Below are 55,558 nucleotides of genomic sequence, written 5' to 3'. Positions count from 1 at the left end.
GTCGCGCAGGCGCTTGACCACGTAGTGGCCGCGCTCGCCTTGCGCGGCCCATTGGTCCAGCGGCGTGTAGCTGACGCTGGCCGCAGCCTCCAGCACATAGGGGCGGCCCTGGCGCGTGACGATCATGCCCATGTGGCTATATGGAGAATGCGTGGCCTGCTGGATGGCCAGGCTTTGCGCAGAGCGGGATTGCTGGAATACCAGGTCGCCCGTCTGGATATCGGCGGTTGCGGCTGCAGCCAGGGAAAGCGCGGACAGTGCGGCCGCCGTGACGGCGCGTGCCCATGGCGCCTGGCTCATGGGCGAGCCCGGCTGGCGGCCGGCGTCTCCTTCTTTGCGCGGGGTTTGGCCGCGGGTTTCGGGTCTTGGACGGGAGCGTCGAACTCCTGTTTATTGCGTTCGCCCCGCGGGGTATTTTCCGGATGCGGCTTGGGAAAAGCCCAGGGCTTGGTTTTCTGATCCATTGCATGTACTCCTTGCACAGGCGGAACAGTAGCATTAGCCGTGGCGCTGGGTAAGTGAGGGTTGACGTCAATATTCATCACATCGTGATTTTCAGGTGAAAAAAAGATGGATTCGACCCGCTCCAGCCCTTTATGTTCCGCCCTGAAGGATCAGGACCTCTCAACACCGATAGGACGCTCCTGCCGGTATGGATGCAGACGCTAGCCGGCTTCCGGTCGGTCTTCCAGCCAGATGCGGTCGAACTGTTCACGCGCTTGGCGCGCCCAGTCGTCGATGGCGCTGCGCACGTCGTCCGCGGTGGGCTTGCGGTCCGAGGGCAGATTGCTGCCCGTGACAGTGCCCAGCGAGGTGATGAGCAACTCGTTGGTGTTGGCGTCGCGCAGGGCGGCTTCGAGCAACAGGCGCGCGGACTGGTCGCGGTAGCCGGCCGCCTTGACGGTCTGGCCGATCACGAAGCCGATGGGGATGTATTCCATCATCCTGGGGTCGCGATCGTTGCGGAACGTGCCGGTGATGGCGGCGCTCAGGCGCAGCGCGTGCGGCGCGGGCCGGGTCAGCAGTTGGTAGCCGGCTTGCTCGAACTCGCGCCGGATCGCCTCGTTCAGGTAGGCCAGCGCGCGTTCGCGCATGGCGCTGTCGCCCTTCATGTTCAACTCGTCCGGCCGGTCGCCCTGGATGTACTGCACCGGTTCCAGGATGAGCTTCTTCTCGTACTGGCTGCCGATGGGCGGACCGGGACGCACCCAGACCATACCGGCGCTCCAGTCGGGATCCTGTTTGAGCCGGCTTTGGTTTTCGCCCAGGGAAGTGGAGTAGTTCTGCGGCTTGGGCAGGTTGGTGCAGCCGGCAAGGCCGATCACCGCACAGCAGGCGGCCAGAGCGAGGCGGATCTTCATGTTCTTCTCTTCCTGAAAGTGACGCCCGGCGCGGCGGACGGAAGCGCCGCACGCGCGCCGGGCCGGCCCAATTATTGCTCCATTCCGCACCGGATCTTCTGCTTTTGGGGAGAGTGAAATTCCAATTCCGCTGGAAAGCAGAATTCCATTGCGGGAAAACCGAAATCTTGTTTTGGGCAAACCGACGCGCCATTGCGGGTAAGCCGTAATAGCCGCCGCAAGATGCCGCCGCGGGACTACGATGGACGAGTGAACATAGGGAGACAACTATGGACACCGCCAAGGAATGGTATGCCGCCGTCAAGGATTGGCAGCGGGCCCGCGACGCGCTCACCGCCGCGATCGCCGCGATCAAGTGGCCGAATCCCACGCAGGATTGCCTGGACACCTACGACCGCGCCTACACCAACGAAACCGGGGCCCGGGACCGCATGAACCAGGCATACGAACGCGTGCGACGATAGCCGCGCGCGCATCTGCTCCGAGGCCACGGCGGGCATTGCTACACTGCCGCGCATGACGGACCAACAACGGAAATTCGTGATCAGGCCAGCCCGGCCTGAGGATGCGGCCTTGCTCGAAGACCTGTTGATGCGCACCTACGAAGGCACGTGGATGCCCGAGATGACGGCGGAAAGGGACCGGCAGTTCCGCGCCAGCGGCAAGACGGCCGAGTACGTGCGCACGCGGGGAAACCTCTTCATGGTGTGCGAAATAGACGGCGCGCCGGCGGGCATGGCGGATTGGGAGAACGACTTCATCTGGGCCTTGCACGTGCATCCGGCAAGGCAAGGCCAGGGCGTCGGCGGCGCCTTGCTGGCGTGGATGGAAGCCGCCATCCGCGACGCGGGATTCGAGCGTGCGCGGCTGGAGACGGACTCCTTCAACAAGCGCAGCCGCCAGTTCTACGGCAAGCACGGGTACGCCGAAATCGATACCTATCCCGATGAAGAATGGGATAGCGGCTTCACCACCATCCTGCTGCAAAAGCGCTTGGCGGCGTGAGGCTTCTGGCCCCATGAAAAGAACCTGGGCTGGTCCTGGAAATGGAGCCACGATGGCGGTATGTTGTGGTTTTACCCGCTACCGCCGAATCCGCCATGTACCTGCCGTCCGCCTTTCGCGAAGACTCGCTCGAAGTCCAGCATGATTTCATCCGTGCCCATCCCCTCGCCGTGCTCACGACCAGCGGCGAGGGCGGGCTGATGGCAAACCATATCCCCTGTCTGCTGTATCCCGAGGGGCCGCATGGCGTGCTGCGCCTGCATGTGGCCCGCGCCAATCCGCAGCTTGCCGACCTGGCGTCGGGGGGGGAATGCCTGGCCGTCTTCCATGGACCGCAGGCCTACGTCACGCCGTCCTGGTATCCAACCAAGACCGAGACGCACAAGGTCGTGCCCACGTGGAATTTCGTCGCCGTGCACGTCTGGGGCACGCCCGTGATCCAGGACGATCCGGCCTGGCTGCGCGCTCAGCTGGATGCGTTGACCGACAGCCAGGAAAAGGCGCGCGCGCAGCCTTGGCGCGTGGCCGACGCGCCGGAGGATTTCATCGCGGCCCAGATGCGCGCCATCGTGGGTGTGGAAATTCCGATTGCGCGCATCGAAGGTAAATGGAAAGTCAGCCAGAACCGCACGGTTGCCGACCGGCGCGGCGTGGCCGAAGGCCTGGCGGGCGAAAACGGCGATGCCGTCATGGCCGGGCTGGTTGCCCGCCGCGGCGGGCTGGAGTAATCCGCCCCAGGGAAAAACTGGCGATGGCGGCGGCCTGCAGGCTGGCTGCCAGCGCCAGGAACCAGAGCAGCGGCTGTCCGGCCTGTTCCGACCATGCCCGCAGCATGCCGAACAGCGCGGGCGCGAAGGCGTAGGCGCCTTGCGACATGGCGACGATTAGCGGCACCACGCGCTGCGTGTCCTCGCGCGCAAACTCGGTTTGCGCGATCAGCGGCGGCAGCGAGGTCGCGTTCCCTATGCCCGAGCCGAACAGCAGCACGCCCAGCCAGATGGCCCAGGCGTGGTCAGCGGCCAGCATCAGGACCAGCGAACCGGCGATCTGGATGGCGTAAGCCACGCAGGCCACTTTGCGCCGGTCTGTGCCGGCAGGCATCAACCACCCCACCAGCGTGCGCCCGGCGATGGCCGCGGCCGTCGCCAATCCCATGGCCAGGCCGGCGGTCTGCGCGCCCAGCAGCGGCGCCAACAGCGACAGCAGATGCGCGATCAGGCCGATCTGGGCGAACAGGCCCAACGCCATGCCGGCGGCCAGGGTGAGAAAGGCCCGGTTGCGCCACAAGTCCGTCACCGGCGCAGGGGACGCGGCGTTGACGGCCGCCGCTGGCGCCTCGGTTGGGGCTGTGGCGCCATCCGGAGCCTGGCCGAGCTGCTGCGGCGTGATGGCAAAAACCTTGCGCGCGAGCACGGCGATCACCGCCACCATCGCCACGCCTACCCACAAGGCGGCCTGGGCAAATCCTGCCTGGCTGATCAGATAGACCCACAGGGGGGAAAAGACGATGCCGCCGACGCTGGCGCCGTTGTAGGCCATGCCCAGCGCGGCGGGGCGGCGGCGTACGAACCAGGGCGAGATCAGCGCGTTGACGGCTGCGGCTCCCAGTGTCACCCAACCCATGCCCGAGAGCAGCGCGGACGCGTACAACTGCCAGGGTTGGGCGGCCGTGGCCCAGCCGCTCACGCCCAGCGCGAGCAGCACCGCGCCGCCCAGCGTCACTGCGGGCACGCCGCAGCGCCGGTACAGGCGCGGCAGGTTGGCGACCACCAAAGTGCCGCAAAGAAAGTGCAGCGTGACGGCGCCGGACACCAGGGCCACGCCCCAGCCGGTGCGCTGCGCCACCGCGTGCAGGAACACGGGCGGACCATAGAAGCCGACGCCCCAGCCGAAGACCGCCAGCGCGAAGGTGGCGTAAAGAACGGTCCAGCCAAAGAACTTCCGGTGTGCGCGCATTGGGGGGGCGGCTGTCTTGTTGAGTTGAGTCGCAGTATGCTTGAGTTTGCACACAACACTTTGGTCTGAGTCGAATCATGGAATCCGAATTCGCCGACGTCAGTCTTTCCGCCGTGGCGGGCGCCATCGCCGATCCGGCGCGGGCGCGCATGCTGTGCGTGCTGCTGGATGGCCGCGCCCGCACGGCGACCGAACTGGCCGCCGCCGCCGACATCGGCGCCTCCACGGCCAGCAGCCATTTCCAGCGCCTGCGGGAGCAGGGCCTGGTGGAAATGGCCGTGCAGGGCAAGCATCGCTACTACCGCCTGGCGAACAGCGAGGTCGGACATGCGCTGGAGGCCCTGCTGGTGGTGGCCGGCGCCGAACGGGTGCCGTTCAAGCCGAATACGCCTTCCGCGCTGCGCGAGGCGCGCACCTGCTACGACCATATGGCAGGTACGCTGGCCGTGCGCATCCACGACGCCATGCTGTCGCGCCAGTGGTTGGCGGCGGACGGGCGCGACTACGTGCTGACGCCGTTGGGCGAGGTCGCGCTGGCGCAGATAGGCGTGGACGTGGCGCAGGCGCGCCAACGCCGGCGCCGCTTCGCCTGCTCCTGCCTGGACTGGAGCGAGCGCCGCTCGCACCTGGGCGGCGCCTTGGGCGCGGCCCTGCTGGATGCGCTGACGCGCCGCGGCTGGATCAGCAAGGACCTGGATTCGCGCGCCTTGAGCGTCACGAAAAAGGGCGAAAAGCAGTTTCCCGCTTTCTTCGGCCAAGCCGATGACCAGCCCGCCGCGGGCGCCGCGCAGCGAGACCGGCATGCCGCCGCATAGCGGCGTGGCGACCGCCTTGGACGTGCAACAAGGTGTGCATATGCAACAGATCTAGGGAAATCCCCGTGAGCCGATGCGGGGAGGGCATGCAACAGCGCCCCGCATCGCGCCGCAAGCCGCGTCAGGCCTCGCCATGCGGCGCCAGCGGCTTCCGCGCGCAGCCTCGCGGCAAAACGGGGACGCAATTCTCGCGATGCAACAGTGTTTCTATTTTCTGCTCGCGTTACAAAACATATCCGAACTGTCATGGACAGCCGGAGTATGCTGGGTCGCACAAAGAGGGCATCCGAAGTGCATCAGAACAATTTGATCTACAAGGGATACCGGCTGACGGCCAAAGTGTCCCGGGGCGCAGACGTCGAGGTTCAGACGCAATCCAGCGGCCCCGTATTTATTGCGTCGGTGATGGTGGTCCAGGCAGGCGCCGTGCTCGAAGGAGGCGACGAATATCCGGTCCCGCGTTTTGCGGAGGGCGGTTTTGTCTACAGTCCGCGCGAAGCGGTGCATGCAGCCATCCTGCATGGCCGCGAAATCGTCGATGGCCTGACCAATATGCCGGCCTGACGTTGTTCTAGCCGGAAAAAACTTCCCGCCAATCGCGCGTCTTGGCCAATGTCTGCACGGTTGCGGACTGTTCCAGGATGGTCACGGCCTTCTTGAATTCCTCGGCCGAGGCGCCGTCCTCCAGGATGACCATGCGCGAGTTGCGCGCGTCCGCCATCTTCACGTCCGACATCTTGCCGTGGGTCTGGTAGACCTGCGTCCAATCCATTTTCTTGCCGGCCTTCAGGGCGATCGGCTCGATGTACGTCAGCGCAGTGCTGCTGGCGGCGCGCACGGCGAAGGCGAAGTCCGCCGTGTGGCCGCTGCTGCCCTTGGCGCGCGCGCCCTTGACCATGCGGTTCGCGCCCACGCCTGCCGCCAGCGCCCGCCCGACCTGCGCGCGGAACCGCAGCTGGCTGAACTTGGGCATCCACTTGGCGCATTGGAACGACAGCGCCATCGCCAGTTTGACCGCGTCCCACAGGGCTTCCTGCAGTTGCTCATTGGGGCCCGACGCGACGATGGCGCCGTCGCGGTCGAAATGCGCCAGGCTGACGCCCGGGGTTTCGTTCAGGATGTCGATGCGCTTTGCCGCCAGGTCGATGCCGTAGCTGGACGCGTGCATCGAGGTCTCACAGGCGTCGGTCAGGTAGAACGTGGACTCGTCGGGATGCGCGATGAAGAAGGCCGCGTGCTGTCCGTCCAGGCCCAGCGTCATGGGCGATATGGCGCGGATGGCGTGTTCGCCCGCCGGCAGGACGGTCCAGCCGGAGGCTTCCAGGAAAGTGCTCATAGGATCAGTTCGATTTGGCGGCCTTTGAGGGGATGCGCGAATCCGCCGGTCAGCGTCAGATTCGCCCGCGGCAGGAAGTACTGCATCAGCGCGCCGATATTCTGCAGGGCGGGCACGATGGGCTCGGCATAGCCTTCGCCTTCGTCCACCCAGATGTGTTCATGGCTGCGGTCCGCAAGCGGCTTGCGGTACTGCGGCCGGCCTTCACCCACCAGGCTGGTGTGGAAGGAATCGTCGGTGTCCACGCCGAATACGCGGTGCGGGCCTACGAAGAGGCTGGCGCAGAATGCTTCGGCCAGGAAGATGGTGGCCTGGCCGTGCACCGCGGTACGGGCACCGCGGTAGATCGCGCGGAAGATCACGTCTTCGCGCACGTCGCCCTTGACCCGGCAGGCACAGGCGAATTCCAACCATTGGAGATTGCTGGCGGCGGGCTTCGGCGCCCAGGCGATCGGTTTTACGGTTTCCTTGGGTTCGGCAAGAATCTCTTGCACCTCATCAACGGTGATTAACGGTTCGAACTTGTTGGCCATGGAACTGATCTAGGGTCTTGGAAATGCGCGCGCCGCAAGCGCGCCTGGCATGCGCCGCGCGGCGGCTGGCGCACACGCAACACTGCGAGGGGGCGTAATCTTACAAGATGAAGACCGCGTCGCCCTTTTTGCTGTATGGATGTACAGCCCAAGGGGCGGCGCGGCGATGGGCGGTCACGCGTCTACAGCGAGGTGGCGCCGAACGTGTCGCACTGCTTGATGCTGCCGCTCTCCAGCCCGCGCTTGAACCAGCGCACGCGCTGGGCCGACGATCCGTGGGTGAAGGAATCGGGCACCACATAGCCTTGGCTCTGCTTCTGCAGGCGGTCATCGCCGATCGCGGTGGCGGCGGTCAGGGCCTCTTCGACGTCGCCGCTTTCCAGGATGTTGCGCGCCGCGTTGGCGCGCTGCGCCCACAGGCCCGCGAAGCAGTCGGCCTGCAGCTCCATGCGCACCGACAGCGCGTTGGCCTGGGACGGGTTGCGGCGGCGCAGATTGTCCACCTGGTCCGAGATGCCTAGCAGGTGCTGCACGTGATGCCCGACTTCATGGGCGATCACATAGGCCTGGGCGAAATCACCGGGGGCCTTGAAGCGGCTCTGCAGTTCGTCGAAGAAGGCCAGGTCGATGTAGACCTTGCTGTCGCCCGGACAGTAGAACGGGCCCATGGCCGACTGTCCGGTACCGCAGGCCGTGGGAGTGGCGCCGCGGAACAGCACCAGCTTGGGCGCCACGTACTGGCGGTTCAGGTCCTTCTGGAAGATGGCGCTCCAGGTGTCTTCGGTTTCCCCCAGGACCTTCGAGACGAAGATGGCCTGCGGATCGTTGGCCGGCGGACGCGTGGCCGGCCCCTGCTGTTGCTGCGCGGGCGGGCCTTCGGCCATCTGCAGCACCACGCTGGGATCCACACCGAAATACATGGCAACCAGGGCAAGCACGATCGTGCCTATGCCAATGGTGCCGCGGCCGCCGATACGTGGGCCGCTTGCGCGGCGGTCTTCCACATTGTCGCTTTCGCGCGAGTCATCAAGGCGCATACTGTTTCTCCGGGCGGGTCGGCGTTCCCGCCATTTTGCATCGCCGCTCTTTACTGAGCGGCCTTCAAGAGTGTTAGGATAAACCCATGGCCCTGTATTTCTCCATTCATCCCGCGAATCCGCAACCACGCCTGCTGAAGCAGGCGGCCCAATGGCTGGCCGATGGCGGGCTGGTCGCGGTGCCTACCGATTCGAGCTATGCCGTGGTCGCGCGGCTGGACGACAAGAACGCCGCCGACGGACTGCGCCGCCTGCGGGGCCTGGACGAACGTCATCATCTCACGCTGCTGTGCCGAGACCTGGCCGAGATCGGCCACTTCGCGCGGGTCGACAACCGCCAGTACCGCCTGCTGAAGGCCGCGACGCCCGGGCCCTGGACCTTCATCCTCGAAGCCACCAAGGAAGTGCCGCGCCGCGTCTCGCATCCGTCGCGCAAGACCATCGGCATCCGCGTGCCGGACCATCCCGTCATGCTCGGCCTGCTGGAGCAGGTGGGGGCGCCTTTGCTGTCCACCACGCTCATCCCCAAGGACGAGGCCGAAGCGTTGAATGACGCGGAAGAAATCCGCGAACGCTACGACCACGACCTGGCGGCCATCATCGACGCGGGCGCCTGCCCGCAATCGCCGACCACCGTGATCGACCTCACCAGCGAAGAGCCGGTGGTGGTGCGCGTGGGACGCGGCGACCCGGCCACGCTGGGTCTTGCCTGATCACGCCTGCCGCGTCGTCTTGCGAGCCGGCGCGCGCCGGCTCGCGGCTCATCTACAATCCGGTTCGCCATGAATGACATCATCCAAACCATTGCGGTCTACGCGATACCGGTCATCTTCGCCATTACCCTGCACGAAGCCGCGCATGGCTTTGTCGCGCGCATGTTCGGGGATCCCACGGCCTATGAGGCCGGGCGCATCAGCCTGAATCCCGCGCGGCACATCGATCCGGTCGGCACGTTGCTGGTGCCGGTGGCCATCCTGCTGGCGTCCAAGCTGCTGGGCAGTCCGGGCATGCTGTTCGGCTGGGCCAAGCCCGTGCCGGTGGACTTCGGCCGCTTGCGCCGGCCCAAGCAAGACATGCTGTGGGTGGCCCTGGCGGGCCCGGCTGCCAACCTGCTGATGGCGGTGCTGTGGGCGTTTTCGCTGCGCATCTTCCTGGAGTCCGGCCTGCAGGAATCGTTCTGGTTCGAAATGGCCGTGGCCGGCGTGAACGTCAACCTCGTGTTGATGGCCCTGAATCTGCTGCCCATCCTGCCGCTGGACGGGGGACGCATCCTCTTCAGCCTGCTGCCCAACCGCCTGGCCTGGCAGTACTCGAAAATCGAGCCATACGGCCTGGTGATCGTCGTCATCCTGCTGGTGACGGATGTGCTCTGGCTTTTGATGCGCCCCGTGCTCGCCCTGGGGACGACCATCGTCCAGTGGTTTCTGTAGGATTTCAGCCAATATCCGTTAAACTCAACGGTTTCATTGATTCTGGCCCCGGGGCATCCCGCTGCGGGGTTTTGGAGCCCTACATTTATGGCATCCCCTGCAACCGCCGCAGGCGTTAATTTCCAAGGCAGCATGGTGGCCCTGGTCACCCCCATGCAGCCCGATGGCAGCCTGGACTACGCTGCCTACCGGTCGCTGATCGACTGGCATATCCAGGAAGGAACCGACGCGCTGGTGGTGGTTGGCACCACCGGGGAGTCGCCCACGGTCTCCATGGAAGAACATGCGGAGCTGATCCGCGTTGCAGTCGAACACGCTGCGGGCCGCATTCCGGTCATCGCCGGCGTGGGCGCCAACTCCACCGACGAAGCCATCCACCTGACGCGCCACGCCAAGGCGGTGGGCGCGCAGGCCGGCCTGTCGGTCGTACCCTATTACAACAAGCCCTCGCAAGAGGGCCTGTACCGCCACTTCCGCACCATCGCGGAAGCCGTCGATCTGCCCAACATCCTGTACAACGTGCCGGGCCGTACCGTTGCCGACATGAGCAACGAAACGATCCTGCGCCTGGCGCAGGTGCCGGGCATCATCGGCATCAAGGACGCCACGGGCGACATCGCGCGTGGCGGCCTGCTGCTGCGCGAAGCGCCGGCCAGTTTCCAGGTTTTCAGCGGCGATGACCCCACCGCCGCCGCCCTGATCCTGCTGGGCGCGCGTGGCAACATTTCCGTAACGGCCAACGTGGCGCCTAAGCTCATGCGTGAGCTCTGTGCCGCCGCCCTGGCTGGCAATGTGCCTAAGGTGCGTGAACTTAATGCGTACCTGGCGCGTCTGAACAAGGCTTTGTTCGTTGAAGCCAACCCCATCCCTGTCAAGTGGGCGTTGGCCGAAATGGGCCGCAGCGCACTCGGCTACCGGCTGCCGCTGGTTGAACTGGGAGCGCAGCACCACGCCACCGTGCGTACCGCGCTCCAGGAAACGGGCCTGCTCTAAATATCGTGAGGATACGTATGAACAAGCGTCATGCCGGTTTGTCGGCATTGATGTCTCTGGTGTTGTTGGCCGGTTGCAGCGAGGTCAATCAATTCCTGGGCAATGAAGAGTCCGTCAATTACAAGAGCGCAGTCACCCAGCGTGGAGAGCCCCTCAGCATCCCGCCTGATCTGACCCAAGCCAACAGCGATCCGCGTTACCGCGCGCCGGCTTCAGGCTCGACCACCTATTCGCAGTTCCAGCAGCAGGGCCAGGCGCAAGCCAGCCAGCCCAAGACCAGCAATGTGCTGCCCGGCCGCCAAGACATGCGTGTCGAGCGCGACGGCGACCTGCGCTGGCTGGTGGTGGATCGTCCGCCGGAAGACATATTCCCGCGTTTGATCGACTTCTGGACCGAAAGCGGTTTTACCGTTGCCAGCAACAACCCGAGCGCCGGCCTGATCGAAACCGATTGGGCGGAAAACCGCGCCAAGATTCCGGAAAGCTGGCTGCGCCAGGCGCTGGGCATGGTCCTGGAATCGGCCTGGGATAGCGGCGAGCGCGAGAAATTCCGCACCCGCGTCGAACGCGTGAACGGCCATACCGAGGTCTACGTCAGCCACCGCCAGATGCTGGAAAAGCGCGTGGGCGCCGACGGCAACCAGGTGCAATGGCAGAACGGCAAGGAAGATCCGGGCCTGAACGCCGCCATGCTGGCGCGCATGATGGTCTACCTGGGTTCCGACGTCGACAACGCCCGCAAGCTGGTGCAGCAGGCCGAGGCCGCGCCGCAGAAGCCCGCGGTGCAGCAGGACGTCCGCGCTCAAGGCGCCTCGCTCGTCGTCAGCGAATCGTTCGACCGCGCATGGCGCCGTGTCGGCGTGGCGCTGGATGGCGGCGGCTTCGCCGTGGACGATCGCGACCGCTCCGCCGGCGACTACTTCGTCCGCTATGTCGACACCGACACGGGCGAGAAGATCGAGCAGCCGGGCTTCTTCAGCCGCATGTTCTCGGGCGACAAGAAGGCCGAGGCGCCGCAGTACCGCATCCACCTGGCCGCCAGCGGCGACCAGACCATGGTGACGGTGCTGGACGCCAATGGCGCGCGCGACAACAGTGCCACCGCCCAGCGTCTGCTGAGCGTGCTGAAGGACAAGATGTAAGACTGGCTCGGCCCTGCGCCTTAGGCGCAAGGCTCGCACAAAAGAGGCCCCTGACGGGGCCTCTTTTTTTGCCTGCCAGCGGTGGGTGCGAAGCGTCCTGCCGTTAGCTGGCCTTGGTCGCTGGCAGCGCGGCCTCCGCGCGGCTCAGACCCTCGACGCAAAAAAGCCCTGGCTTGCAACAGCCAGGGCTTTTTCTTGCATCCTCAGAGCGGGGGTTCGTCTCTGCTTTTTATTAGGACGCGGGCGTGGTCGAGCCGCCCGGGGTGGTCGAACCGCCACCCGGCGTGGTGTTGGGCGTGGGCGCCGGAGCCGGCGAGGTGGCCGGGGGCGTCGTGGTGGGGGCAGGCGTGCTTGCGCCCGGGGCGGGGTTGGTCGCGGGCGCCGGGGCATCTTCCTTCTTGTTGCAGGCGCTCAGCGCGACGGCCAGCACCGAAGCAATAATCAAGGTTTTGCTCATCATTTTTAGACTCCTGTAGATGACGACTCTTGAAACCCCATTAGGGGAAACCAGAGGTCAGGCTACAGGAACACGCGAGCCCAACGCGTATGAAAGTTAAAAAGGTCGCATCCTAACGGCAACAAACCTTTCAGCTTCGTGTTATCTCTTTCTTGATGTGTCCCGCGTATCAGACCTGATTGCCTTCTGTACAGGACTGATACGCGACGGTGTCCGGATGCTACGTCGGTTGGTAGTGGATCCAGCCCGAATCCAGCCAGTCCGCCAGGCAGGAGCGCGCTTCGTCGCTCAGACGGGCGCAGGACGGGTCCGCACAATCGAGGCTGCGCGCGTCGGCCAGCGTGCGCAAGGCGGCGTCGGCGGGCGTCATGGCGGTCTCGCCATTGATGAAGAGCTGCTTGCCGCGATACAGCATGCGGCTGCGGCGGTCCAGCATCAGCTTGCCCGTGGCGGGCCAATCCTCTTCCAGGTCCACGTCCATGCCCTCGGGCGCGTCGAACACGCTAAGGTTGCTGGGCTCGGTCAGCCAGCAGCCCAGGAAGCGCGAGGCGAGCGCATCGTCGAAGCGCAGCTTTTCCACGGTTTCCAGCGTTGCGGCCACCAGCGCGTCCGGCAAGGCGGCGGGCGTGTCGACGGCGGGTTGGCCGGGGTCGCGATAGACGGCGGACAGCTTGGGACCGGGCAGGGCGGGTTCGCCATAGGGGCCGCCCAGGAGGCCGACGCGCGCCATGACCTGGTCCGCGGCCGCTTCGAGCAGCCCTCGCGCCAGCGTGGCCTGCGTGGGCGCGCGAAAGCCGATGGAGATGGTCATGCAACCGTCGCCCACGGCGACGCCGTCATGTGCGGCCTGGGGCGGCAGGTAGAGCATGTCGCCAGGGGCCAGCACGGCCGTTTCCTCGGGCTCGAAGCGGCTCAGGATCTTCAGCGGCAGGCCGGGCTCCAGCGACAGGTCTTTCTGGCGGCCATAGCGCCATTCGCGCTCGCCCGCCGCCTGCAGCAGGAACACGTCGTAGCTGTCGAAGTGCGGACCCACGCCGCCGCCATGGCTGGCGATGCTGATCATCACGTCGTCCAGGCGCGCGTCGGGAATGAAGCGGAACAGCTGCATCAGTTCGGACGCGGCATCGCTGTGCAGGTCCACGCTTTGTACAAGCAGGGTCCAGTCGCCTTCATTGTCCTTGGGCAGGCGCGCAAAGGGGCCGTTTTCCATCTGCCATTCGCCGTTCTCGCGCCAGATCAGGCGCGACTCCACGTCGTCGCGGCGCGCCAGCTTCTTGATGGCGGCGATCGTGACGGGCGGCTTGAATCCGGGGATGGCCTGGCGGATCAGCAAGGGTTTGCGCTGCCAATGGCGGCGCATGAAGTCGTTGGGGCTCTGGTTGCCCAGCAGGGCCAAGGGATGGTCGAGGTTCATTGCAGGTGCTTCTTCAGGCGGTAGAGGGCGTCCAGCGCTTCGCGCGGGGTCAGACTGTCGGGGTCGATGGCGGCGAGTTCCTCGCGCAGGGCGTCGAGGGCATCGAGGTCGTCGGAACGGTCGGCTTCGGCATAGGCCTGGGCGTCGGCATCAGCCGCGGCGGCGAACAGGCCCAACTGCGGCGTGGGTGCGCCCTGGGCTTCCAGGCGTTCCAGCTCGCGCGTAGCCTGGCGGATCACGGCGGCGGGCACGCCCGCGCGCTGCGCCACCTGGATTCCGTAACTGCGGCTGGCGGGGCCTTCGCGCACTTCGTGCAGGAATACGATGCCGCCGGCCGATTCGGCTGCGGCCAGGTGCACGTTGGCCGAGGCCGGCTGTTCCGCGGGCAGGCGGGTCAGTTCGAAATAGTGGGTGGCGAACAGCGTCAGCGCGCGGTTGTGGGCCAGCAGGCGGCAGGCGATGGCCCAGGCCAGCGCCAGGCCGTCATAGGTGGACGTGCCGCGGCCGATTTCGTCCATCAGCACCAGGCTGTTGGGCGTGCTGGCCGACAGGATGGCGGCCGCTTCGGTCATTTCCATCATGAAGGTCGAACGGCCGCCGGCCAGGTCGTCGGCGGCGCCGATGCGGGTAAAGATGCGATCGATCTTGCCGATGCGGGCGCGCGACGCGGGCACGAAGCTGCCGATGCGCGCCAGCAGCACGATCAGCGCCACCTGCCGCATGTAGGTCGATTTACCGCCCATGTTCGGGCCGGTGATCAACAGCATGCGGCGCGCCGGCTCCAGCCGGCAGCCATTGGGCGTGAAGCGTTCGATGGCATGTTCCACCACCGGGTGGCGGCCGGCCTCGATGTCGACGTCGGCCTGCTCGGACAGCTCGGGCGCGATCCAGTCGTGGCGGCGCGCGTGTTCGGCCAGGGCGGCCAGCGCGTCCAGTTCGGCCAGCGCGGCGGCGCAATCCGACAGCGGCCGCACGTGTTCGGCCAGCACGTCGAGCAATTGCTCGAACAGCCATTTCTCGCGGGCCAGCGCGCGGTCCTGGGCGGACAGCACCTTGTCTTCCCAGGTCTTGAGTTCAGGCGTGATGTAGCGTTCGGCGTTCTTCAGCGTCTGGCGGCGGCGGTAGTCTTCCGGCACCTTGGCGGTCTGGCCCTTGGTGACTTCGATGTAGAAGCCATGCACGCGGTTGAACTCAACCCGCAGGTTGCTGATGCCGGTGCGCTCGCGCTCGCGGGCTTCCAGTTGCACCAGGAAATCGCCGCCATCGGCCGCCAGGCCGCGCAGCTCGTCGAGTTCCGCGTCGAAGCCCGCCGCCAGCACGCCGCCGTCGCGGATGGCGACAGCGGGTTCGGCGGCGATGGCGCGCACCAGCAGGGCGGCCAGGGCCGGATCCACCGACAGGTGCGAGATCAGTTCGCCCAGCCGCGGCGAGTTCGCCATTGGCTCCACCAGGTCGCGCAGCGCCGGCAGGGCTTGCAGCGCGTCGCGCAGACTGGCCAGTTCGCGCGGGCGCACCGAACGCAGCGCCAGCCGGGCGGCGATGCGCTCGATGTCCGGGAAGGCGTTGAGCGCGCCGCGCAGGGACTCCAGCAGGCCGGCCGCGCCAAAGCCGGCCGCGCCAAAGGTCTGCTCCACGTCCATGCGGCCCGCCAGCAGCGCCGAGATGGCCTGCTGGCGCGCCAGGGCCTGCTCGTTCTCGCGCAGCGGATGGTGCAGCCAGCGGCGCAGCAGCCGGCTGCCCATGGGCGTGCGGCAGCCGTCCAGCAGCGAGAACAGCGTCGGCGAATCTTCGCCGGACAGCGTCTGCGTCAGTTCCAGGTTGCGGCGCGTGACCGGGTCCAGCAGCACGTATTGGCCGGGGCGTTCCGCCGACAGGCTCTGCACGTGGGCCAGGGCCTGCGACTGGGTACGGGCCGCGTAGCGCAGCAGGGCGCCCGCCGCGCAGATGCCTGCCGGCATGTCCTCGATGTCGAAACCCGCCAGGGTATCGGTCTTGAAATGCGCCAGCAGGTGGGCGCGCGCGCTGTCGCCTTCGAAGTGCCAGTCGGGCACGCGGGCGCGGGCGCCTTCGAAGGGGAAGTCGAATTCAGCGCTCTCGGCGCAGACGATCTCGGCCGGCGCGATGCGGTGCAGTTCGGATTCCAGTTGCGCCGGCGCGCATTCGGTCACGCGGAATTCGCCGCTGGCCAGGTTCAGCCAGGCCAGCCCAGCGCGCGGCGCGCGCGCCGTTCCGCCGACGAACACGGCGGCCAGCGCACGGTCCGCCTTGGCCGGCAGCAGCGCGTCGTCCGTCAGCGTGCCGGGCGTGACGATGCGCACGATGCGGCGCTCGACCGGCCCCTTGGAGGTCGCCGGATCGCCGATCTGCTCGCAGATGGCGATGGACTCGCCCATGGCGACCAGCCGCGCCAGGTACTGTTCCATGGCATGCACCGGCAGCCCGGCCATCGGGATCGGCGTGCCATTGGATGAACCGCGCTTGGTCAGCGTCAGGTTGAGCAGGCGCGCGCCGCGCTCCGCGTCTTCGTAGAACATTTCATAGAAGTCGCCCATGCGGTAGAACAGCAGCAGGGGGCCGGCCTCCGCCTTCAGGCGGAGGTACTGCTGCATCATGGGGGTGTGGCCCGGGTGGGCGTCGGCGGCGGTGTTTTGCGTTGCGGAATTCATGCCCGTGATTGTATCGGGCGGGCGCTGGATGAGGGTTGGGCGCGGTCAAATTGTCCATGCTGCCGGGCATCGGGCGATCTGGCGCCCTAATGAGCCGGCCTGCTGCGGCATGTCCGTCAAGCAACTGCGCCGGACTTGACGAATCGGGGACTGGGCCGCATCACCACGTATATTTGACGCCGATCCTGGCGGCATACTGGCGGTAGTCCTGAGCCCCCCAGGAGCCCGCTATGTTGGTCCACCCTGTCCATCCCTTGGTGAAGTCTGCATGGACCCCGAGCTTCAATTCATAGCGATCACGGGGATACAGGCTGCCCACGGGCAATTGATTGAATGACACTGAGCTGTCCGTGTCCGTATGCCACCAGTTCACGGTGACGAAAGGCTGGACCTTCCGGCCATTCTTCATTTCGTAGGTGCGGTGGGCGCGCACCCCCAAACGGCCGATCGTGCCGTGGGAATCGGCTCTGCCTACGCTGGTGCCGTTGGATTCGGCGACGCTGTCCTGGTCGTAACTCACATAGATCAACTGCGCTTGCGGTTCCAGAACCCAATCGTTACGCAGTTTGAAGGCATAACCGACTTCGCCGGATACCGCCCAGCCACGGGCGTCGTACTTCACGTCCGGCAAGTCCTCTCCTTCGACCTTGTTCTTGAACCAACCGTACTGGAACCAGGTGTCTACATAGGTTCCCAATTTGGTCTCGTTGTTTTCAAACCAGGTCCCGTAAAGTCCGACGCTGTAGCCTTCGACGCTGCCGCGGGCCTTGTACGGGTTGCCGTCAGCCCGCGCGGTGCTGCGGCTGTTGCCGAAACCGGCCATCGCGCCGAGGTGAAGGCGGTCTGTTTCCGAACCGAGCTTCCATTGAGCGAGATCGCCGCCGCCTTGCAGGAGAAACATGTCGCTGCTGACATCGAATTCGCCGTTCTTGCTATGCGTGCGGTCCCACTTTCCCGTCATGCGCAGCCACAGCGCGCGCCGTTTGTCGTCTTCGTCTTCGAACTGCTGGGTCTCAATGTATTGCGGTTCGCCCAGCCGGTCGTGCATGCTGTGTACAAACATCTGCCCGGCCAGCCGTTGGTTGGCGAGATAAGCCGCCACTTCCGGTCGATACAAGGGCTTTGGGGGCTGAGGCGGTTCGGGGGGAGGCGCCGGCGGAACAGGGCCGGGAGGGCCTGGGTCGGGAGGAACCGGATCAGGAGGAATCGGGGGCGGAGGTTCGGGATCCTTTTCCGAGCGCAAGTACCAGTTGTTGGCCTCTCCCGCGGTCGCACCGCCTCGAAACAGCCGGTACTCATATGGGCCGGCAACGGCCCGGCCGGCAAGCGTGAATGCGGAAGTCGCCGTAGTTCCGCCGCTCACCGCGTCGACCACCTTGATGCCACTGGATTGGGTGAGGGCGCCTGGGCCGCCGGTATTGCTGATACGCAGGGCGCTTTGTCCGGTTGCCGTGCCTGAAATAACGAGCAGATCGGATGGCGCGCCATCGCCAGCAAGAAAGGTGTTCAGCGCGACGGCGCTGCCAGTGCCGCCGACGTAGTTCGATACCGTCAGCGTCTTGTAGACGCCGCCGATCGGAGGCGAGTAGACGATCTGGCTGGCGGTGTTGGTCAAATTGGTAATGTTGGAGTTGCCGGTCATCGTCCAGAGCGTGTTCGACTGAAGCGCTACGTTCGATACGCTATCCGGCGCAGTGGTGGCCGCGCCCGTAAGGGTTGAGCCCAGGACCGTGATATTTGCCTGGCCCGGGGACGCGGCGGGCGCTGCAAGCGGCTGCGCGGCAACCGCATTGCCTAGCAGCGTGTCCGGATCGGGTATGCCGCCCAATGGGGCATCGGGACCTGCCATCAAGGGAAAGTCTTCGATCGTGGCGACACGCAGCCAGTTGCCATTTCCGGACACCACCGTATCGACGAGCGAGATGTTGCCCATTCCCGCCACGCCTATCGCCGGGGCGCCGGTGCTGGCGACGCTGGATCTGGTCAATTCGATTTCGGCCGCCGGTCCGGGATCGCCCAATGCGAACAAACCCATGCCGGCGGCGCCGCTCACGCGGATCACGGCGCCATCGCCGACGATTCGGCCGCCGTTTTGCGCAACGGCGCCATGGGCCAGGGCGCCGGTTACCGTCACGGGGGTTTGAGCAAGCGAGATGAGGCTGCCGGTGTCGCGGGCCAGGGCGCCATGCGCGGAAGCTCCTTGCGTGGCAACGCTGCTGGCGCTGGACGTGATGACCCCGCCGCTGATCGCGCGCAGACCCACGGCGTCGGCGCCTTCCGTGGCGACCGACGTGTTGAGCAGCGCGATCGTGGCCGGCGCTTCCAGGAAACTGCGCTGCGCCATTGCGCCATAGGCGTGCCCGCCCGTGGTCCGGATAGTGGAGCCTTGCGCGGAAATCGCGGCGGGAAATTGGGCTCCTGCCTGTTCGACGACAGCATAGGCGCCGAGGGCCAGCGTGCCGGAAGTCACGACCGACACGTTGTCCAGGGCAACCGAGCCGCCGTCGTCGGCGACAACCCCCATGGCCTCGTCGCCTGCGGTTTGAACCGTGCTTCCTTGCACCCCGAGTTGTGCGCCCGGGTTGCGCGCCGCCAGCGCATGCGGGCGCCTGTCGCCAGCGGAAACGGTCCCTTGCGTGGCGATGGATGCGTTCGTCACGGTGATGGAACTGCCCAGGTCGGCCAGTACCGCCATCGCATTGCCGTCGCCCGTGGTGAGGATCGCGAGGTTATTTGCGACTACCGTCGAATTCGCGGCGAAGATGCCATTGGCATTTATCCCGCGGCTGGTCACCGACCCCTGCGACAGATTTACCGTGGCGCCGGCGCTTGCGCGCAGGCCGTGCGCCGTTGCGTTCGATGCGGATATGGTCGTGTTCGTCGCTTTCAGCGTGGAGCCAGTCCCGTCGATCTGCGCACCGATCGACGCACCGGTACCCGCCGCGATGCTGGCGGAATCCATCGTCACCGAGCCGCCCGCTGAAATGTTCAGGGCAATCGACCGTGAGCCATTCACCTGGACCGAACCGCCGTTGATGACTGCTGTGGAGCCGGCGTCCTGCACCGACAAGCCATGTCCGAACTGCCCAGTCGTCGTGATGGCGTTGTTTCCTTGCATGCCTACGCTGCTGCCTGACATCACGAGGACGCCGGCAGCCGGATTGATCGTGGTGCCGGAGCCGCGTGTGCTGATCGACACGTCGGTCAGAGACACTGCCGCGCCATTTTCGACGCGTACGCCCGCGGCACTGGTGCCGCTGGCGGTGCCCACGCCCGGGTCGCCGGTGACGATGGAAATGCCGGCCGCGTTGATACGGCTCGGCACGACAGTCCCGCCGCTAGTTGCGGTTCCGCTTGCCCACAACCCATGGCTGCCGATGGCCGAGCCGCCGGAGGTAATGGTCCCTGTGGTGAGTATCGAGGTGCCCGGTCCTATCGTTGCGCTCGCGCCGCCGTCGACGCGGACCCCGAACGAGCCCCGTCCCGCCGTGCTGATGGTCCCGCCCGTAAAGGCAATCGAGCTTCCCAGGCCAGTGGCATTGAGCGCATGGTTGCCCGCGCCGCCGGCGCCCTGCGTCGCAACGTTGGACGCGATCATCTGCACGGTACCGCCGCCTGTGGCAAGCACGGCGATGTTGTCATTGACGGTCGTCGTCAACCCCAGCGTGATGCGGGAACCTGTGGCTGTCGCGATACTGCCGGCCCCGGATGCGACCAGGCCCAGCTGTCCCGTCGCTGCCTGCACCGTGGTGATTGTGCTGCTGTCGAAAACAACGCGGCCACCATTTCCGGCTATCGCGCCGATGTAGCTGCGAGGCAAGGTCGAGCCTGTTCCGCCCAGATTCAGGAACACGCCGCTGGCCGTGATTGCGCCGCCGGGGTTCTCTGCATCCAGCCCCGGTTGGCTCGCGTTAAGTACGTTGACGGTACTGCCTGGCGTCACCGTGCATGCGCTTCCAGAGCGGGTGACGGGACCTGCCGGACAGGTTGTTTGGGCCACAGCATCGGCGCCCAGCGATAACGATCCCAGCAATAGATACCGCGCGGTCTGCAATACAGCCGCAGGGCGCGGCGCCGCATCGCTATTGCGTCCTTCCATTCGCCTGTTACGCATTGGAGCCTCCATTGGGGCACTCGCGAAACAACTGGGTAGGAACTAGGCAATCGAGAGCGGGAGCTTCGAGTACGAATGACCCGCGTAATGCTTGCGTTTCAACGTAGCATGTCCATTTCCGCATGGTGTGCAACAAATTGAAACTATGTTGCATATCTTTCACAATGCTTGCGGATAAGCGCTGCTAGGCGTTCCGCAAGCGCCGACCTGTTCTTGGGGAATCGGAATTCGGACTGGGCGTTGTTTGTCCATGATGTTGCCCAACTTCTTGATGACTACGCGCTTCATATCCGCGCTGGCCGCCACCTTGGCAGTCGCTTGCGCCCGTCAGTCCGGGGACGGCACAATCGCAGCGCGCGGCCCTGTTTCCGCCGCCGGAGTCTCTTTCAAATGCAGGTTCTATCCGTCCCGGCCACGCTCGATGCCAGCGCGCGCGTCACCATCGCCAGCGGCCCGCACCAGGCCGAATTCGCGCCAGGCGGCGGCGGTCGCCTGACCCGGTTGGCCACCGGCGCGCACGACTGGATCGTGCCGCTGACCGACACGCAGTGGCCCGCCGGCCGCTGGCCGCGGGCGGGCTCATACCCGCTGGCGCCGTACTCCAATCGCATCCGCGACGGCGTGTTCACCTTCAATGGCGCCAGGCACGCGTTGCAGTCCGTGCCCGGCCGGCCCCATGCGATCCATGGCGCGGGCCTGTATCAGGCGTGGCGCGTGCGCAGCCAGAGCGCGGACAGCGTCGACCTGGTGCTGGAGCAGCCCGCCGGCGTGCTGGGCTGGCCCTGGCCTTTCGAGTGCGTGCAGCGCTATCAGCTGGACGCGCGCGGCCTGAGCGTGACGCTTGCCATCGTCAATTTGGGCGACACGCCCATGCCCTGCGGCCTGGGGCTGCATCCGTATTTCACGGCCGAGCGCGTCACACTGCATGCGCGCCGCGAGTGGGCGGCGGACGCGGAGGGACTGCCCACCGGCAGCAAGGCCGTTCATGTGCGCGAACTGCGGCGCTCGGCCAGCGGCTGCGATACCTATCTGTCGCAGTGGGAAGGGCGGGCCACCCTGCATTGGCCCGATGGGCACCAGCTCTCGCTGCATGCCGATCCGGCCTTTGCGCACCTGGTGGTGTACACGGCGGCCAGCTCCGAGTTCCTGTGCGTGGAGCCAGTCACCAATGTGGCGGACGCGTTCAACCTGGCGGCGGGCGGCGAGGCGCGCACCGGCATGCGGGCGCTCGAACCTGGCGCGCGCTTCAGCGCGACCGCTTTGCTGGGCCTGGAGCCGCCGCGGCCGGTGCGTTCCTGAGGCCTGCAAGCGGCGCTTGGAAAGCGCCGCCGCCTGCGGCGATAATCCGGGCAAACCAAGTCCAGGAGTCCTCTAATGAAAAAGCTCAGCACCGAACAATTGCAGGCCGCGGCCGAGACCCTGCGCCGCGTGCAGGCAAGGCTGGCCCGCGCCGGCAACCTGCCGCTCGAGCCCACCCTTTACGCCTGCGCGCAAGGATTCCGCCGCAACGTGCCCGATTACCTGTGGTCCTGGCTGTCGGGCTTGCTGGCGCCGCACAAGAGCCTGGGCGCGTGGATGGATGCGCATCAGCCGGGATGGCGCACTGGCAAGACGCCCGCCGCCGTGGTTTACGCACGCAGTGAAAACGGCTGGTTGGAGTGGCTGATCGCCGAGTTGGAAGCCGAGATCAACGATCCTCACGCCCGCGCCAGGCGGGAAGGGCGCGCCTGACAGCATGCGCGCGAGGCGCCTGTGATCCGGACCGCAGGCCGGTCCGCTGCCTCAGGCCCGCTCGGGACGCGAGCGGCGCAGCAGCAGGAACAGCAGTTCCAGCACGGCGGCCGCCAGCAGGGCGGCCAGCACCGAGCCCAGCACCAGCGCATCCCACAGGCGCGGGGGGCCGACGCGGAACTGGATGGTGTCGAAGACCAGCCCCGCCGTGATGCCGGCGACGATGACGGCCTTCCAGCCTTGCAGGGGCGCCAGCCTCAGCATCAGCAGGGTAAAGGCCACCATACCCCAGAGCAGGGGTTCAAGCGTCTGATTGAGAATGTGGTCGAGCAGAAGAGACTCCCGATGGCGTTGCGCTCGCGGTTGCGCGCAGTCGAGTTTGTACTGCTTTCTGCTTGCAATTGCGAGATGCCCCGCCGCGGCGGGCGGCGAGGCATGGCGCGGGCTTCCTAGAAACCTTCCAGCACGATCTTCCCCTGCGCCTTGCCGCTTTCGATGAAGGCGTGGGCGCGGCGCAGGTTTTCGGCGTTGATCTTGCCGTAGTGCGTCCCCAGCGTGGTGCGCAATGTGCCATCGTCGATCAGGCGCGCGGCCTGATTCAGCAGTTCGTGCTGCGCGATCATGTCGGGCGTGCCGTGCAGCGGACGCGCGAACATGAACTCCCAATGCAACGACGCCGACTTGGACTTGAGCAGGCGCACGTCGATGGCGGCGGGATCGTCGATCAAGGCGATCTTGCCTTGCGGCGCGATTGCTTCGGCCATCTGCGCGAAGTGCTGGTCGGTCTGGGTCAGGCCGGCGATGTGGCTGACGTGCTGGAAGCCGAGGCGCTTGAGTTCGGCGGCCAGCGGCTGGCTATGGTCGATGACGTGATGTGCGCCCAGCTCGCGCACCCAGGCCTGCGTTTGCGGACGCGAGGCGGTGCCGATCACCGTCAGGCCGGTCAGCTGGCGCGCCAGCTGCACCAGGATGGAGCCCACGCCGCCTGCGGCCCCGATGACCAGCAGACTGCCCTGGCTGGGCGCGCCGTTGTCCAGCACGCGCAGCCGGTCGAACAGCAGTTCCCAGGCGGTGATGGTGGTGAGCGGCAGCGCCGCGGCCTGGGCATAGTCCAGGCTGGCGGGCATGCGGCCGACGATGCGCTCGTCAACCGCATGCAGTTCGCTGTTGGCCCCGGGGCGGTTCAACGCGCCCGCATACCAGACGCGGTCGCCAGGCTTGAACAGGCTGGTCTTGGCGCCCACCGCGCGCACGATGCCGGCGGCGTCCCAGCCCATGACCTCGGGCTGGCCGTCCTTGGGCTTGCGGTTGGCGCGGATCTTCACGTCCACCGGGTTGACCGAAATGGCGCGGACCTCGACCAGCAGGTCGCGTTCGCCGGGCACGGGATCGGCGAGGGTGATGTCCTGAAGCGCCTCGGGGTGGTCGGCGGGCAGGTTCTTGAAGTAGGCGATGGCTTTCATGGGTTCAGGCCGTGATCAGATGATGGAGCGCACCACGCCGCCGTCCACGCGCAGCGCGGCGCCATTGGTGGCCGCGGCTTGCGTCGAGCAGGTGTAGACGACCATGTTGGCCACTTCTTCTACCGTGGCCAGGCGCCGCAGCAGCGACGTGGGCCGGTGCTGGGCGATGAAGTCGCGTTCCATCTGGTCTTGCGTCACGCCTTGCTCCTTGGCCATTTCGGCGAAGAAGTCCGACACGCCTTCCGAACGAGTGGGGCCAGGCAGCACGGCGTTGACGGTGACGCCGGTGCCGGCGGTCAGTTCGGCCAACCCGCGCGACACGCCCAGCAAGGCGGTCTTGCTGACGCCGTAGTGGATCATTTCCGCGGGGATCTGCACGCCGGATTCGCTGGAGATGAACACCATGCGGCCCCAGCCGGCGGCCAGCATGCGCGGCAGGTAATAGCGAGACAGGCGCACGCCGCTCATGACGTTGGTGTCCAGCATGTATTGCCAGTCGTCGTCCGTGATTTCGGTAAAGGATTTGGGCGCGAAGTAGCCGGCGTTGTTGACCAGGATGTCCACGTCGGGATGGGCGGCCGAGATCGAGGCGGCGCCGTCGGCGGTGGCGAGGTCGGCCTGCACAGTGCTCAGGCGGGCGGCGGGAAACTGCTTGGCGAGCGAGGCGGCGGCCTGCGCCAGCTTGTCGGCGCTGCGGCCGTGCAGCACGACTTCGGCGCCGGCCTCGGCCAGGCCCGCGGCAATGGCCAGGCCGATGCCGCCGGACGATCCGGTGACCAGGGCCTTCTTGCCGTTCAGTTCGATTTTCATGGGGTGACTCCTTGCTTGTCGGGGAATGGAGCCATGATTACCCAGTCCAGAGCGGGGAAAAAGCGGCTAGCATCGCACTCAGTTTCAATAAGTTTTTGAAAATGAGGCCTGGGATGGTGCGGTTCGAGGATCTGAGGATATTCATGGCGGCGGCGGACCAGGGCAGCTTTTCCGCCGCCGCGCGTGAATTGGACCTGACGCCGGCGGTCGCCAGCGCGGCGCTCAAGCGCCTGGAGCTGGCTCTGGAGACGCGCCTGTTCGTGCGTTCGACGCGCAGCCTCAGGCTGACCAGCGACGGTGAACGCTATCTGGAGCATGCCCGCTCGGCGCTGTCGGCGCTGGAAGCGGGCCGGAACGCCGTGGCGCGCAACAAGACGGAGATCTCTGGCACTTTGTCCTTGTCGATTCCGTCCGACTTGGGGCGCCATGTGTTGCTGCCCTGGCTGGACGAGTTCCAGGAACGGCATCTGCGCGTCAACTTCCAGGTGCGCATCAGCGACCGCCTGGCCGACCTGTACCGGCAGCCGGTCGATCTGGCGGTGCGCTATGGCACGCCGAACGACTCCGGGCTGGTGGCGCTGCCGCTGTCCGAGCACAACCGCCGCGTGGTCTGCGCCTCGCCCGCCTATCTTGCGCGGCATGGCGTGCCGCAAGTGCCAGATGATCTGCGCCGCCACAACTGCCTGTCCTTCGTGCTGGGCGAAACCCTGCACGACCGCTGGGCCTTCAGGCATGAGGGCGCCGCGCTTACCGTCCCGGTCAAGGGCGACCGCGTGGGCGATGACGGCGAACTGGTGCGCCGCTGGGCACTGGCCGGCCATGGCCTGGCCTACAAATCGCGTTATGACGTGCTGGCCGACTTGCGGGCGGGCAGGCTCATCGAGGTCCTGGCCGACTACACCAGCGAGCCCTCGCCGCTGTATCTGCTGTGCGTGCACCGCATGCTGCTGTCGCCGGCGGTCAAGCGCCTGCGCGAGTTCTTGCACGAGCGCTTCAAGGCGTTCGAGGCCGGCTAGCCGGGCCTCAGAGCAGGCCCCACGGGCCCCTCGATGCGCGGTGGCCGGCCCGCTGCTTCGCCGCGCTTGCCTTCGCGCACGTGTTCGATTTTCTCGCGCACGAATTATCCGGCCTGCGTGGAAGCGGATTCTCCTTGGTGTTTGTCGCGCGCCGCTCGTTCTAGGGCTTTTCGTTCAGGCATGACGACACCTCCTGGCTTGCATTGCGGGAACGCGTTGCGCCGCGCCGAGGCCGGTGCGACGGAACTCGTAACACCACTCTTGCGCCGTGGGCGTATGCTGTGTATTCGAATGGATTGCCGGTCGTAAGCGCCGGAACACCGCCGCCAGGCCGACGATGCACGACTCACCCCCTAAGCGGAGACGAGCTATGTCGAATCATGTCTACAAGCAGATCGAACTGGTGGGCTCTTCCACCAAGTCGACCGACGATGCCATCGCCCAGGCCATCGCGCGCGCGTCCGAGACGCTGCGCAATCTGGATTGGTTCGAAGTCACCGAAGTGCGTGGCCACATCAAGGACGGCAAGGTGGCCCACTGGCAGGTCGGCTTGAAGATAGGCATGCGGCTGGAAGGGAACGAGTGAGTCCGCCTGCTGCTTCTTTCTTGAGCACTGCTTCCAAGTGATTGTCGGATAAAGGTTTTTTCAGCTTGTTATCCGACTGTGCAGAGGCTTGTCCACATTCGGTGGGGACAAGCCTGTCTCGCTTTCGTCTCTCGCCGTCCTCTATCGTCGCAGCATCGCCGGGCCGGGGGACTTGAGCGTTTCTTGAGCGGCCCCTGCAAGTGCTTGGCCTGTAAGACATTTTGCAGGCTGCCCTCATACTGTCCTCAGGCTTATCCACATTTGCCGGGGACAACCGGGACACGTCGATACGGCGTTTGAGCGATTCTTGACCACCCCTTGCAGGCGCTTGATATGCAAGGGGATTTCCGACCTGCCCTCATACTGTCCTCATGCTTTTCCACAGAACGCGGGGACAAATGCACATAGGCTCGTGGCCGCGGCGCAAGTCCGCCGGTTCATCCCGATTTCGGTGGATAAGTGGGCCAAAAATCATCCAAAAGGATGATTGCTCATTTTTTGACCGGCGCTTGCAAGTACCCGGCAGGACAGGGAATTTTCAATATGCCCCAAGGCTGTCCTCAACCTTCTCCACAGTTGTCGGGGATAAGTGTGAGCCCCCACGCCGCGCAGTAGCGCACACCGGGAGGCCCGGCTATCGCCGGGATTGCTCGGGCTTCTTCAAAGCGCGCGATTCCAGTAGACGCCGCGTGTCCTCCAACTCTTTCTGCAACAGCTCGGCATCCGGTAGCACCGTCCGATAATTGGCGGCCATCACCTTGGTCGGCAAGCCATCGAGCGCATACCGCGCCAGAGCATGGCCCTTGTCGGCACACAGGATGAGGCCCACCGGCGGGTTCTCATCCGGGTACGCCCAATGCTCTTTGGCATAGTTGCAATACATGTGCATCTGACCCGCGTCGGCATGGGTCAGGCTGCCCAGCTTCAGGTCGATGATGACCAGGCAACGCAGCTTGCGATGGAAGAACAACAGATCCACCCGGTACCAGGTCTGGTCGATGCGTAACGGGCGCTGCCGCCCGACGAAGGTGAAGCCTTCGCCCAGCTCCAACAGGAAGTCTTCCAGGCGCTGGATCAAGGCCGCTTCCAGGTCGGATTCCGAATACTCGTCCTTGAGGTCGAGGAATTCCAGCACATACGGGTCTTTGATCGCGTCGTTGGGCGTGACTGCATCCTCGGGCTTGGCGACAGAACCCTTGAGCAGCATCGCCGCTTTGTCTTTGGACAGGGCAGTGCGTTCGTAGAACTGGCTTCCGATCAGCCGATCGAGCTGACGCACGCTCCAGCCCCCGCGCAGCGCCTCGGCCTCGTAGAACCGGCGGGCATGGTCATCCTTGACCGCAAGCAGCCGAACATAGGCCGACCAGGGCAGGGTGAAGACCTGGGCCAGTTCGGACAGGCTCAATTTCCCAGACACTGTCTGGGATTTCTCTGCGGGAGGCTCGTTTCCCAATTTCCCAGTCAGTGTCTGGGAAATCTCGGGCTGGGGGCAGGCGAGGAAGAAACGCCGCATGCTTTCCAGGTTGTTGGCGCGCAGCATCCAGTAACTCCACAATTGGTCGGCACACCCGAGTTGGCAATGTCGGTCGTCGTTCGGTGACGGATGCCTTGCGTACCAACATGCGGCACGCCAGCGGCCTTGAGTACGCGCGTCCAGCAGCCGATAGGCTTCCTCGCTCATGGGTTTGGAAATGCCGCCAGGTTTTACTGTCAGGCCACACCACGCGGCGCTTTTCCAGATCAATCCAAGCCCATTCCTGCGAAGTGATTGATAAACCTGCTGTATCTAGCCTTGGCGTAATCCGGCGAATTGCGGTACTGGAGTCATCGTTGAACCAAAAAAAAGCCCCCCGACGTATCGGGGGGCTGGATCGCCCGGAGGTAGACGGGCGATCTCTGCCGGCCGGGAAGAACCCGCGCCGGCAGCGGCGGCGATCAGGCGTTGAACTTCTTGATCCAGTCCACGTAGCGGTCCACCCAGCCTTGCAGGAATTTGCGGGTGCCTTCGTTGGTGATGTTGTACTGGTCGTCGACCAGGCCTTCCGTGTATTGCAGGAAGACTTCCGGCGTGGTCAGGGTATTGGCGCCCTCGGCGGCCAGGATGTTGCGCAGGTGCTGCTGCATCAGCGCGGTGCCGGCAGCGCTGGGCGAAGTGCCGACGACGCCGACGGCCTTGCCGGTCCAGGAGTTCTGGCCCCAGGGACGCGAACCCCAGTCGATGGCGTTCTTGATGGCGGCCGGCACGGAGCGGTTGTGCTCGGGCGAAACGAACAGGATGCCCTGGGCGTCGGCGATCTGCTGCTTGAGCTTGGCGGCGGGGGCGGGCAGGTTGTTCTCGTTGTCCTGGTTATAGAGCGGCACGTCGCCCAGGCTCACGTATTCGAACTTGAAGTCCGCGGGCACCAGCTTTTCCAGCGCGCGGGCCAGCCGCAGGTTGAACGAGGCAGCGCGCAGGCTTCCGACGAAAACGGCAATCTTGTAGGTGCTCATGGGGCGCAGGCTCCAAGGGTTGGACGGGAATGTCAGTGTAGACCTGTACGCAGGCCCGCTCAATCATGATCGCGGATATGTTTATTCAGGATCATGACGCCCTGATGTCCGCAGGGCCCCGGCCGCGAGGAGCACCAACGTGGTGCGGAATGCGCGCGTTTCACCATTGTGGCGTGCCACGCGGTGCGTGATCGCGCGGGCCACGAGCAGACCTCGCGCAATGGCGCCGCTAGAGCGAGGGCAGGCAATCCTGGCATGCCGCTTGCTAGGGTTAGTACTGCATGAATACTGCATAACACGCTGCGCGCCGTCCCAGGAGTTCCGCCATGTCCAGTTCCGCTGTTTCCGCCCCGGTCACCATGTTGGTCACCCGGCACATCACCCCCGAACGCTATGGCGATTTCCTGTCGTGGATGCGCCAGGGAGAAATCCTTGCTGCAGGCTTCCCGGGCTTTCTCGGCTCGGGCGTGCTGCAGCCGCCGGAGGGCGGAGACCAATACCAGATCGTGCTGCGCTTTGCCGACGCGGCCAGCCTCGGCCGCTGGGAGAACTCCCTGCCGCGCCGCATGTGGCTGGAGCGCGGCGCGGCGCTGGTACGCGCCAGTCACGAGCGCCGCGTCAGCGGCACGGACGACTGGTTTGCGCCCAGGACCAGCGCGCCGCCGCGCTGGAAACAGGCCGTCGGCATCTGGCTGGCCTACTTCCCGCTGCTGCTGGCGTTTTCCATCCTGGCTAGCGAACCGTTGAGCCTGCTGCCGGTGTTCTGGCGCGTGCTGATCACCAGCGCGGCCCTGACGCCCGTCATGGTGTACCTCTGCATGCCCCTGGTGTTTCGCGCGCTGCACCGTTGGCTGCGCGCGGGCTGAGGCGCGGTCCGCGCCGACGGTCCGCGAACCGCCCGCGTCGGCGGGCTTCAGGCCGCGCGCGCGCCGCGGGCGCCATACAAGCGGTGCAGCGTGATCTCGCGCACCGCGGCCTGGCTACCCTGGATATGCGCATGCAGCAGCGCTACCGCGTGCGGCGAGTCGCCGGCCAGCGTGGCTTCGATTATGGCGGCGTGCTCTTCGTAGGCCTTGCCGATGCGCTCGGGCAGGGTGAAGTCCAGCCGGCGCACGATGCGGATGCGTTCGGTGGCGGCGCGATGCACGCGAGCTATCTCCGGATTGCCCGCCGCGGCGACCAGGTCGAGATGGAAGCGCTCATCCAGATCCGCCAGCCGCTCGCAGTCGCTGGAGCGTTCGCTTTCCTCCACCAGCCAGATGTCGGCCAACGGGCGCAGCGCGCGCTGCCGCCCGGCGGCGCTGGCGGACGTGCACAGCGCCTGCACGGCGGCCGCTTCCAGCACGCTGCGCAGTTCGTAGAAATGGTCCAGCGTGTTGAAGTCCAGCGGCTTGACCAGCCAGCCGTTGCGCTGCCGCACTTCCAGATAGCCTTCCCGTTCCAGGCGGAACAGGGCCTCCCGCACGGGCGTGCGGCTGACCTGCAGGCGGTCTGCGATTTCGGTTTCGGTAAAGCGGTCGCCCGGCGCCAGCCGGAAGTCCAGGATGTCGCGCTTCAGCGTGCCGTATGCGGTATCGGCCAGCGTGCGCGGTATGTCGATGATGGCGAAGGCGGTTCCCATGTCCAGGCCTCGGATCGGTGGTTCAAAGAGCGCGGGGGGCGTTGAAGGCGGCGGGTGCGTGGCGGCAGATCATGCGGGACTCCTGGTGTGCTGGGAAATGTGGCGTTGGTGGACAAGCTGGCATACCAGCCATCAAGCAAGAGCCGTGCCAACTGTTGGCCTGGCGGCCCGCTCCTGGGGGCGGACCAGGCGGGCCTCATACTGGTGCCGCGCCTGGGCCGCTTTGGTGCAAGGCGCACCATGGCAGCGGACCCGACGCGGTCCGCGCCGCGCCCGCGGTTATGGCGGTAGCATGTGGACGGACCGGAGCTTGCCGCTTCGGGGTCTGAACCCTTGCGCGATGCCTTGCCGCGTCGTACCGAAATGAATACGCGTTTTGTCGAAGCCTTTCTGTGGTCGGCGCGCCTGGGCAGTTTCCGGGCGGCGAGCGACCGCCTGCACATCACCCAGGCCGCCGTGGCCAACCGCATCGCCTCGCTGGAAGAGGACATAGGCGCGCGCCTGTTCGAGCGCGACGCCAAGGAACTCAGGCTGACCGCGACCGGCACGCGGCTGCTGGACTACGGCGAGCGGCTGCTGGAGATCCGCCAGCAGATCCTGTCGTTGGGCAAGGGCGGCGACGAGGTCTTCGGCCTGGTGCGCATCGGCGCCATCGAGACCGTGGTGCATACCTGGCTGATCGGCTTCCTGACCAACCTGCGCTCCACCTATCCGGGCATCGAAGTGCAACTCACGTCCGAGACCACGCGGGCCTTGCATCGCGGCCTGCGCGAAGGGGCGCTGGACATTGCGCTGCAGACCGACCTGCTGAACGACAGCGGCATCATCAGCACCGCCTGCCTGCCCATGGAGATGGGCTGGGTCGGGCCGGCTGGCGACGAGGAAGCGCTGAGCGCGCAGCAGCTGCTGAGCGAACCGGTGCTGACCATGAGCCCGGGATCGCAGCCGCACGAAGCGCTCAAGGCCCTGTACCGCGAAGTCGGCATGCCGCAGGGCAAGGTGCACTGCGTCAGTTCGATCTCGGCGCTGGCGCGGCTGGTGCGCAGCGGCTTCGGCCGCGCGCTGGTGCCGCTGCCGCCCATCTACGAGTACGTGGCGCGCGGCGAAGTGCAGATCATCCGCTGCGACATCCCGGTGCCGCCCCAGCTGCTGGTGGTGAGCTATCTGGAAAGCGCGGGGTCGGATGCGATCCGGCTGGTGGCCGAACTCGCCAGCCGCGCTTCGGACCAGTTCACGTCCTCGGTCACAGCGCCGCCATTGGGTTCCGCGCAATAGTGTTATCCCTAGGGCATCTTTCAGTAATTCTGTTGCCGCGCAGAAGAATTACTCGTTTGTCCGCGTCCAGCCAGCCGGCTGAAGATGGAGCCTTCCGCAATCGAAGGAATTTCCTGTCTTCCGCCCATGAGCACGCACACCGAATCCTCTCTCCCGCCTCACGGCCTGCTGTTCGTCGCCACTGACGCCGACCCCGCCCACGAGGCCGATTTCAACCGCTGGTACGACCGCGAGCACGTGGAAGAGCGCGTGCGCATTCCCGGCTTCCTGTCGGGCGCGCGCTACCTGTCGCGGCAGGGCGGCCGCAAGTACCTGGGCTTGTACCGCACCGAATCGCTGGCCGCCTTCACCACGTCCGACTACCGCGCGGCGTTCGAGCGCCAGACCGCGTGGTCGGTGACCAATCTGGACCGGATGCGCGATCCCATGCGCCGCGTGTGCGCCGTGCGAGCCGTGACCGGCTTCGGCTCCGGCAGCGAACTCGTGGTCCTGCCGCTGGCGGCGACCGGAGATGGGGAGGCGCTGGTCGCCCGGGCCGCTGAGCTGGGCGCCAAGCTGGCAGAGGCCGACGGTTTCGTGCAGTCCTATCTGCTGGTCCCGGATGCGGCGCTCAGCACGCCCCTGCCGCGCGAGTCCACCGAGAACCGCGTGCTGGCGCCCCTGTTCGTGGTGGAGGCGAGCACGGCTGCCGCCGCGCGCGCCCTGCGCGACCACGCTTGCAGCGCTTTCGATGCCGATCCGTCCGGCGCCTGGCTGCTGCAACTGGGCTGGAAACTGGCGGCTGCCGACCTGCGCTAAGCCCGTTGCGGCCTGGCGCCAAACATCATATTCAAGGGGAATTCCATGGCTGAAGAAACGCTGTACGACGCCGCGGCGGTCAAGAGCGCGGCAGCGCCCAACAAGATGCGCAGGCTGGCTCTGGCCAGTTCGGTCGGCACCACGCTGGAGTGGTACGACTTCACCATCTACAACCTGATGGCGGCGCTGGTATTCAACGCCATCTTCTTTCCGTCCTTCGATCCGCTGACGGGCACCATCCTGGCGTTTTCGACCTATGCCGTGGGCTACGTGTCGCGGCCGCTGGGCGGCTTTGTTTTCGGACACCTGGGCGACCGGCTGGGGCGCAAGTTCGTCCTGGTCGCGACCCTGGTCATCATGGGCATTTCCACCGGCCTGATGGGGCTTCTGCCGACCTACGCGTCCTGGGGCGTGTGGGCGCCGGTGGCGCTGGTGGCCTTGCGCTTCGTGCAGGGCGTGGCCCTGGGCGGCGAATGGGCCGGCGCGGTGCTGCTGTCGATGGAACATGGCAAGCCCAGCCAGCGCGGACGCAACGCCTCGTTCACGCAGATCGGACCGTCCTGCGGCACGCTGATAGGCACGGGCTTCATTGCGGCGGTCTCGGCCTTCCTCAGCCCCGAGGACTTCCAGGCCTGGGGCTGGCGCGTGCCGTTCGTCTCCAGCGTGGCGCTGGTGCTGTTCGGCCTGTGGCTGCGCCGCGGCGTTGAAGAGACGCCTGTGTTCCTGGAAATGGAGCAAAAGCGCGAAACCGCCGCCACCCCCATCAAGGAAGTGCTGGGGCAGCACTGGCGCCAACTGCTGGTCGCCGGCGGCTCGCGCATCGGCTCCGACGTGCTCTATGCGCTGGTGGTGGTGTTCACGCTGACCTACGTGACGACGGTGCTGCACCTGTCGCGGCCCTTGGCCCTGACCGCCACCATGCTGGGCGCTGCGTTGAATGCGATAGCGGTGCCGCTGTGCGGGCACCTGTCCGACAAGATCGGCCGGCGTCCGGTGTATCTCGCGGGCGCGGTGCTGGGCATGATCTGGGCCTTCGTCTTCTTCGTGCTGATGGATACCGCGCATCCCATCGCCATCTGCGCGGCGGTCGTGGTGGGCCTGCTGATCCACGCGCTGATGTACGGCCCGCAGGCCGCGTTCATCACCGAGCAGTTCCCGGGCCGCGTGCGCTACGCCGGTTCGTCCCTGGCCTACACCCTGGCCGGCATCGTGGGCGGCGGGTTCGCGCCGCTGATCATCGCCAGCCTGTTCAAGTCCTGGAGCTCGACCTTTGCGATCTCGCTGTACGTGGCGGCGGCATTGGTGGTGACGGCGGTGGCGGTGCTGGCCGCAAGGGAAACGGCCAAGTCTCCCTTGCAGCGCTGAGGCGCAATGAAGGCCTGTCGCCGTCCGGACCTGCGCCCGGGCGGCGACAGACCATTCAGGCAATGTTGCGATGGGCCAGCGGCTCGCCGGCGAGCCAGCGATTGAGGTTGTCGACGAACAGGGCGCGCACGCGCGCGGCGTTGCCGTCCGAGAACCCGGCGCTGTGCGGCGTGACGATGACGTTGGACAGGTCCCACAGCGCGGAATCCGGCGGCAGCGGTTCATGCTGGAACACGTCCAGGAAGGCGCCGCCCAGGCGGTGGGCGCTTAGCGCCGCGATCAACTCGGGCTCGTCGATCACGTGGCCGCGGGCTACGTTGACCACCATGGCGTGGGCGGGCAGCGCGGCGAGCGCGTCGCGGTCGATCAGGTTGCGCGTGACGGGCGTAAGCGGGCAGGCCAGCACCAGCCAATCGGCAGCGGGCAGCAGGGACGGCAGTTGGTCGTAGCTCACCGTATGGCGGGCCTGCGGCACGGACGCGCCGCTATGGCGCGCCACCGATATCTCCAGCCCGAGCGCGCCCAGCAGCGCGCCGATGCGCTGGCCTATGCCGCCCCAGCCCACCACCACGGCATGCTGGCCAGCCAGATCCCGGGGCGTGCGCGCATCCAGCAGCGGACGCCAGGCGCGGTCGCGCTGGTCCGAGGCCAGCGTCGGCAGGCGGCGCGCCAGCGCCAGCAGGCCCGCGATGGCGCTCTGGGCAACCACCGGATCGCTGGCGCCTTGCGAGGTCGTGACCGCCACGCCGCGCCCGAGCAGGCTCTGGTAGATCTCGCGGTCGGCGCCGGCCGAATGCACGTGTACCCAGCGTAGCGCCGGCGCGTGCCGCATGGCCTCGTAATACAGCGCGGTGGATGGCTGGATTTCGAACTTGGTCGAATGGCCCGTGATGTCGCGCGAGACGAAGGCGGCCTCGGCCGTCATGGCCTGGCCCGCCACGGGGTGGACCAGCGCATAGCGGCCAGCGGCCGGCGTACGGTCCAGCGCCAGGCGCAATGGCGGGACTTCGGCCGGCGAGCACAGGATGCGGATGTCGGAACCTTGCGTCATGGCGGCGGGTTCAATGCGCTTCGGGAGCGAACTTGCGCACCAGCACCGCCCACTTGTCGTGTTCGCGCTTGATGAAGGCGCCAAATTGCGCGGGCGTGCCGCCGACCGGCTCGGCGCCTTCGCGCAGCATCTGTTCGTTGAGCGCCGGCAGGGCGGCGTTGACCTCGCGGTTGACGACCTCCACTACCTGCTGCGGCGTGCCTTTGGGCGCGAAGAAACCGAACCAGGAGCCCGCGTCAAAGCCCGGGTAGCCGGATTCCGCGATGGTGGGCAGTTCGGGCAGGGTGGCGGAGCGCTGCGCGGTGCTGACCGCCAGCGCGCGCAGCTTGCCGGAACGGATATGCCCGATCACGGACGGAATGGTGGCGAACATGAAGTCGATGCGCCCGGCCAGCAGGTCGTTGACCGCGTCCGCGCCCTTGTACGGCACGTGCGTGGCGTTGACGCCCAATTCGTCCATCAGCATGTAGCTCGACAGATGCGAGGACGTGCCCACGCCCGTGGAGCTGTAGTTGAGCTGGCGCGCGCTCTTGACGTACTTCAGGAAGCCCTGGATGTCCTTGGCGGGGGAAGAAGGCGGCACCACCAGCACATTGGGCACGGTGGCGATCTGCACCATGGGGATCAGGTCGGTCAGCGGGCTGTAGGGCAGCTTGTTCAGCGAGGGATTGACGGCGATCGGGCCCACGGAATTGACGATCAGCGTATGGCCGTCCGCCGGGGCGCGCACGACGAATTCCGTGCCGATGTTGCCGCCCGCGCCCGGCTTGTTCTCGACCACGAAGGGCTGGCCCAGCTTCTGCGTCAGGGTATTGGTGACGCTGCGCGTGAGGGTGTCGGTGGTGCCGCCGGGCGAAAACGCCACGATGACCTTCACCGGCCGGTCGGGATAGTCCGCGGCCGCGGCCGGCGCCAGCGTACAGGCGCCAGCCAGCGCTGCGGAAGCGAGCAGGGCTCGTGCAGTGTTCATGATGTCTCCTCGCGTGGACGTAGTGGTGTTTTCGATGGCGCCGTGCCGCCACGCCGGCCGGCGCCTGCAAACTCGAAAAAACTCAGTCGCGGTAGCTGGGGTCCAGCCGGTCCAGCTTGCGCAGCAAGGCGGGCCACTCCATCACCCCGTAAGGGCGCCGCGTGCCGGGCTGATAGTTGTTCCAGGTCTCGTGCAGCACGGGCGCTGCCACGGGCTGCAGCCGCGCGCCCGTCGCCATGGCCGCCAGTTGGGAGCGGCAGGCCAGCTCCAGGCGGTGCATCCAGTTGAAGGCTTCGCCCACGGTGCGGCCCACGGTCAGCGCGCCGTGGTTGCGCAGGATGAGCGCTTCGCCCTGGCCCAGGTCGGCCAGCAGCGAGGCTTGTTCCTCGACGCCGAGCACCACGCCCTGGTAATCGTGGTAACCGATCTTCAGGAAGCGCATCGCGGTCTGGGTCAGTGGCAGCAGTCCGCATTCCAGCGAGGACACGGCCATCGACGCCCAGCTATGGGTATGGATCACGCAATCCACTTCATGGCGGTGCGCATGCACCGCGCTGTGGATCACATAGCCGGCCTTGTTGATGCCGTAGTCCAGCTCGCCGAAATCGGGCCGCGCCAGGATGGTGCCGTCCAGGTCCACCTTGATCAGGCTGGACGCCGTGATCTCCTCGTACATCATGCCGTAGGGGTTGATCAGGAAGGCGTTGTCCTCGCCCGGCACGCGCGCCGAAATGTGGTTGGCCATCATGTCGGCCATGCCGTAGAGCTCGACCAGGCGGTAGCAGGCCGCCAGGTCGACGCGGGCGTTCCATTCCGCCTCGGTGCAATGCGGACGCATCGAGGCAATGCGCAGGCGTCCCCCGGCTTGGGTGTCAGTGGTCATCGGAATTCGTGAAGCTCCATCGCCGCCGCACCATGCCACGGCATCCATGCCTGGCAATTTATCTGTGGGATGGGGCAGGGCCTAGCCACGGCCCAGGCATGGGGGCATCACGAATCGAGAAGGGTTGCTCCCGGCCAGCCGCCGTTGCGCACCAGCGCGCGCATCACGTCCAGCAGCACGACGCGCGCGGCCAAGGCTGCCGGCGACAGTTCCTCGTCATTGATGCAATAGACCAGGTTGCGGCGGAACAGGAAGGGGTCATCGATGGGATGCATGCTCAGCAGCCCGGATTCCACCCGGGCCACGGCCGCGCCGGGCTGGATGGTGGCTAGCGCATTGGCCTGCACCAGATCCATCAGCGTGGTCAGGCCGTCGACCTCGACGCCGATCCAGGGTTCCACGCCGGCCCGTTCGAAGGCGGCTTCGACCCAGGCCCGCAAACCGTGGGCCTTGCTGGTCACCGCCTGCGGCAGGCTGCCCAGCTGAGCCATGGTGATGGGTTCGCCATCGGGCAGCGCGACCATGCCGCGCCGGGCCAGCAGGAACAATCTTTCGTCCAGCACCGGGATGGCGCTGCGGCCCTGGCTGCTGTCGTTCTGGAACAGCACGGCCAGGTCGAGGCGCCGCCCGGTGAGCAATTCGCCCAGGTTGCCCGACAGGCCCTCCACCAGATGCAGGCGCACGTTCGGATAGCGTTCGGCCATGGTCGCGTAGAAGGGCCGGGCCAGGACCGATGCGGTGGTGGGCGCGAAGCCGACGCTGACCATGCCGGCCAGCCGCGCCTCGCGCGCGGCGGCGATCGCGTTTTCCGCATGCCGCAGCGTCAACTGCGCCTGCCGCAGGAACGCCGTGCCCGCCGGCGTCGGCACCACGCCCCTGGGCGTGCGCACCAGCAGCCGCGTGGCCAGTTCACTCTCCAGGCGGCTGATCTGCTGGCTGAGCGCCGAGGCGACCACCTCCAGCTCGCGCGCCGCGCGGCCGATGCTGCCCAGTTCTGCGACGCGGACGAAGTAGCGGAGTTGGCGGAGTTCCATGGCGGGAGGCGGGGGCGAAGTAGGGGATAGTAGTCGCTGGCGACGGGCGCGCGCCGCTTTGCAGGCTCGGGGAAAACCTGTCTGACGGTTCAAAGAAATGTCAGGTATCTGACTTTATTCTGAACACCAAACGAAAATTGTTTACACTCTCATCCTCAAAATTCGAGGTTGAACGGGCCGCCGTGGGGGCGGTTGCCGTTCGAGTTACGGGAGAAAATCGATGCGCAAGTTGCTGTTGGGAGCGGTGTTGGCCGCCGCGGTGTTCGGGGGGACGGCCCAGGCCGCGGTTGAACCCAAGGCCGTGGTCGCCACGTATTCGGATCTGGCGCTGGCCGGCTACGAAGATTCGCTGACCTCCGCCAAGACCCTGCGCACCGCCATCGACGCCCTGATCGCCAAGCCCAGCGCCGACACGCTCAAAGCCGCGCGCGAGGCCTGGCTGGCGGCCCGCGTGCCGTACCAGCAGACCGAGGCCTACCGCTTCGGCAACCCCATCGTCGACGACTGGGAAGGCCGCGTCAACGCCTGGCCGCTGGACGAAGGCCTGATCGACTACGTCGATGCGTCCTACGGCACCGAGAACGACGAGAACGCCTACTACGCGGTCAACGTCATCGCCAACTCCAAGATCTCGGTGGGCGGCAAGACCGTCGACGTCAGCAAGATCACGCCCCAGCTGCTGTCCGAGATACTGCACGAGGCCGATGGCAATGAGGCCAACGTGGCCACGGGCTACCACGCCATCGAATTCCTGCTGTGGGGCCAGGACCTGAACGGCACCGGCCCCGCGCCGGCCGACCGCAAGGGCACGCCGCAGGAACGCCACGCCGGCAACCGTCCGCATACCGACTTCGATCCCAAGCAATGCACGGGCGGCCACTGCGAGCGCCGCGTCGAATTCCTCAAGGCCGTGACCGACCTGCTGGTGACGGACCTGGAAGAAATGGTCGGCAACTGGAAGAAGGACGGCGCCGCGCGCAAGGCCGTCGAGGAAGATCCGAAGGCCGGGCTGATCGCCATGCTGACCGGTCTGGGCAGCCTGTCCTACGGCGAGCTGGCCGGCGAACGCATGAAGCTGGGCCTGATGCTGCATGATCCCGAGGAAGAGCACGACTGCTTCTCGGACAACACGCACAACTCGCACTATTACGACCAGGTCGGCATCCGCAATGTCTACCTGGGCAGCTACACCCGCATCGATGGCAAGACCGTCAAGGGCGCGAGCCTCTCGGAACTGGTCAAGGCCCGCGATCCCAAGCTGGATGCCGAAGTGCGCGCCAAGCTGGACGCCACCGTGGCCGCCATGCAGGCGATGAAGACACGCGCCGAAACGGTCGAAACCTACGACCAGATGATTTCGGACGGCAACAAGGAAGGCAACGCCGTGGTGCAGGCCGCCATCGACCGCCTGGTCGACCAGACCCGCAGCCTGGAGCGCGTGATCGCCCTGCTGGACCTGGGCAAGGTCGCCATCGAAGGTTCCGACAGCCTGGACAAACCTGACGCCGTATTCAAGTGAAACTCGTTTTAGCCGCCGTACTGGCGGCGTCGGCCCATGCCGGCGCCGCCGCCGCTCCAAGCGGGCGCGACGACCTCACGCCCGAAGATCTCAAGCGCGTGACCGCCATCACCGCGCCCACGCGGGACTTCTCGAAGGTAGAGACCTTCGAGACCATGCAGGCCGGCGCCACCACCACCAACAAGCTCATCAACGCCGACATTTTTTCGCAGCCGTCGGCCAACATGAGCTTCGAGGGGCGCCAGGAATTCCAGGTCGGCAATGGCCTGTTCCGCAAGGACTGGGTCTCGGCTCCTGCCTCCACGCAAGCCTCGGACGGACTGGGACCGCTGTTCAACGCGCGTTCCTGCCAGGCCTGTCACACCAAGGACGGACGCGGCACGGTGCCGGGTTTCGATCCCCTGGAGCGTACCGACGCCGTGGCGCTGCTGCTGCGCCTGGCGGTGCCGCAAGGCCCCGACCGCGGCCACCCCAAGCTTGCCCTGGGTGAGATCGCGGCCTTGCCCGAACCGGTCTACGGCGTGCAGCTGCAGAATTTCGCGGTGGCGGGCCTGCCCGCCGAAGGCCGCATGGAGATTGAGTACCAACCGGTACCCGTTGCGCTCAATGGCGGCGAAACCGCCACCCTGATGAAGCCCGCCTACCGCATCGAAAACCTGGGCTACGGCCCGATGCGCGCGGACACGCAGATCTCGCCGCGGCTGGCGCCGCCCATGATCGGCCTGGGCCTGCTGGAATCCATCCACGAGGCCGACATCCTGGCCAACGTGGGCGCGGACAAGCGCGACGGCATCGTCGGCAAGGCCAACTGGGTCACCGACGTGCGCACCGGCGCGCGCGTGCTGGGCCGCTTCAACCTGAAGGCCGGGCAACCCACGGTGGAGCAGCAGAGCGCTGCCGCCTTCTCCAACGACATGGGGCTGTCGACGCCCTTGTTCCCCAAGCATTCCGGCGACTGCACGCCCTCGCAGAAACAGTGCCTGGACATGCCGCACGGCGCGCAGCCGCGCTTCGGTCCGGAAGAAGTGCCGGCCAAGCTGATGGACTTCGTCACCATCTATTCCACCAATCTTGCCGTGCCGCAGCGCCGCGACGCCGACGACGCGCGCGTGCTGGCCGGCAAGAAGCTGTTCTACGAGGCCAACTGCGTCGCCTGCCACGTGCCCAAGTACGTCACCAGCCGCAACGCCAAGCAGCCCGAACACCGCTTCCAGCTGATCTGGCCGTACACCGACATGCTGGTGCATGACATGGGCGAGGACCTCGCCGACGGCGTGTCCGACGGCGAGGCCAACGGCCGCGAATGGCGCACGCCGCCGCTGTGGGGCATCGGCCTGACCAAGACCGTGAACCCCAACGCGACCTGGCTGCACGACGGGCGCGCGCGCACCTTGCTCGAGGCCGTGCTGTGGCATGGCGGCGAGGCCAAGCCCGCGCGCGACCGCGTGGTGGCGATGACGCCGGAAGAACGCGCCGATCTCATTCGTTTCCTGGAGTCGCTGTGATGGCCGCAATAGCCCCGCGTGTATTGAAACTGGCCGCGGCTGCGGCGCTGGGCGGCATCACGTCCTGGGCCGTGCAGGCCGCGCCGCCCGCGGATCTGGGCGAGCGCCTGGCGCGCGACTACGCGCGGCCGGCGGTAGCGAAAATGGCGGACGCGGCCTTGGCGCTGGATGGCGCATTGGGCGGCTGGTGCGCGCAGCCCGGCGCGGCCAACGCGGCGCGCGTCAAGCAGGCGTTCGAGAACCTGGCGCTGGCCTGGTCCGGCGTCGAATTCCTGCGCTTTGGCCCGCTGGTGCAGGCCAACCGCTACGAACGCCTGGCCTTCTGGCCCGATACGCGCGGCGTCATGCCCAAGCAGGTGCAAGCGGTGATCGCCGCCCAGGATGGCGCCTTGCTCGTGCCCGGCGCCCTGGCGGGACGCAGCGTGGCTGTGCAGGGCCTGCCCGCGTTGGAGTACGTGCTGTACGGCGACCCGGCCTTGCTGCGACAGGACGGCGGGCAGAACTTTGCCTACGCCTGCGATTACGCCCGGGCGGTGACCGCCAATATCAGGCAGATCACGCGCGACGTGGCCCAGGCCTGGAGCGCCGAGGGCGATTTTGGCCGGCAGTTCGCGCAACCCCAGGCCGGCAACGACCTGTACCGCGACCAGCAGGAGGTGGCGGCCGAAGCAATGAAGTCCCTTTCCACCGGGCTGCAGTTCGCGCGCGACGTGAAGATCCTGCCGGTGCTGGGCGATACGCCCGAAGCGGCGCGGCCCAAGCGCGCCGCATTCTGGCGTAGCCAGCTGTCCACGCGCCTGTTGGCGGCCAACCTGGACGGGCTGCAGGCCTTCTACCAGGCGGGCGCCTATGCGCTGCCCAAGGGCGACGCCTGGATGGCCGTTTCCGTGCGCGGTGAACTGGACAGCGCGGCGCGCACGCTGCAAGCCGTGCCGGTTCCGCTGGAGCAGGCGCTGGCGCAGGAAGATGGGCGCAGGCAGCTGACGCTGGCAGCGCTGACCCTCAAGAACGCCAAGGCCATCGTCGATGAGAATCTGGCGCCGACCCTGGGCGTCACGATCGGATTCAATGCGCTCGATGGCGATTGACCGGCGCCGCTTCCTGTCGCTGGCGGCAGCGATGGGCCTGGCGCCCGCGGCGGCGCTAGCGGCCGCGCCCAAGGACGGCGAAGTCCTCTACCTGAGCGCGCGCAAGCGCGGCGGGCGCGACGAAACCGTACTGGTGGACGAGGCGGGGCACGACAGGCTGGTGGTGCCCATGCCTGCTCGCGGTCATAGCTTCGCCATCGATGCCGCAGGGGAGCGCGCTGTTGTCTTCGGCCGTCAGCCGGGCTTCTTCGCGCTGGCGTTTTCCCTGCGTGGCGGCGAGCCTCAAGCCTTGCCCCTGCACGAGGAACGCCACTTCTTCGGCCATGGCGCCTATGTGGACGGCGGCCGTCTGCTGGCCGCCACCGAAAACGATTTTGAAGCGGGCCGGGGCGTGCTGGGGCTGTACGATGCCTCGCCCGGCGGCGCATACCGCCGCATCGGCGAATTCGACAGCGGCGGCATCGGCCCGCACGAAGTCGTGCTGATGCCTGACGGCAAGACGCTCTGCGTCGCCAACGGCGGCATCCTGACGCATCCCGACTACGGCAAGCTGGAACTGAATCTGGACACGATGCGGCCCGCGCTGGCCTACATCGACGCGGCCAGCGGCGAGCTGCTTGAAAAAGTCGAGCTGGAGCCAGCCTTGCACCGCTTGTCCATCCGCCACCTGGCGCTGGCCGCCGACGGCAGCGTCTGGTTCGGCTGCCAGTACATGGGTCCGGCCTCCGACCGGCCGGCGCTGGTGGGGCGGCACCGGCGCGGCGCGCGGCTGGAACTGTTCGAAGGACCCGCGCAGGCGCTGCGGCAGATGCGCAACTACGTCGGCTCGGTGGCGGTGGACGCGGCCGGCGCCGTGGTCGCGACCTCCAGTCCGGTGGGCGGACAGGTGATCTACTGGGACGCGGCCAGCGGCCGTTGCCTGGGCACGACCGAACTGGCGGACGGCTGCGGCGTGGCGCCGGCGGCCGGTGAGGGCTTCCTGCTGAGCAGCGGCCTGGGAGCGATGCTGCGCACCGACGCCTCGGGCGCCGAAAAGCCCGTGCTGGCGCCGTCGCGCGAGGTCTCCTGGGACAATCATTTCCGCAAGGTCCCGGCGCGGGCCTGATCCGGTTTGCTTACAAAGCTTGACACAACGGGGCCGCGATGCGGCCCTGATCGCAGGCGTCATCTGATAAAGTTTTCGGCTGCTTTTTTCAGGCCGCAAGGCGCCCGCTGCCGGGCTGCTCTCGCGGCCTCAACTTTTCCGCAGGAGTATCCATGGAAGAAGCCTTGAAAGAATTTAACGCCTGGGCTCCCAAGCTGGTGGACCTGGGCCTCAATCTGGCGGTCGCGCTGCTGATCCTCATCATCGGCTGGTGGGTTTCGTCCCTGCTGGGCAGCTGGGTGCGCCGCGCCGCGACGCGTTCCAAGAAGATCGATCCCACCATCGTGCCCATGTTCTACAGCACGGTGGTCTGGACGGTGCGCATCTTCACCGTCATTGCGGTGTTGGCGCGCTTCGGCGTGCAGACGGCCAGCCTGATCGCCGTGCTGGGCGCCGCCGGCCTGGCCGTGGGCCTGGCCTTGCAAGGCACGCTGCAGAACATCGCCGCCGGCATCATGTTGCTGATCCTGCGGCCGATACGCGCCGGCGAATACGTGGCGCTGAGCACCGGCGTGGACGGCACGGTGGAAGAGGTCGGCCTGTTCCTGACGCGCCTGGTCCAGGTCGATGGCATCCATCTGACCTTGCCCAACAGCACGGTGTGGAACGCCACCATCACCAACTACAGCCGCAACAAGACGCGCCGCCTGGATATCCCGGTGCCGGTGCGCTATGGCGACAACCTGGAAGTGGTGGTGGCCAAGCTGCGCGCCATCGTGGATGCCCGCCCGGAAACGCTGAAGGATCCCGAACCGCTGGTGAAGGTGGTCGACTACAAGGAAAACGGCGTGGTCGTGAACGTGCGAGTGTGGACCGAGTCGGCCAAGTACTGGGACCTGCGCTGGGGCCTGTACCAGGACATTCGCAAGTCGCTGGAAGACGCGGGCTTCCAGCCGCCGATTCCCATGCGCGAGATCCAGAACGCCAAGCCGGGAGCGGCAGCCTGACGCAGGCAGGTCTCCGCTGGAATGACAACGGGCGCCCTCTGGGCGCCCATTTTTTTGCTGGCTGCGGCAGGCCTCAGGCCTGCATCGACAGGCGCGCCAGCTCGGTCTTGATCCAGCCGGCGATTTCGCGCTGGCGTTGGGCCGGCATGCGGTCGATGATGGCCGTGACGCTGACCGCCAGGATCGGCGCGCCCTGCGGGTCCAGCAGCGCGCAGCCCACGCCCAGCGCGCCGCGCACCGCGTGGTTGCCCACCACGGAATAGCCGCGGGCGCGGGTGTTTTCGATCAGGCGGAACATTTCCTGCGGTGTCATGCCGCCATATTCGTCCAGCCGGCCGGAGTTGCGCTCGACGATGCCGCGCGCAATGTCGTCGGGCAGGGCGGCCAGCAAGGCCATGCCGCCCGAACCCACGCCCAGCGGCTGGCGCTTGCCGGCGTAGGTGGCCAGGATCTGCACGGGATAGCTGCCGATCTCGCGATGCAGGCTGATGGAATCGTCCTCTTCGCGCACTACCAGGAATACAGCGTCTCCGGTGCGGTCGGCCAGGCGGCGCAGCACGGGCAGCAACTGGCGCACGCGCGGATCGCGCGAGCGCGTGTCCGGGTCCACCGCCAGTTGGGCGCGGTACTTCTTGGTGCCGGTCACGGCCAGCACCAGGCCGGCGTCGAGCAGGGCGGCCAGCAGGCGGTAGATGGTGGGACGCTGTATGCCCGTGAGGCGGGCGATGTCGGTCACGCTGAGGCCATCGGGACCCTGGTCCCGCAGGGCGGCCAGGACGGCCAATCCGCGCCGCAATGTGCGTGGGCCCGCGGCCGCGGCGTCGCTATCTTGCATGAAAATCTCTGAAAACTCGGGTTAATACGGAATGTTCAAGGGAAAACCACTGTCCGTGCTGTGGACTCTACCTTGATGCGATGCCTGTGTATAGCTCAGAATGCACCATCGAACAATTCAAATCGTCCATTCAGTGGACAGTACCTGCACGGAGACTCTATGACTACAGGTCAAAAGCCTGGACTGCGGCGTGTTGCCGCCACCCTTCTGGCTACCGCCGCAAGCGCATTTGCCATGGGTTCCGCCCACGCTGCCTACCCTGACAAGCCTGTCCGCATCGTGGTCGGCTTTTCGGCCGGCGGAACCACCGATGTGATCGCCCGCATCATGGCCAAGGAACTGACCGAGAGCCTCGGCCAGTCCTTCGTGATCGAGAACAAGCCGGGCGCCGGCAGCAACATCGCCACCGACCAGGTGAAGCGCGCGGAACCCGACGGCTACACGCTGCTGTTCGTGGCCGTGACCAGCGCCATCAACCAGACGCTGTACAAGAACGTCAATTTCGACCTGACCAAGGACTTCACGCCGGTGGCGTTGGGCGCCAAGGTGCCGAACATCCTGGTGGTGAACCCGCAAGTGCCCGTCAAGACGGTGCAGGAGCTGGTGGACTACGCCAAGAAGAATCCCGGCAAGCTGGCATTCGCTTCGTCCGGCAGCGGTACTTCCATCCACATGGCGGGTGAACTTTTCAAGATGCAGACCGGCATCGACGTGCTGCACGTGCCCTACAAGGGCAGCGCTCCCGCCGTGACCGACCTGATCGGCGGCCAGGTGCAGTTCATGTTCGACAACATGCCTTCGTCCTGGCCGCACGTGCAGTCGGGCAAGCTGCGCGCCCTGGCCGTGACCACGACGGAACGTTCCAAGAGCGCCCCTGACGTGCCCACGATGAAGGAATCCGGTTTCGCCAATTTCGATGTGTCGTCGTGGTTCGGCCTGATCGCGCCTGCTGGCACGCCGCCTGAAGTCGTGAACAAGCTCAACGCGGCCATGGTCAAGGCGCTGGACAAGCCCGAAGTGCAGCTCAGCTTTGAAAAGCTGGGCGCCGTGGGCGTGAAGACCACGCCGGCGGAATTCGGCCAGTTCATCAAGTCGGAAGTGGAAGGCTGGGCCCCGGTGGTCAAGGCCTCGGGCGCCAAGGTGGACTGATTTTCGATTGCCGGGCGGCGTGCCGCCCGGCAAACCTTGCTAGGGGACAGGCGTGAGCCTGCCCCTATTTTTTTGCCCCGCCGTTGCGGCGCGCCGTGGCCAGCATGGCGGTGCAGACGCCGCGCATCATGTCCACTTCGTCGCGGCTCAGGGCATGGCGCGAGAACAGGTGCCGCATGCGCGGCATCAGCTTCTTGGGGTGGGCGGGGTCCAGGAACTGCACGCCGATCAGCGCCTCTTCCCAGTGCGCCAGGAAGGCCTGCACGGCTTCGCTGGAGGCCGGCGCCGCACCGCGCGGAGTCTCTTGCGCGGTGGAGGCCGGCAGCAGCGCCGCGCCCTGGTCTACCAGCAGCGCATAACGCAGCTCCCAGGCGGCAAGCTGCAGGGCCTGGGCCACGTTCAGCGAGCTGTACTCGGGGTTGGCGGGAATATGGCAGATGCGGTGGCACAGCGCGATCTGGGCATTGGTGAGCCCGGCGCGCTCGGTGCCCAGCACCACGGCGGCGACGCCCTCGGCGGTATCGGCCAGATGCGCGCGGGCCAGATCGGCCGCCTGGCGGATGTCGCAGGGCGGGGGCCCCAGGTCGCGCACCCGGGCGGTCAGCGCGAAAGCCATGGTGACCGGCGCCAGCGCTTCTTCCAGTGATCCGTAGATCCGGGCGTTTTCCAGCACGTCCAGCGCGCCGCTGGCGAGCGCCACGGCCTCCGGCTGGGTTGTTACATCTGGAAATTTAGGCTCGACCAGCACCAGTTCGGAGAAGCCCATCGTCTTGATGGCGCGGGCCGCCGAACCCACGTTTCCGGGGTGGCTGGGGTTCACCATAATGAAGCGAACGCGTGAAAATGCTTGAGTCATTTAAAATGGCACGTTTGGCTTAGTGCCTTCCTGGTTTTTTGGGTCGATTTCCCCTATGGGGGCAACGGCGGTCCGGGGGGCGGCAAGCGGCCTACCATCAAGCCAACTCATCGCATTCGTACGGAATTTTATGCACCCGATGCTCAACATCGCCATCAAGGCGGCCCGGCGTGCCGGCACCATTATCAACCGTGCCAGCATGGATTTGGAACGACTCAGCGTGGCTCGCAAGGGGCCGCGGGATTATGTCACGGAAGTCGATCGCGCCGCCGAGGAGTCGATCGTCGAGACGCTGCGCGCGGCTTATCCGGACCACGCCGTCCTGGGCGAGGAATTCGGCCTGCAAGGCCCCGACCAGGCCGAGTTCCAGTGGATCATCGATCCCCTGGACGGCACCACGAACTTCATCCACGGCCTGCCCAACTACGCCGTGTCCATCGCGCTGACGCACCGCGGCCAGGTCACGCAGGCGGTCATCTATGACCCGACCCGCAACGAACTGTTCACGGCCAGCCGTGGCAGCGGCACCTTCCTGAACGACCGCCGCGTGCGCGTGTCGGGCCGCACCCGCTACCACGAGGCCCTGCTGGGCGCGCACTGGCCCAACTCCGGCGATCCGGAACAAGGCTCGGCGCGTTTCCGCCAGATGGCCGAAGGCAGCACCGGCGTGCGCCGCCTGGGCTCTACCGTGCTGGACCTGGCCTACGTGGCCTGCGGCCGCCTGGACGGCTTCTGCGGCGTGGGCCTGAAGGCCTGGGACCTGGCTGCGGGCAGCCTGATGGTGCTGGAAGCCGGCGGCCTGGTCGCCGACTTCGACGGCGAGCAAGGCTGGATGGACACCGGCAACGTGCTGGCCGCCAGCCCCAAGATCTTCACGCAGATGCTGTCCTCGCTGAATCCGCCTTCGGCGGCTTGAGGCCGGGCCTGCTAGGCCGCTTCCCAAAGCTACGATTTCAAATCTAGCTTTGGGGGCGCTGCTGACTCCACGCTGTCGTGGCCTCGCGGTAGCGGATTCGGAGCCAAACTCCTGGTTGTAAGCGGCAGCCCTGTCGCTTACGCCTACAGCCAAACAGACTCTGGCGTGTCGATCAGTCCCGCCAATTTGCTCAAGACAAACCGCATCCGCTCGCGTGTAGACGCCATCAGCGTGATGCGGACGTGCTGTCGGCCTTCGTCATCCCGGTTGACCGCGAAAGAATCTCCTCCAGCTATCAACAGCCGGTGACTGCGCGCCAAGGCCGAAAAGTGTTCGCCGCTAGACCATCGGGGCGGAAGTTTCAGCCAGATATGAAACGCCGTCGGCTGAGACAAGAATTCATGCTGGCCGAGGATCTCGCGCGCCATGGCTTGGCGGTGGCGGGCTTCTTCCCTTTGCTTGCCGGCCATGACGGTCGCAGTGCCACTGCTGATCAGCGTGGTGGCAATTTGCGCGGCCAATGGCGAGACCATCCAGATGCTGGTCCGCACATTGCTCGTCATTCGAGGCAGCCATTCTGGCGGGCAGTGCATGTAGCCAAGCCGTATGGTCGATGCGACCGATTTCGATAGGCTGGTCAGATACACCGTTCGTTCAGGCGCGAATGTGGCCAGCGGAGGAACGGAGGATGGGGCCAGGAAACCGTACAGGTCATCGTCGAGCAAAGCGATGTCGAAGTCCCGGGCTATTTGCGCGACTTCCTTGCGCCGGCCGACGGACATGATGGCCGTGGTCGGGTTTTGACAGGTGGCAATGCAAATCACCAGGGCAGGACGTTCCCGCTGGCATAGCTCGCGCAAGTGGTCAGGGCGCATTCCTTCAGCATCCATGTGGACGCCGGCAATGCGCCGGCCCAGGCTATGAATGACCGAGGCCACGCCGGGATAGCAAAGCGACTCGCATAGAACGAGGTCGCCGGGGTTGCTGAGCGCATTGACCGCGACCCACAGGCCATGCTGGGCGCCTGCGGTCAGTATGACTTGCTCCGCATTGGCAGGGAAACCGCCCTGCTGGATCCAACTCGCGCCCGCCTGCCGATGCAGAGGATGACCGCCGTCAGGCGTGTAGTCCAGCATGTCGGTCAGGGTTTTGGATTGCGCCAACTCACTCAGGGTGGCGCGCACATAGGGTTCCTGTATTTCGAGGTTGGGTTTGACGATGGACAGATCAATGATGTCGTTCGTCTCAGCTGGGAATGGCGCGCCCGCGCCGGACGGCTCTTTAGGAGCCGGTTTGCCCAGCACGAAAGTCCCCCGGCCAACCTCGCCTTCGACCAGACCACGTCTTTGCGCAAGTTCGTACGCGCGATTGACCGTCCCCGGAGTCACTCCGACCGTGGCGGCGAGCTCCTTCAGAGTGGGCAGGCGCGTCCCCGGCAACAAGCGTTCCGCGCGGATATCGCTTTCGAGCGCGTCAGCAATCCGTGTGTAGATCGCGCCTTCAAATTTATCAAGGTCGGGTGACCACATAGGACGCGTATCTCCTTGCACCCATGCAATGTTGGCAGGCTGTGAGTGTAGTTGACTTCATGTGGACTAATTCCGTCTTGCATCTTCCGTGGTCTATTTCCGTAAAATTAAATCGATTTAATTTATCAGATATAACCTAAATTTGATTGACTCAATATATTTGAATTGTTAGATTAATTCGATATTGAATTGATGTAATTTGATTAAACCACCATGGAGATTGTCGTGTTCGATGTCCGACAGGGGGCGCTGAAGCAGGAGGACCCCGCGATTTGGGATGTGATCAGACGAGAGTGCAGCCGCCAGGAGGAGCATATCGAACTGATCGCTTCCGAAAACTACACCTCCCCGGCGGTGATGGACGCCGTCGGTTCCCAGCTGACCAACAAGTACGCCGAAGGCTACCCAGGACGGCGCTACTACGGCGGTTGTGAAGTGATCGATGAGGCAGAGCGCCTGGCGATCGATCGTGTCAAAGCGCTGTTCGGCGCCGAGGCGGCCAACGTGCAGCCGCATTCGGGGTCGCAGGCCAACCAGGGAGTGTTCTTCGCCGCATTGCAGCCTGGAGACACCATACTCGGCATGAGTCTGGCAGAGGGCGGTCACCTGACGCACGGAATGCCGCTGAACATCAGCGGGAAATGGTTCAAGGTCGTGAGCTATGGGCTGAACGAGCGCGAGGAAATCGATTACGACGCAATGGAGCGCATGGCGCGGGAAGTGCGTCCCAAGATGATCATCGCCGGCGCTTCGGCATACTCACTGCGCATCGACTTCGAGCGCTTTGCCCGCGTTGCGCGTGAGGTGGGCGCGTATTTCATGGTCGACATGGCGCATTACTCGGGACTGGTTGCCGGCGGCGTCTATCCGAATCCTGTGCCATATGCGGACTTCGTGACCACGACGACCCACAAGGGCTTGCGCGGTCCTCGCGGCGGCGTGATCCTCATGAAGGCCAAGCATGAAAGAGCCATCAACTCCGCCATTTTTCCCGGCATTCAGGGCGGGCCGCTGGTGCACGTCATCGCCGGCAAGGCGGTGGCTTTTCACCAGGCACTGAGGCCCGAATTCAAGCGCTATCAACAGCAGGTGCTGGACAACGCCCATGCCATGGCGCTAGTTCTGGCGCAGCGGGGCTTGCGCATTGTTTCCGGCAGGACGGAAAGCCACATGATGCTGGTGGATCTGCGGGCGCATGCGATCACAGGCCGGGATGCAGAACACGCGCTCGGTGAGGCGTCCATCGTCTGCAATAAAAACTCGATTCCGAATGATCCCGAGAAGCCCGTTGTGACCAGTGGCATCCGCTTGGGCACGCCTGCGATCACGACGCGTGGGTTCGGTATCGACGAATCTACGCAGCTTGCTCATTTCGTCGCGGATATTCTCCAGTCGCCTAAAGACGAAGCAGTCCTTGGCCGAGTCCGCATGCAGGTCCGTGAGCTTTGCCGCCTTCACCCTGTCTATGTTCGAGGTATCCGATGATTCGAACTCTCCGCGAGTGGCGTCGGGATGCATCGCTATCTGCACTGGTTGCGGGCTTTCTGGCCGTACTGATTTCCTACGCCGGGCCTCTGGTGGTGGTGTTTCAGGCAGCCAACCAGGCACATCTTTCGACGGCGCAGACTTCATCCTGGATCTGGGCAATCTCGATTGGCAGCGGAATCTCAGGTCTGCTCTTGAGTTGGCGTCTGCGCGCGCCGATCATTACCGCGTGGTCAACGCCTGGCGCTGCCTTGCTGGTTGGCATGCTGCCCGGAATTCCATTGTCCGAAGCGGTGGGTGCCTATCTGTTTAGCGCACTGCTCGTCACGCTCATCGGCATGTCGGGAGTCTTCGATCGATTCATCGAGCGGATTCCCAAGGGAATTGCGGCGGCCATGTTGGCTGGCATCCTGCTGCATTTCGGCATGCAGGTATTCGCCTCGATCAAAGTGGATCCATTGCTGGTGCTTGCAATGATCCTGACATTCTTGATCGTCAAACGCATCTCGCCTCGCTACGCGATTGCCTCGGTCATGGCCGTGGGCATCGCGATCGCTATGGTGTCGGGAAGTACGCAGCTGTCGCAGTTGCGGTTTGCTCCCGTAGTACCCGAGTTCGTTATGCCTGCATGGTCATGGCATGCGGTATTGAGTCTAGGTGTGCCGCTGGCATTGGTCACGCTGACCGGGCAATACGTTCCAGGCATGGCGGTATTGCGCGCCTCTGGCTTTCAGGTACCGGCAAGCGGCATCATCAGCCTGACCGGCCTTGCTTCGCTTCTGCTGGCGCCATTCGGCGCCCACGGGGTCAATCTGGCGGCGATTACGGCTGCAATCTGCACTGGCAAGGAGGCGCATGAGGATGCTGGGCGTCGCTACATAGCCGGCATCGCCTGCGGCCTGATCTACATCGTCATCGGAATTTTCGGTGGAACGCTGGCTCTGTTATTCCAGGCCTTACCCGCGGAACTTATTGCGGCTCTGGCGGGTTTGGCCCTGCTAGGGGCGATTACGACGGGTCTCGTGGGTGTCGCCGAGGATGACAAGCATCGCGACGCGAGCGTGATCACCTTTCTGGTGACTGCGTCGGGAATGAGTTTTCTCGGGCTGGGATCCGCATTCTGGGGTTTGGTTATCGGTGGCGTGGCGTACTACGTTCTACACCGGCCCTGGCAACTTCGAGGTTCCCGCCAGTCAGTGATGGATCGAGTCTGACTTTGTTATGAGAGAAAAGACATGCAACGAAACTTCGATTTTCTTGTGGTTGGAGGTGGCATCGCTGGTGTAGCCGTGGCTTCCGAATTAGCAAGGCGAGGCAGCGTACTTGTGCTTGAGCGCGAGGCCAATCTTGCCTATCACACAACGGGTCGGTCAGCGGCGATCTCAATGGAAAGCTACGGAAACCTGCTGATTCGTCGCCTTACCTGCGCCTCAAGGGAGTTTTTTCTTGCAGCTTCCTCCGATATGACGGATCAGCCATTGTGGTCTCCAAGAGGGGCCTTGATCGTGGGTGATGAGACGCAGCGTGAAAAGTTGCAAGCGCGCTATCAGGTAGTTCAAGAGCAAGTGCCGAGCGCAAAGTGGGTGGGACGCGAGGAGATTGAATCGATGGCGCCGTTCATGGCGTCGCGCAGTGTCGCCGGCATCTACGAGCCGACTGCATTCGATCTTGATGTTCACGCGATCCACTCTGCCTTTTTGCGCGGATTGCGGACGCGTGGAGGACTGGTCCGCGTTAGTTCCGAGTTGAAAGAGGCCAGCCGCGCCGGTGAGACTTGGACTGTCCGAACAGCCGACCACGCATCGTTTCAGTCCCGGTACGTGATCAATGCGGCTGGGGCTTGGGCTGATGAAGTGGCAAGTATTTTTGGTGCATCCGTTTTAGGACTTCAGGCTCTACAACGTACGGTCGTCGTGGTGGATCCCGAACAGGATGTCAGCCATTGCCCATACGTCGGCACGATTGATGAGCAGATTTTCCTGAAACCAGACCTTGGACGTCTGATGGTGTCGCCTTGCGACGAAACGCCCACTACGCCGTGCGATGCGTTGCCCGATGAGCTGAGCGTGGCCATAGCGATGGACCGCCTTGAAAAAATGACCTCGTTGCGCCCGAAGCGTGTACTTAACCGATGGGCTGGGCTTAGGGTATTTGCTTCGGACCGCTCGCCGGTCATTGGCCTTGATCCCTTGATTGACGGGTTCGTCTGGTGTGCGGCACTTGGTGGGTATGGCATTCAGACCGCGCCAGCCATGGCGCGTCTTTGTGCAGCCCTCACCACTGGAGAATCGGTACCTAGCGATCTATCGGCCATCAGCGTCGATGAGATCAATCCGTTACGTGTGACGGAAATTGGGAGTCACAAGCTTGTTTCAGTAGATACGCTGAAGTAAATCAATTCGATCCAAATATATAGGCTCAATCCACGGAAGTTTTCTTAATCTCTTTTGAGATTCGAGGTGAACAACATGACCAATCCAAAGAAGCAAGGCGGCGATGATGAGTCGAATCAAAGCTATGAAATCATCCTTACTGATAAGGCTCCGATGCCGCTGGGTACGTATTCTCAAGCCGTGAGGGTTGGGAACACAATCTACCTCGCCGCTCAAACTCCTGTTGTTCCGGAAACCAATGAGGTTGTCGAGGGTGGATTTGAAGGGCAGTTGCACCAAACCTTCCGCAACCTCCGATCAATGGCTGAAGCCTGCGGCGGTACGTTGTCGAAGGTGGTTCAGCTCACGGTCTACATTACCGACATTTCGAAGTTCCAGGTCATGAACTCCATCATGTCGGAGTATTTCTCCAAACCATATCCGGCGCGCACGACGGTTGGCGCTGCTAGCCTGGCGCGTGGCACGATGGTCGCCATTGATGCAATCATGGCAGCGGAGGCTTAACGAAAACGTCGAAGGACGCTTTGTAGTGAAACGATTGGGCGCGCTGATTGCTGGATTCCAAAAGAAGGCACGCCCATTGGTGCTGTCGTTGTGGTACCTGGAGAAGCAATGGGTTTCGGAAATATTGCCGGGTTGAGGTGTCTACAGTGCGGAACGAGCTATAGGATGGACCAGGTGGGATATAGCTGCCCAAGTTGTGATCTGGATGGAGCGTTGGATGTGGAGTATGACTATTCAGAGCTCGGGCGTAGCTTTCGAGAGCAGGTCCAATGTCATGCTGCATTTGATATGTGGAGATATCACGCGCTGTTGCCTGTCGACGCTGAAAATGCTCCTCAACAACACACTGGGGGGACTCCTCTCTATCGCTTGCGAATGCCCGGCTGCGGCCGATTGCTTGTGAAAGACGATAGCCGGAATCCGAGTGGATCACTTAAGGACCGTGCGAGTGCTCTAGCAGTCGCTTTGGCAGCCGAGGTAGGCGCGAAGACGGTCGCTGCAGCGAGCACAGGAAATGCAGCGGCCGCGTTGGCTTGTATGGCTGCAGGGACTGAGCTGCGCTGCGTCATCTTTGCGCCATCCAATGCAGCACAGGAGAAGTTGGCTCAAATTCGAGCATACGGAGCAGAGATCGTCGACGTGGAAGGAGGATACGACGAAGCTTTCGATGCGTGCGATAGGGCTTGTCATGAAAATGGCTGGTACAACCGGAGTACGGGACTGAATTCCTACATGACTGAGGGCAAGAAGACCGTTGCCTTCGAGATCTTTGAACAAATGCACTGGGCGGTACCGGATAGGGTCTTCGTGCCGGTGGGAAATGGATGCATTGTCGGTGCGGTTTATAAGGGGTTCGAAGAGATCAAGCGGATGGGTCTGGCGGACCGAGTGCCTCGGATCATGGGTGCGCAAGCAGAGGGTAGCGACTATATGTGGAGAGCTTGGCGAGATGGAGCAGGGCCTCATACCGCTGAGCGTCGCCAATGCCATACTGCTGCGAGCAGCATTAGCGTAGCTTTGCCCCGAGATCGAATTAAGGCATTGCGTGCTGTTGAGGCGAGCGGGGGAGAGTTCTTGCGGGTGAGTGATAGCCATATCTTTGCGGCCCAGCTTGCACTGGCTCGAGCCACCGGTGTTTTCGCTGAGCCAGGCGCGGCCGCTGCCTACGCGGCGGCGTGTCAATTTGGGGCTGGGGATCGAGACGAGACGACCGTAGTTCTTAATACGGGAAGTGGTCTAAAGGATATTGGCGGACTGTTGCGCAGTGGTGTATTGCATGTAGCTGCTGAGGTCGCCGAGGTTCCTCGGGGTACGCTGAAGTCCGTCGCATCGATGTTGAGGGACGAATCCCGCCACTTGGCGGGTTAGTGCTAGACGCGAGTGGTTCAGATATCCAATTCAGAATGTGTCGCCTTGTACTATTAATCGTCCATTCGGCAATGCAAACCATGCGCGCAATCCCAGTTCGCGCACCACCTCCTGCGTCGCCTCCAACGGCATGTGCGAGAAAGCCGTGGACAGCGCATCGGCCATGGTTGCGGACTGCGCCATGACGGAGACGCTCAGATACGGCGGCCGCGCGCGTCCGGTGCGCGGATCGAACAGATGGGTGTACTGGCCCGCTGCGTCGATGGCGGTGCCATAGCCGCCGGAAGTCGCCAGGGCCTGGTTCCCCATGTTTGCGGTCGCGAGCGTGCGCCCGGGATCGCGCGGATCCGCGATGCCGACTCGCCATGCTTGCGCCGCGGCGCGGCTGTCCATTCCTTGTATTTCGCCCATATCCACAAGCGCCCGTTCCAGCCCGCCGCGCTTGAGCAGGTCGGTGACGCGGTCGGTGATGTAGCCCTGGGCGATGCCGTTGAGCGTGATGGCCATGCCGGGCCGCCGCAGTTCGATGCGGTTGCCGTCCAGCAGCACGTCGGCATGGGATACGCGCGACAAGGCTTGCGCCACGGCCTCGGGCGGCGGGCCGTCCGGGGAGGCGCCGGGCTGCGAGAAGTGTTCGGCGTATAGCTGCCATAGCGGCTGTACGGTGGGATCGAACATGCCTGCGGTCAGTTCGCCATAGCGTCGGCTTTCGCTCAAGAGCCGCAGCAGATCGGACGGAGGATTCTCCAGGAATCCCTGGCGGTTCAGGATCGAGAGCGCGCTGTCATCGCGGTACAGGCTGAAGATCGCCTCAAGCCGCCGCAGCTCCTGCAGGGACTGCGCAATCAGGCGCTGGGCCACGGCCGTATCGGGATGATAGAGGCGCAGTTCGGCATCGGCCCCCAGCGCCGTGCCTTGCCAGGTGACGGGAGCGGCCGAGGCGGCGGCGCGGCGCGCGGCGACGGGGG

54 protein-coding genes and 1 pseudogene (1 of these 55 cut by a window edge) are annotated in these 55,558 nt (G+C 65.3%); 29 read left to right on the top strand and 26 right to left on the bottom strand.

Annotation, left to right across the window (positions count from 1 at the left end; all coding sequences use genetic code 11):
• The 3 genes from WBB14_RS23605 to WBB14_RS23595 form a co-directional block, all read right to left on the bottom strand.
• On the bottom strand, positions 1–300 hold the 5' end (the start) of the coding sequence (locus WBB14_RS23605) for a YiiX family permuted papain-like enzyme (RefSeq protein WP_424241991.1). Its footprint begins 318 nt before the window's first position; only the first 300 of its 618 coding nucleotides appear in the window; its start codon is at positions 298–300; its stop codon lies off the left edge, out of view.
• Complete coding sequence (locus WBB14_RS23600) at positions 297–464, bottom strand: hypothetical protein (RefSeq protein ID WP_332016327.1); 168 nt, start codon at positions 462–464, stop codon at positions 297–299. The genes WBB14_RS23605 and WBB14_RS23600 overlap by 4 nt, the downstream gene beginning before the upstream one ends.
• 201 nt (positions 465–665) lie before the next feature.
• Positions 666–1,361, bottom strand: coding sequence for a DUF3313 domain-containing protein (locus WBB14_RS23595; RefSeq protein WP_424241990.1), 696 nt, complete (start codon positions 1,359–1,361; stop codon positions 666–668).
• Positions 1,362–1,630: 269 nt separating this feature from the next.
• Between WBB14_RS23595 and WBB14_RS23590 the strand changes: the two genes are divergently transcribed.
• The 3 genes from WBB14_RS23590 (at position 1,631) to WBB14_RS23580 (ending at position 3,094) form a co-directional block, all read left to right on the top strand.
• Positions 1,631–1,825 (top strand): hypothetical protein, encoded by a 195-nt coding sequence (locus tag WBB14_RS23590; RefSeq protein WP_424241989.1) that lies wholly within the window; start codon positions 1,631–1,633, stop codon positions 1,823–1,825.
• Positions 1,826–1,877: 52 nt separating this feature from the next.
• Positions 1,878–2,366, top strand: a complete 489-nt coding sequence (locus tag WBB14_RS23585; protein ID WP_424241988.1) for an N-acetyltransferase family protein — start codon at positions 1,878–1,880, stop codon at positions 2,364–2,366.
• 95 nt (positions 2,367–2,461) lie between these two features.
• Complete coding sequence (locus tag WBB14_RS23580; RefSeq protein WP_424241987.1) at positions 2,462–3,094, top strand: FMN-binding negative transcriptional regulator; 633 nt, start codon at positions 2,462–2,464, stop codon at positions 3,092–3,094.
• Here the strand turns inward: WBB14_RS23580 and WBB14_RS23575 are convergent.
• Positions 3,054–4,322: an MFS transporter gene (locus WBB14_RS23575; RefSeq protein ID WP_424241986.1), complete on the bottom strand. Its 1,269-nt coding sequence runs from the start codon at positions 4,320–4,322 to the stop codon at positions 3,054–3,056. The genes WBB14_RS23580 and WBB14_RS23575 overlap by 41 nt on opposite strands.
• Positions 4,323–4,399: 77 nt before the next feature.
• Between WBB14_RS23575 and WBB14_RS23570 the strand changes: the two genes are divergently transcribed.
• Both WBB14_RS23570 and WBB14_RS23565 read left to right on the top strand, forming a co-directional pair.
• Positions 4,400–5,137, top strand: coding sequence for an ArsR/SmtB family transcription factor (locus WBB14_RS23570; protein ID WP_424241985.1), 738 nt, complete (start codon positions 4,400–4,402; stop codon positions 5,135–5,137).
• Positions 5,138–5,428: 291 nt separating this feature from the next.
• Positions 5,429–5,701, top strand: a complete 273-nt coding sequence (locus WBB14_RS23565; protein WP_424242056.1) for a hypothetical protein — start codon at positions 5,429–5,431, stop codon at positions 5,699–5,701.
• 7 nt (positions 5,702–5,708) lie between these two features.
• Here the strand turns inward: WBB14_RS23565 and WBB14_RS23560 are convergent, their stop codons facing one another.
• The 3 genes from WBB14_RS23560 to ypfJ all read right to left on the bottom strand — a co-directional run bounded on the left by WBB14_RS23560 (position 5,709) and on the right by ypfJ (position 8,043).
• Positions 5,709–6,473 (bottom strand): DUF1828 domain-containing protein, encoded by a 765-nt coding sequence (locus WBB14_RS23560; protein ID WP_332016322.1) that lies wholly within the window; start codon positions 6,471–6,473, stop codon positions 5,709–5,711.
• Positions 6,470–7,006, bottom strand: a complete 537-nt coding sequence (locus WBB14_RS23555) for a hypothetical protein (RefSeq protein WP_207468383.1) — start codon at positions 7,004–7,006, stop codon at positions 6,470–6,472. The genes WBB14_RS23560 and WBB14_RS23555 overlap by 4 nt, the downstream gene beginning before the upstream one ends.
• Before the next feature lie 182 nt (positions 7,007–7,188).
• Entirely contained in the window at positions 7,189–8,043 is an 855-nt protein-coding gene (gene ypfJ, locus WBB14_RS23550; RefSeq protein ID WP_332016320.1) for a KPN_02809 family neutral zinc metallopeptidase, read from the bottom strand.
• An 86-nt stretch (positions 8,044–8,129) separates the two neighbouring features.
• Here ypfJ and WBB14_RS23545 point away from each other — a divergent pair, with 86 nt between their 5' ends.
• From WBB14_RS23545 to bamC, 4 genes are all read left to right on the top strand, one after another.
• Complete coding sequence (locus tag WBB14_RS23545; RefSeq protein ID WP_424241984.1) at positions 8,130–8,756, top strand: L-threonylcarbamoyladenylate synthase; 627 nt, start codon at positions 8,130–8,132, stop codon at positions 8,754–8,756.
• Between the two features lie 69 nt (positions 8,757–8,825).
• Complete coding sequence (locus WBB14_RS23540; protein ID WP_424241983.1) at positions 8,826–9,473, top strand: site-2 protease family protein; 648 nt, start codon at positions 8,826–8,828, stop codon at positions 9,471–9,473.
• An 87-nt stretch (positions 9,474–9,560) separates the two neighbouring features.
• A complete protein-coding gene (gene dapA / locus WBB14_RS23535; RefSeq protein WP_332016318.1) occupies positions 9,561–10,466 on the top strand; it encodes a 4-hydroxy-tetrahydrodipicolinate synthase in 906 nt (301 codons plus the stop codon).
• Positions 10,467–10,483: 17 nt separating this feature from the next.
• Positions 10,484–11,608 carry an outer membrane protein assembly factor BamC gene (gene bamC, locus WBB14_RS23530; RefSeq protein WP_424241982.1) on the top strand — a complete coding sequence of 375 codons (1,125 nt, stop codon included), beginning with the start codon at positions 10,484–10,486 and terminating at the stop codon, positions 11,606–11,608.
• A 232-nt stretch (positions 11,609–11,840) separates the two neighbouring features.
• Here the strand turns inward: bamC and WBB14_RS23525 are convergent, their stop codons facing one another.
• The 4 genes from WBB14_RS23525 to WBB14_RS23510 form a co-directional block, all read right to left on the bottom strand.
• Positions 11,841–12,068: a hypothetical protein gene (locus tag WBB14_RS23525; protein WP_013395215.1), complete on the bottom strand. Its 228-nt coding sequence runs from the start codon at positions 12,066–12,068 to the stop codon at positions 11,841–11,843.
• Positions 12,069–12,285: 217 nt separating this feature from the next.
• Complete coding sequence (locus WBB14_RS23520) at positions 12,286–13,479, bottom strand: JmjC domain-containing protein (protein ID WP_424241981.1); 1,194 nt, start codon at positions 13,477–13,479, stop codon at positions 12,286–12,288.
• Entirely contained in the window at positions 13,476–16,145 is a 2,670-nt protein-coding gene (gene mutS, locus WBB14_RS23515) for a DNA mismatch repair protein MutS (protein ID WP_424241980.1), read from the bottom strand. The genes WBB14_RS23520 and mutS overlap by 4 nt, the downstream gene beginning before the upstream one ends.
• Positions 16,146–16,305: 160 nt before the next feature.
• Positions 16,306–20,259, bottom strand: a complete 3,954-nt coding sequence (locus WBB14_RS23510; protein ID WP_424241979.1) for an autotransporter outer membrane beta-barrel domain-containing protein — start codon at positions 20,257–20,259, stop codon at positions 16,306–16,308.
• 390 nt (positions 20,260–20,649) lie between these two features.
• Here WBB14_RS23510 and WBB14_RS23505 point away from each other — a divergent pair, with 390 nt between their 5' ends.
• Together WBB14_RS23505 and WBB14_RS23500 are read left to right on the top strand one after the other, a co-directional pair.
• A complete protein-coding gene (locus WBB14_RS23505) occupies positions 20,650–21,558 on the top strand; it encodes an aldose 1-epimerase (protein WP_424241978.1) in 909 nt (302 codons plus the stop codon).
• A 75-nt stretch (positions 21,559–21,633) separates the two neighbouring features.
• Positions 21,634–21,990, top strand: coding sequence for a hypothetical protein (locus tag WBB14_RS23500; RefSeq protein WP_424241977.1), 357 nt, complete (start codon positions 21,634–21,636; stop codon positions 21,988–21,990).
• A 51-nt stretch (positions 21,991–22,041) separates the two neighbouring features.
• Here WBB14_RS23500 and WBB14_RS23495 read toward each other — a convergent pair whose 3' ends face one another.
• The 3 genes from WBB14_RS23495 to WBB14_RS23485 form a co-directional block, all read right to left on the bottom strand.
• The gene (locus WBB14_RS23495; RefSeq protein ID WP_013395203.1) at positions 22,042–22,275 is read right to left on the bottom strand and encodes a hypothetical protein; all 234 of its coding nucleotides are present in this window, start codon (positions 22,273–22,275) and stop codon (positions 22,042–22,044) included.
• Between the two features lie 164 nt (positions 22,276–22,439).
• Positions 22,440–23,453: a zinc-binding alcohol dehydrogenase family protein gene (locus tag WBB14_RS23490; RefSeq protein WP_424241976.1), complete on the bottom strand. Its 1,014-nt coding sequence runs from the start codon at positions 23,451–23,453 to the stop codon at positions 22,440–22,442.
• A gap of 15 nt (positions 23,454–23,468) precedes the next feature.
• Positions 23,469–24,263, bottom strand: a complete 795-nt coding sequence (locus tag WBB14_RS23485) for an SDR family NAD(P)-dependent oxidoreductase (RefSeq protein ID WP_424241975.1) — start codon at positions 24,261–24,263, stop codon at positions 23,469–23,471.
• Positions 24,264–24,376: 113 nt separating this feature from the next.
• Between WBB14_RS23485 and WBB14_RS23480 the strand changes: the two genes are divergently transcribed.
• Positions 24,377–25,279, top strand: coding sequence for a LysR family transcriptional regulator (locus tag WBB14_RS23480; protein ID WP_424241974.1), 903 nt, complete (start codon positions 24,377–24,379; stop codon positions 25,277–25,279).
• 107 nt (positions 25,280–25,386) lie between these two features.
• Here the strand turns inward: WBB14_RS23480 and WBB14_RS23475 are convergent.
• Positions 25,387–25,461 (bottom strand): annotated as a pseudogene (locus WBB14_RS23475) (DUF6496 domain-containing protein); the annotation flags it as partial.
• A 188-nt stretch (positions 25,462–25,649) separates the two neighbouring features.
• On the opposite strand from WBB14_RS23475, the gene WBB14_RS23470 reads away from it, so the two are divergent.
• Positions 25,650–25,865: a dodecin gene (locus WBB14_RS23470; protein WP_013395198.1), complete on the top strand. Its 216-nt coding sequence runs from the start codon at positions 25,650–25,652 to the stop codon at positions 25,863–25,865.
• Positions 25,866–26,499: 634 nt separating this feature from the next.
• Here the strand turns inward: WBB14_RS23470 and WBB14_RS23465 are convergent.
• Positions 26,500–27,609: a PDDEXK nuclease domain-containing protein gene (locus tag WBB14_RS23465; RefSeq protein WP_424241973.1), complete on the bottom strand. Its 1,110-nt coding sequence runs from the start codon at positions 27,607–27,609 to the stop codon at positions 26,500–26,502.
• Between the two features lie 191 nt (positions 27,610–27,800).
• Positions 27,801–28,355, bottom strand: a complete 555-nt coding sequence (locus WBB14_RS23460) for an NADPH-dependent FMN reductase (protein WP_424241972.1) — start codon at positions 28,353–28,355, stop codon at positions 27,801–27,803.
• A 326-nt stretch (positions 28,356–28,681) separates the two neighbouring features.
• Here WBB14_RS23460 and WBB14_RS23455 point away from each other — a divergent pair, with 326 nt between their 5' ends.
• Positions 28,682–29,221, top strand: coding sequence for an antibiotic biosynthesis monooxygenase (locus WBB14_RS23455; RefSeq protein ID WP_424241971.1), 540 nt, complete (start codon positions 28,682–28,684; stop codon positions 29,219–29,221).
• Positions 29,222–29,268: 47 nt separating this feature from the next.
• Here WBB14_RS23455 and WBB14_RS23450 read toward each other — a convergent pair whose 3' ends face one another.
• Positions 29,269–29,976 carry a GntR family transcriptional regulator gene (locus WBB14_RS23450; protein ID WP_424241970.1) on the bottom strand — a complete coding sequence of 236 codons (708 nt, stop codon included), beginning with the start codon at positions 29,974–29,976 and terminating at the stop codon, positions 29,269–29,271.
• A 363-nt stretch (positions 29,977–30,339) separates the two neighbouring features.
• Between WBB14_RS23450 and WBB14_RS23445 the strand changes: the two genes are divergently transcribed.
• The 3 genes from WBB14_RS23445 (at position 30,340) to WBB14_RS23435 (ending at position 33,414) form a co-directional block, all read left to right on the top strand.
• Positions 30,340–31,251, top strand: a complete 912-nt coding sequence (locus WBB14_RS23445) for a LysR family transcriptional regulator (RefSeq protein WP_424241969.1) — start codon at positions 30,340–30,342, stop codon at positions 31,249–31,251.
• Between the two features lie 126 nt (positions 31,252–31,377).
• Positions 31,378–32,049 (top strand): hypothetical protein, encoded by a 672-nt coding sequence (locus tag WBB14_RS23440; RefSeq protein ID WP_424241968.1) that lies wholly within the window; start codon positions 31,378–31,380, stop codon positions 32,047–32,049.
• A 45-nt stretch (positions 32,050–32,094) separates the two neighbouring features.
• Entirely contained in the window at positions 32,095–33,414 is a 1,320-nt protein-coding gene (locus WBB14_RS23435) for an MFS transporter (RefSeq protein WP_424241967.1), read from the top strand.
• Between the two features lie 55 nt (positions 33,415–33,469).
• Here WBB14_RS23435 and WBB14_RS23430 read toward each other — a convergent pair whose 3' ends face one another.
• From WBB14_RS23430 to WBB14_RS23415, 4 genes are all read right to left on the bottom strand, one after another.
• Positions 33,470–34,465 carry a D-2-hydroxyacid dehydrogenase gene (locus WBB14_RS23430; protein ID WP_424241966.1) on the bottom strand — a complete coding sequence of 332 codons (996 nt, stop codon included), beginning with the start codon at positions 34,463–34,465 and terminating at the stop codon, positions 33,470–33,472.
• A gap of 10 nt (positions 34,466–34,475) precedes the next feature.
• Positions 34,476–35,435, bottom strand: a complete 960-nt coding sequence (locus WBB14_RS23425) for a Bug family tripartite tricarboxylate transporter substrate binding protein (RefSeq protein ID WP_013395188.1) — start codon at positions 35,433–35,435, stop codon at positions 34,476–34,478.
• Positions 35,436–35,517: 82 nt separating this feature from the next.
• Positions 35,518–36,318, bottom strand: a complete 801-nt coding sequence (locus WBB14_RS23420) for a class II aldolase/adducin family protein (RefSeq protein WP_424241965.1) — start codon at positions 36,316–36,318, stop codon at positions 35,518–35,520.
• A gap of 107 nt (positions 36,319–36,425) precedes the next feature.
• Positions 36,426–37,352: a LysR family transcriptional regulator gene (locus WBB14_RS23415; RefSeq protein ID WP_424241964.1), complete on the bottom strand. Its 927-nt coding sequence runs from the start codon at positions 37,350–37,352 to the stop codon at positions 36,426–36,428.
• Between the two features lie 220 nt (positions 37,353–37,572).
• On the opposite strand from WBB14_RS23415, the gene WBB14_RS23410 reads away from it, so the two are divergent.
• The 5 genes from WBB14_RS23410 (at position 37,573) to WBB14_RS23390 (ending at position 43,555) form a co-directional block, all read left to right on the top strand.
• Entirely contained in the window at positions 37,573–38,871 is a 1,299-nt protein-coding gene (locus WBB14_RS23410) for an imelysin family protein (protein ID WP_424241963.1), read from the top strand.
• Entirely contained in the window at positions 38,868–40,376 is a 1,509-nt protein-coding gene (locus WBB14_RS23405; protein WP_424241962.1) for a di-heme oxidoredictase family protein, read from the top strand. The genes WBB14_RS23410 and WBB14_RS23405 overlap by 4 nt, the downstream gene beginning before the upstream one ends.
• Positions 40,376–41,464, top strand: coding sequence for an imelysin family protein (locus WBB14_RS23400; protein WP_424241961.1), 1,089 nt, complete (start codon positions 40,376–40,378; stop codon positions 41,462–41,464). Before WBB14_RS23405 ends, WBB14_RS23400 begins: the two co-directional genes overlap by 1 nt.
• On the top strand, positions 41,454–42,569 hold the full coding sequence (locus tag WBB14_RS23395) for a DUF1513 domain-containing protein (RefSeq protein ID WP_424241960.1): 1,116 nt from the start codon (positions 41,454–41,456) through the stop codon (positions 42,567–42,569). The genes WBB14_RS23400 and WBB14_RS23395 overlap by 11 nt, the downstream gene beginning before the upstream one ends.
• A gap of 152 nt (positions 42,570–42,721) precedes the next feature.
• Positions 42,722–43,555, top strand: coding sequence for a mechanosensitive ion channel family protein (locus WBB14_RS23390; RefSeq protein ID WP_013395181.1), 834 nt, complete (start codon positions 42,722–42,724; stop codon positions 43,553–43,555).
• Positions 43,556–43,628: 73 nt separating this feature from the next.
• On the opposite strand, the gene WBB14_RS23385 is transcribed toward WBB14_RS23390, so the two are convergent.
• A complete protein-coding gene (locus tag WBB14_RS23385) occupies positions 43,629–44,390 on the bottom strand; it encodes an IclR family transcriptional regulator (protein WP_424241959.1) in 762 nt (253 codons plus the stop codon).
• 159 nt (positions 44,391–44,549) lie between these two features.
• On the opposite strand from WBB14_RS23385, the gene WBB14_RS23380 reads away from it, so the two are divergent.
• Positions 44,550–45,539, top strand: a complete 990-nt coding sequence (locus tag WBB14_RS23380; protein ID WP_424241958.1) for a Bug family tripartite tricarboxylate transporter substrate binding protein — start codon at positions 44,550–44,552, stop codon at positions 45,537–45,539.
• A gap of 64 nt (positions 45,540–45,603) precedes the next feature.
• On the opposite strand, the gene WBB14_RS23375 is transcribed toward WBB14_RS23380, so the two are convergent.
• Positions 45,604–46,395 (bottom strand): RNA methyltransferase, encoded by a 792-nt coding sequence (locus WBB14_RS23375; RefSeq protein WP_424241957.1) that lies wholly within the window; start codon positions 46,393–46,395, stop codon positions 45,604–45,606.
• Between the two features lie 130 nt (positions 46,396–46,525).
• Between WBB14_RS23375 and WBB14_RS23370 the strand changes: the two genes are divergently transcribed.
• Entirely contained in the window at positions 46,526–47,311 is a 786-nt protein-coding gene (locus WBB14_RS23370; RefSeq protein ID WP_013395177.1) for an inositol monophosphatase family protein, read from the top strand.
• A 143-nt stretch (positions 47,312–47,454) separates the two neighbouring features.
• On the opposite strand, the gene WBB14_RS23365 is transcribed toward WBB14_RS23370, so the two are convergent.
• Entirely contained in the window at positions 47,455–48,840 is a 1,386-nt protein-coding gene (locus WBB14_RS23365; RefSeq protein ID WP_424241956.1) for a PLP-dependent aminotransferase family protein, read from the bottom strand.
• 213 nt (positions 48,841–49,053) lie between these two features.
• Between WBB14_RS23365 and glyA the strand changes: the two genes are divergently transcribed.
• The 5 genes from glyA to thrC all read left to right on the top strand — a co-directional run bounded on the left by glyA (position 49,054) and on the right by thrC (position 54,590).
• Positions 49,054–50,325 carry a serine hydroxymethyltransferase gene (glyA, locus tag WBB14_RS23360; RefSeq protein WP_424241955.1) on the top strand — a complete coding sequence of 424 codons (1,272 nt, stop codon included), beginning with the start codon at positions 49,054–49,056 and terminating at the stop codon, positions 50,323–50,325.
• Positions 50,322–51,539, top strand: a complete 1,218-nt coding sequence (locus WBB14_RS23355; RefSeq protein WP_424241954.1) for a benzoate/H(+) symporter BenE family transporter — start codon at positions 50,322–50,324, stop codon at positions 51,537–51,539. Before glyA ends, WBB14_RS23355 begins: the two co-directional genes overlap by 4 nt.
• A 21-nt stretch (positions 51,540–51,560) precedes the next feature.
• Entirely contained in the window at positions 51,561–52,718 is a 1,158-nt protein-coding gene (locus WBB14_RS23350; protein WP_424241953.1) for an NAD(P)/FAD-dependent oxidoreductase, read from the top strand.
• 75 nt (positions 52,719–52,793) lie between these two features.
• On the top strand, positions 52,794–53,222 hold the full coding sequence (locus WBB14_RS23345) for a Rid family detoxifying hydrolase (protein ID WP_424241952.1): 429 nt from the start codon (positions 52,794–52,796) through the stop codon (positions 53,220–53,222).
• Between the two features lie 108 nt (positions 53,223–53,330).
• Positions 53,331–54,590 carry a threonine synthase gene (gene thrC / locus WBB14_RS23340; protein ID WP_424241951.1) on the top strand — a complete coding sequence of 420 codons (1,260 nt, stop codon included), beginning with the start codon at positions 53,331–53,333 and terminating at the stop codon, positions 54,588–54,590.
• A gap of 30 nt (positions 54,591–54,620) precedes the next feature.
• On the opposite strand, the gene WBB14_RS23335 is transcribed toward thrC, so the two are convergent.
• A partial coding sequence (locus WBB14_RS23335; protein WP_424241950.1) for an FAD:protein FMN transferase occupies positions 54,621–55,558 on the bottom strand: 938 nt, incomplete at its 5' end.

It is taken from the genome of Achromobacter sp. (assembly GCF_049647645.1).
Lineage (GTDB): Bacteria > Pseudomonadota > Gammaproteobacteria > Burkholderiales > Burkholderiaceae_B > Achromobacter.
The sequence above is the reverse complement of the archived record's forward strand: the minus strand, read 5'-3'. Positions and strand labels throughout refer to the sequence as shown.

Bases quoted from the DNA above. Each gene is read 5' to 3' on its own strand.
- WBB14_RS23600 (WP_332016327.1), bottom strand. From the start codon at position 464: ATGGATCAGAAAACCAAGCCCTGGGCTTTTCCCAAGCCGCATCCGGAA.
- WBB14_RS23595 (WP_424241990.1), bottom strand. From the start codon at position 1,361: ATGAAGATCCGCCTCGCTCTGGCCGCCTGCTGTGCGGTGATCGGCCTT.
- WBB14_RS23590 (WP_424241989.1), top strand. From the start codon at position 1,631: ATGGACACCGCCAAGGAATGGTATGCCGCCGTCAAGGATTGGCAGCGG.
- WBB14_RS23585 (WP_424241988.1), top strand. From the start codon at position 1,878: ATGACGGACCAACAACGGAAATTCGTGATCAGGCCAGCCCGGCCTGAG.
- WBB14_RS23580 (WP_424241987.1), top strand. From the start codon at position 2,462: ATGTACCTGCCGTCCGCCTTTCGCGAAGACTCGCTCGAAGTCCAGCAT.
- WBB14_RS23575 (WP_424241986.1), bottom strand. From the start codon at position 4,322: ATGCGCGCACACCGGAAGTTCTTTGGCTGGACCGTTCTTTACGCCACC.
- WBB14_RS23570 (WP_424241985.1), top strand. From the start codon at position 4,400: ATGGAATCCGAATTCGCCGACGTCAGTCTTTCCGCCGTGGCGGGCGCC.
- WBB14_RS23560 (WP_332016322.1), bottom strand. From the start codon at position 6,473: ATGAGCACTTTCCTGGAAGCCTCCGGCTGGACCGTCCTGCCGGCGGGC.
- WBB14_RS23555 (WP_207468383.1), bottom strand. From the start codon at position 7,006: ATGGCCAACAAGTTCGAACCGTTAATCACCGTTGATGAGGTGCAAGAG.
- ypfJ (WP_332016320.1), bottom strand. From the start codon at position 8,043: ATGCGCCTTGATGACTCGCGCGAAAGCGACAATGTGGAAGACCGCCGC.
- WBB14_RS23545 (WP_424241984.1), top strand. From the start codon at position 8,130: ATGGCCCTGTATTTCTCCATTCATCCCGCGAATCCGCAACCACGCCTG.
- WBB14_RS23540 (WP_424241983.1), top strand. From the start codon at position 8,826: ATGAATGACATCATCCAAACCATTGCGGTCTACGCGATACCGGTCATC.
- dapA (WP_332016318.1), top strand. From the start codon at position 9,561: ATGGCATCCCCTGCAACCGCCGCAGGCGTTAATTTCCAAGGCAGCATG.
- bamC (WP_424241982.1), top strand. From the start codon at position 10,484: ATGAACAAGCGTCATGCCGGTTTGTCGGCATTGATGTCTCTGGTGTTG.
- WBB14_RS23525 (WP_013395215.1), bottom strand. From the start codon at position 12,068: ATGATGAGCAAAACCTTGATTATTGCTTCGGTGCTGGCCGTCGCGCTG.
- WBB14_RS23520 (WP_424241981.1), bottom strand. From the start codon at position 13,479: ATGAACCTCGACCATCCCTTGGCCCTGCTGGGCAACCAGAGCCCCAAC.
- mutS (WP_424241980.1), bottom strand. From the start codon at position 16,145: ATGAATTCCGCAACGCAAAACACCGCCGCCGACGCCCACCCGGGCCAC.
- WBB14_RS23510 (WP_424241979.1), bottom strand. From the start codon at position 20,259: ATGCGTAACAGGCGAATGGAAGGACGCAATAGCGATGCGGCGCCGCGC.
- WBB14_RS23505 (WP_424241978.1), top strand. From the start codon at position 20,650: ATGCAGGTTCTATCCGTCCCGGCCACGCTCGATGCCAGCGCGCGCGTC.
- WBB14_RS23500 (WP_424241977.1), top strand. From the start codon at position 21,634: ATGAAAAAGCTCAGCACCGAACAATTGCAGGCCGCGGCCGAGACCCTG.
- WBB14_RS23495 (WP_013395203.1), bottom strand. From the start codon at position 22,275: ATGGTGGCCTTTACCCTGCTGATGCTGAGGCTGGCGCCCCTGCAAGGC.
- WBB14_RS23490 (WP_424241976.1), bottom strand. From the start codon at position 23,453: ATGAAAGCCATCGCCTACTTCAAGAACCTGCCCGCCGACCACCCCGAG.
- WBB14_RS23485 (WP_424241975.1), bottom strand. From the start codon at position 24,263: ATGAAAATCGAACTGAACGGCAAGAAGGCCCTGGTCACCGGATCGTCC.
- WBB14_RS23480 (WP_424241974.1), top strand. From the start codon at position 24,377: ATGGTGCGGTTCGAGGATCTGAGGATATTCATGGCGGCGGCGGACCAG.
- WBB14_RS23470 (WP_013395198.1), top strand. From the start codon at position 25,650: ATGTCGAATCATGTCTACAAGCAGATCGAACTGGTGGGCTCTTCCACC.
- WBB14_RS23460 (WP_424241972.1), bottom strand. From the start codon at position 28,355: ATGAGCACCTACAAGATTGCCGTTTTCGTCGGAAGCCTGCGCGCTGCC.
- WBB14_RS23455 (WP_424241971.1), top strand. From the start codon at position 28,682: ATGTCCAGTTCCGCTGTTTCCGCCCCGGTCACCATGTTGGTCACCCGG.
- WBB14_RS23450 (WP_424241970.1), bottom strand. From the start codon at position 29,976: ATGGGAACCGCCTTCGCCATCATCGACATACCGCGCACGCTGGCCGAT.
- WBB14_RS23445 (WP_424241969.1), top strand. From the start codon at position 30,340: ATGAATACGCGTTTTGTCGAAGCCTTTCTGTGGTCGGCGCGCCTGGGC.
- WBB14_RS23440 (WP_424241968.1), top strand. From the start codon at position 31,378: ATGAGCACGCACACCGAATCCTCTCTCCCGCCTCACGGCCTGCTGTTC.
- WBB14_RS23435 (WP_424241967.1), top strand. From the start codon at position 32,095: ATGGCTGAAGAAACGCTGTACGACGCCGCGGCGGTCAAGAGCGCGGCA.
- WBB14_RS23430 (WP_424241966.1), bottom strand. From the start codon at position 34,465: ATGACGCAAGGTTCCGACATCCGCATCCTGTGCTCGCCGGCCGAAGTC.
- WBB14_RS23425 (WP_013395188.1), bottom strand. From the start codon at position 35,435: ATGAACACTGCACGAGCCCTGCTCGCTTCCGCAGCGCTGGCTGGCGCC.
- WBB14_RS23420 (WP_424241965.1), bottom strand. From the start codon at position 36,318: ATGACCACTGACACCCAAGCCGGGGGACGCCTGCGCATTGCCTCGATG.
- WBB14_RS23415 (WP_424241964.1), bottom strand. From the start codon at position 37,352: ATGGAACTCCGCCAACTCCGCTACTTCGTCCGCGTCGCAGAACTGGGC.
- WBB14_RS23410 (WP_424241963.1), top strand. From the start codon at position 37,573: ATGCGCAAGTTGCTGTTGGGAGCGGTGTTGGCCGCCGCGGTGTTCGGG.
- WBB14_RS23400 (WP_424241961.1), top strand. From the start codon at position 40,376: ATGGCCGCAATAGCCCCGCGTGTATTGAAACTGGCCGCGGCTGCGGCG.
- WBB14_RS23395 (WP_424241960.1), top strand. From the start codon at position 41,454: ATGGCGATTGACCGGCGCCGCTTCCTGTCGCTGGCGGCAGCGATGGGC.
- WBB14_RS23390 (WP_013395181.1), top strand. From the start codon at position 42,722: ATGGAAGAAGCCTTGAAAGAATTTAACGCCTGGGCTCCCAAGCTGGTG.
- WBB14_RS23385 (WP_424241959.1), bottom strand. From the start codon at position 44,390: ATGCAAGATAGCGACGCCGCGGCCGCGGGCCCACGCACATTGCGGCGC.
- WBB14_RS23380 (WP_424241958.1), top strand. From the start codon at position 44,550: ATGACTACAGGTCAAAAGCCTGGACTGCGGCGTGTTGCCGCCACCCTT.
- WBB14_RS23375 (WP_424241957.1), bottom strand. From the start codon at position 46,395: ATGACTCAAGCATTTTCACGCGTTCGCTTCATTATGGTGAACCCCAGC.
- WBB14_RS23370 (WP_013395177.1), top strand. From the start codon at position 46,526: ATGCACCCGATGCTCAACATCGCCATCAAGGCGGCCCGGCGTGCCGGC.
- WBB14_RS23365 (WP_424241956.1), bottom strand. From the start codon at position 48,840: ATGTGGTCACCCGACCTTGATAAATTTGAAGGCGCGATCTACACACGG.
- glyA (WP_424241955.1), top strand. From the start codon at position 49,054: ATGGAGATTGTCGTGTTCGATGTCCGACAGGGGGCGCTGAAGCAGGAG.
- WBB14_RS23355 (WP_424241954.1), top strand. From the start codon at position 50,322: ATGATTCGAACTCTCCGCGAGTGGCGTCGGGATGCATCGCTATCTGCA.
- WBB14_RS23350 (WP_424241953.1), top strand. From the start codon at position 51,561: ATGCAACGAAACTTCGATTTTCTTGTGGTTGGAGGTGGCATCGCTGGT.
- WBB14_RS23345 (WP_424241952.1), top strand. From the start codon at position 52,794: ATGACCAATCCAAAGAAGCAAGGCGGCGATGATGAGTCGAATCAAAGC.
- thrC (WP_424241951.1), top strand. From the start codon at position 53,331: ATGGGTTTCGGAAATATTGCCGGGTTGAGGTGTCTACAGTGCGGAACG.